At 35.4% G+C, this 51,747-nt stretch carries 67 protein-coding genes and 2 tRNA genes; 40 read left to right on the top strand and 29 right to left on the bottom strand.

The features are described 5' to 3' along the window. Window positions 1-769: 769 nt before the first annotated feature. Window positions 770-1,654 (bottom strand): LysR family transcriptional regulator, encoded by an 885-nt coding sequence (locus GQ589_RS08595; RefSeq protein WP_160425627.1) that lies wholly within the window; start codon window positions 1,652-1,654, stop codon window positions 770-772. 98 nt (window positions 1,655-1,752) lie between these two features. On the opposite strand from GQ589_RS08595, the gene GQ589_RS08590 reads away from it, so the two are divergent. After that, window positions 1,753-2,340 carry an NAD(P)H oxidoreductase gene (locus GQ589_RS08590; protein WP_160412008.1) on the top strand — a complete coding sequence of 196 codons (588 nt, stop codon included), beginning with the start codon at window positions 1,753-1,755 and terminating at the stop codon, window positions 2,338-2,340. 335 nt (window positions 2,341-2,675) lie between these two features. Here GQ589_RS08590 and GQ589_RS08585 read toward each other — a convergent pair whose 3' ends face one another. From GQ589_RS08585 to sbcB, 14 genes are all read right to left on the bottom strand, one after another. Beyond that, window positions 2,676-3,437, bottom strand: a complete 762-nt coding sequence (locus GQ589_RS08585; protein ID WP_160425623.1) for a toxin-antitoxin system YwqK family antitoxin — start codon at window positions 3,435-3,437, stop codon at window positions 2,676-2,678. Between the two features lie 4 nt (window positions 3,438-3,441). After that, window positions 3,442-3,801, bottom strand: a complete 360-nt coding sequence (locus GQ589_RS08580) for a toxin-antitoxin system YwqK family antitoxin (protein WP_160425621.1) — start codon at window positions 3,799-3,801, stop codon at window positions 3,442-3,444. A 289-nt stretch (window positions 3,802-4,090) separates the two neighbouring features. Further along, window positions 4,091-4,166, bottom strand: a tRNA-Gly gene (locus GQ589_RS08575). 18 nt (window positions 4,167-4,184) lie between these two features. Continuing rightward, window positions 4,185-4,272, bottom strand: a tRNA-Leu gene (locus GQ589_RS08570). Window positions 4,273-4,480: 208 nt separating this feature from the next. Beyond that, window positions 4,481-5,035, bottom strand: coding sequence for a CDP-diacylglycerol--glycerol-3-phosphate 3-phosphatidyltransferase (gene pgsA, locus GQ589_RS08565; RefSeq protein WP_160412006.1), 555 nt, complete (start codon window positions 5,033-5,035; stop codon window positions 4,481-4,483). 110 nt (window positions 5,036-5,145) lie between these two features. After that, a complete protein-coding gene (uvrC, locus tag GQ589_RS08560) occupies window positions 5,146-6,981 on the bottom strand; it encodes an excinuclease ABC subunit UvrC (RefSeq protein ID WP_160425619.1) in 1,836 nt (611 codons plus the stop codon). A gap of 1 nt (window position 6,982) precedes the next feature. Beyond that, window positions 6,983-7,660, bottom strand: a complete 678-nt coding sequence (artM, locus tag GQ589_RS08555) for an arginine ABC transporter permease ArtM (RefSeq protein ID WP_160412004.1) — start codon at window positions 7,658-7,660, stop codon at window positions 6,983-6,985. A 12-nt stretch (window positions 7,661-7,672) separates the two neighbouring features. Beyond that, a complete protein-coding gene (gene artQ, locus GQ589_RS08550) occupies window positions 7,673-8,401 on the bottom strand; it encodes an arginine ABC transporter permease ArtQ (RefSeq protein WP_160399955.1) in 729 nt (242 codons plus the stop codon). 144 nt (window positions 8,402-8,545) lie between these two features. Beyond that, on the bottom strand, window positions 8,546-9,280 hold the full coding sequence (locus GQ589_RS08545; protein ID WP_160425617.1) for a transporter substrate-binding domain-containing protein: 735 nt from the start codon (window positions 9,278-9,280) through the stop codon (window positions 8,546-8,548). A gap of 23 nt (window positions 9,281-9,303) precedes the next feature. Further along, entirely contained in the window at window positions 9,304-10,032 is a 729-nt protein-coding gene (gene artP / locus GQ589_RS08540; RefSeq protein ID WP_160399867.1) for an arginine ABC transporter ATP-binding protein ArtP, read from the bottom strand. A gap of 164 nt (window positions 10,033-10,196) precedes the next feature. Then, window positions 10,197-10,793 (bottom strand): ElyC/SanA/YdcF family protein, encoded by a 597-nt coding sequence (locus tag GQ589_RS08535; protein WP_202115061.1) that lies wholly within the window; start codon window positions 10,791-10,793, stop codon window positions 10,197-10,199. A gap of 52 nt (window positions 10,794-10,845) precedes the next feature. Further along, a complete protein-coding gene (locus GQ589_RS08530; protein WP_160425613.1) occupies window positions 10,846-11,535 on the bottom strand; it encodes a CidB/LrgB family autolysis modulator in 690 nt (229 codons plus the stop codon). After that, on the bottom strand, window positions 11,532-11,987 hold the full coding sequence (locus GQ589_RS08525; RefSeq protein WP_160425611.1) for a CidA/LrgA family protein: 456 nt from the start codon (window positions 11,985-11,987) through the stop codon (window positions 11,532-11,534). Before GQ589_RS08525 ends, GQ589_RS08530 begins: the two co-directional genes overlap by 4 nt. Before the next feature lie 97 nt (window positions 11,988-12,084). Then, window positions 12,085-13,518 (bottom strand): exodeoxyribonuclease I, encoded by a 1,434-nt coding sequence (sbcB, locus tag GQ589_RS08520; RefSeq protein ID WP_160425609.1) that lies wholly within the window; start codon window positions 13,516-13,518, stop codon window positions 12,085-12,087. A gap of 176 nt (window positions 13,519-13,694) precedes the next feature. Between sbcB and GQ589_RS08515 the strand changes: the two genes are divergently transcribed. Then, complete coding sequence (locus GQ589_RS08515) at window positions 13,695-14,864, top strand: site-specific integrase (RefSeq protein WP_160425598.1); 1,170 nt, start codon at window positions 13,695-13,697, stop codon at window positions 14,862-14,864. Here the strand turns inward: GQ589_RS08515 and GQ589_RS08510 are convergent. The 11 genes from GQ589_RS08510 to GQ589_RS08460 all read right to left on the bottom strand — a co-directional run bounded on the left by GQ589_RS08510 (window position 14,848) and on the right by GQ589_RS08460 (window position 20,143). After that, window positions 14,848-15,030: an AlpA family transcriptional regulator gene (locus GQ589_RS08510; RefSeq protein ID WP_160425596.1), complete on the bottom strand. Its 183-nt coding sequence runs from the start codon at window positions 15,028-15,030 to the stop codon at window positions 14,848-14,850. The genes GQ589_RS08515 and GQ589_RS08510 overlap by 17 nt on opposite strands. Window positions 15,031-15,127: 97 nt before the next feature. Next, window positions 15,128-15,523 (bottom strand): hypothetical protein, encoded by a 396-nt coding sequence (locus tag GQ589_RS08505; RefSeq protein WP_160425594.1) that lies wholly within the window; start codon window positions 15,521-15,523, stop codon window positions 15,128-15,130. Window positions 15,524-15,579: 56 nt separating this feature from the next. Then, a complete protein-coding gene (locus tag GQ589_RS08500; RefSeq protein ID WP_091123797.1) occupies window positions 15,580-15,783 on the bottom strand; it encodes a hypothetical protein in 204 nt (67 codons plus the stop codon). Next, the gene (locus GQ589_RS08495) at window positions 15,776-16,006 is read right to left on the bottom strand and encodes a hypothetical protein (protein ID WP_160425591.1); all 231 of its coding nucleotides are present in this window, start codon (window positions 16,004-16,006) and stop codon (window positions 15,776-15,778) included. Before GQ589_RS08495 ends, GQ589_RS08500 begins: the two co-directional genes overlap by 8 nt. Window positions 16,007-16,009: 3 nt before the next feature. Beyond that, the gene (locus GQ589_RS08490) at window positions 16,010-16,756 is read right to left on the bottom strand and encodes a KilA-N domain-containing protein (RefSeq protein WP_160425589.1); all 747 of its coding nucleotides are present in this window, start codon (window positions 16,754-16,756) and stop codon (window positions 16,010-16,012) included. Beyond that, window positions 16,753-17,076 carry a hypothetical protein gene (locus GQ589_RS08485; protein WP_160425587.1) on the bottom strand — a complete coding sequence of 108 codons (324 nt, stop codon included), beginning with the start codon at window positions 17,074-17,076 and terminating at the stop codon, window positions 16,753-16,755. The genes GQ589_RS08490 and GQ589_RS08485 overlap by 4 nt, the downstream gene beginning before the upstream one ends. 2 nt (window positions 17,077-17,078) lie before the next feature. Continuing rightward, on the bottom strand, window positions 17,079-17,306 hold the full coding sequence (locus GQ589_RS08480; RefSeq protein ID WP_160425585.1) for a hypothetical protein: 228 nt from the start codon (window positions 17,304-17,306) through the stop codon (window positions 17,079-17,081). An 8-nt stretch (window positions 17,307-17,314) separates the two neighbouring features. Then, the gene (locus GQ589_RS08475) at window positions 17,315-17,524 is read right to left on the bottom strand and encodes a hypothetical protein (protein WP_065590908.1); all 210 of its coding nucleotides are present in this window, start codon (window positions 17,522-17,524) and stop codon (window positions 17,315-17,317) included. 241 nt (window positions 17,525-17,765) lie between these two features. After that, window positions 17,766-18,650, bottom strand: a complete 885-nt coding sequence (locus tag GQ589_RS08470) for a hypothetical protein (protein ID WP_160425582.1) — start codon at window positions 18,648-18,650, stop codon at window positions 17,766-17,768. Beyond that, on the bottom strand, window positions 18,643-19,413 hold the full coding sequence (locus GQ589_RS08465; RefSeq protein ID WP_160425580.1) for a HipA family kinase: 771 nt from the start codon (window positions 19,411-19,413) through the stop codon (window positions 18,643-18,645). The genes GQ589_RS08470 and GQ589_RS08465 overlap by 8 nt, the downstream gene beginning before the upstream one ends. A gap of 85 nt (window positions 19,414-19,498) precedes the next feature. Beyond that, complete coding sequence (locus GQ589_RS08460) at window positions 19,499-20,143, bottom strand: LexA family transcriptional regulator (RefSeq protein WP_160425578.1); 645 nt, start codon at window positions 20,141-20,143, stop codon at window positions 19,499-19,501. 112 nt (window positions 20,144-20,255) lie between these two features. Between GQ589_RS08460 and GQ589_RS08455 the strand changes: the two genes are divergently transcribed. The 32 genes from GQ589_RS08455 (at window position 20,256) to GQ589_RS08305 (ending at window position 44,446) form a co-directional block, all read left to right on the top strand. Then, entirely contained in the window at window positions 20,256-20,462 is a 207-nt protein-coding gene (locus GQ589_RS08455; protein ID WP_065590912.1) for a helix-turn-helix domain-containing protein, read from the top strand. Then, window positions 20,459-20,743 carry a hypothetical protein gene (locus GQ589_RS08450; RefSeq protein ID WP_160425576.1) on the top strand — a complete coding sequence of 95 codons (285 nt, stop codon included), beginning with the start codon at window positions 20,459-20,461 and terminating at the stop codon, window positions 20,741-20,743. Before GQ589_RS08455 ends, GQ589_RS08450 begins: the two co-directional genes overlap by 4 nt. Before the next feature lie 173 nt (window positions 20,744-20,916). After that, window positions 20,917-21,264 carry a hypothetical protein gene (locus GQ589_RS08445; RefSeq protein ID WP_160425574.1) on the top strand — a complete coding sequence of 116 codons (348 nt, stop codon included), beginning with the start codon at window positions 20,917-20,919 and terminating at the stop codon, window positions 21,262-21,264. Between the two features lie 2 nt (window positions 21,265-21,266). Next, window positions 21,267-22,832, top strand: coding sequence for a DEAD/DEAH box helicase (locus GQ589_RS08440; RefSeq protein ID WP_160425573.1), 1,566 nt, complete (start codon window positions 21,267-21,269; stop codon window positions 22,830-22,832). Continuing rightward, window positions 22,829-23,803 (top strand): primase-helicase zinc-binding domain-containing protein, encoded by a 975-nt coding sequence (locus tag GQ589_RS08435; RefSeq protein ID WP_160425571.1) that lies wholly within the window; start codon window positions 22,829-22,831, stop codon window positions 23,801-23,803. The genes GQ589_RS08440 and GQ589_RS08435 overlap by 4 nt, the downstream gene beginning before the upstream one ends. Before the next feature lie 122 nt (window positions 23,804-23,925). After that, the gene (locus tag GQ589_RS08430; RefSeq protein WP_160425569.1) at window positions 23,926-24,153 is read left to right on the top strand and encodes a hypothetical protein; all 228 of its coding nucleotides are present in this window, start codon (window positions 23,926-23,928) and stop codon (window positions 24,151-24,153) included. A gap of 4 nt (window positions 24,154-24,157) precedes the next feature. Continuing rightward, window positions 24,158-25,270 carry a DUF1133 family protein gene (locus GQ589_RS08425; RefSeq protein ID WP_160425567.1) on the top strand — a complete coding sequence of 371 codons (1,113 nt, stop codon included), beginning with the start codon at window positions 24,158-24,160 and terminating at the stop codon, window positions 25,268-25,270. Window positions 25,271-25,495: 225 nt separating this feature from the next. Then, window positions 25,496-25,951, top strand: coding sequence for a type II toxin-antitoxin system Phd/YefM family antitoxin (locus tag GQ589_RS08420; RefSeq protein WP_160425565.1), 456 nt, complete (start codon window positions 25,496-25,498; stop codon window positions 25,949-25,951). Further along, window positions 25,951-26,361, top strand: a complete 411-nt coding sequence (locus tag GQ589_RS08415) for a type II toxin-antitoxin system death-on-curing family toxin (protein WP_160425563.1) — start codon at window positions 25,951-25,953, stop codon at window positions 26,359-26,361. The genes GQ589_RS08420 and GQ589_RS08415 overlap by 1 nt, the downstream gene beginning before the upstream one ends. 164 nt (window positions 26,362-26,525) lie before the next feature. Further along, window positions 26,526-27,758 carry a hypothetical protein gene (locus GQ589_RS08410; RefSeq protein ID WP_160425561.1) on the top strand — a complete coding sequence of 411 codons (1,233 nt, stop codon included), beginning with the start codon at window positions 26,526-26,528 and terminating at the stop codon, window positions 27,756-27,758. A 192-nt stretch (window positions 27,759-27,950) separates the two neighbouring features. Then, the gene (locus GQ589_RS08405; protein WP_160400886.1) at window positions 27,951-28,175 is read left to right on the top strand and encodes a phage holin family protein; all 225 of its coding nucleotides are present in this window, start codon (window positions 27,951-27,953) and stop codon (window positions 28,173-28,175) included. Beyond that, window positions 28,135-28,668, top strand: coding sequence for a lysozyme (locus GQ589_RS08400; RefSeq protein ID WP_160425558.1), 534 nt, complete (start codon window positions 28,135-28,137; stop codon window positions 28,666-28,668). The genes GQ589_RS08405 and GQ589_RS08400 overlap by 41 nt, the downstream gene beginning before the upstream one ends. Next, on the top strand, window positions 28,635-28,757 hold the full coding sequence (locus tag GQ589_RS12430; protein WP_255471164.1) for a hypothetical protein: 123 nt from the start codon (window positions 28,635-28,637) through the stop codon (window positions 28,755-28,757). Before GQ589_RS08400 ends, GQ589_RS12430 begins: the two co-directional genes overlap by 34 nt. Then, on the top strand, window positions 28,736-29,197 hold the full coding sequence (locus GQ589_RS08395; protein ID WP_160425556.1) for a lysis system i-spanin subunit Rz: 462 nt from the start codon (window positions 28,736-28,738) through the stop codon (window positions 29,195-29,197). The genes GQ589_RS12430 and GQ589_RS08395 overlap by 22 nt, the downstream gene beginning before the upstream one ends. A 9-nt stretch (window positions 29,198-29,206) precedes the next feature. Continuing rightward, window positions 29,207-29,545: an HNH endonuclease signature motif containing protein gene (locus tag GQ589_RS08390; protein WP_160425554.1), complete on the top strand. Its 339-nt coding sequence runs from the start codon at window positions 29,207-29,209 to the stop codon at window positions 29,543-29,545. 137 nt (window positions 29,546-29,682) lie between these two features. After that, on the top strand, window positions 29,683-30,147 hold the full coding sequence (locus GQ589_RS08385; RefSeq protein ID WP_085248042.1) for a phage terminase small subunit P27 family: 465 nt from the start codon (window positions 29,683-29,685) through the stop codon (window positions 30,145-30,147). Continuing rightward, window positions 30,104-31,843 carry a terminase large subunit gene (locus GQ589_RS08380; protein WP_160425552.1) on the top strand — a complete coding sequence of 580 codons (1,740 nt, stop codon included), beginning with the start codon at window positions 30,104-30,106 and terminating at the stop codon, window positions 31,841-31,843. The genes GQ589_RS08385 and GQ589_RS08380 overlap by 44 nt, the downstream gene beginning before the upstream one ends. After that, window positions 31,843-33,057, top strand: a complete 1,215-nt coding sequence (locus GQ589_RS08375; RefSeq protein WP_160425550.1) for a phage portal protein — start codon at window positions 31,843-31,845, stop codon at window positions 33,055-33,057. Before GQ589_RS08380 ends, GQ589_RS08375 begins: the two co-directional genes overlap by 1 nt. Continuing rightward, the gene (locus GQ589_RS08370; protein ID WP_160425548.1) at window positions 33,035-33,688 is read left to right on the top strand and encodes an HK97 family phage prohead protease; all 654 of its coding nucleotides are present in this window, start codon (window positions 33,035-33,037) and stop codon (window positions 33,686-33,688) included. The genes GQ589_RS08375 and GQ589_RS08370 overlap by 23 nt, the downstream gene beginning before the upstream one ends. Window positions 33,689-33,701: 13 nt before the next feature. Next, window positions 33,702-34,925, top strand: coding sequence for a phage major capsid protein (locus GQ589_RS08365; protein WP_160425547.1), 1,224 nt, complete (start codon window positions 33,702-33,704; stop codon window positions 34,923-34,925). A gap of 46 nt (window positions 34,926-34,971) precedes the next feature. Continuing rightward, window positions 34,972-35,304, top strand: a complete 333-nt coding sequence (locus GQ589_RS08360) for a head-tail connector protein (protein ID WP_065590930.1) — start codon at window positions 34,972-34,974, stop codon at window positions 35,302-35,304. Next, on the top strand, window positions 35,301-35,639 hold the full coding sequence (locus tag GQ589_RS08355) for a head-tail adaptor protein (protein WP_160425545.1): 339 nt from the start codon (window positions 35,301-35,303) through the stop codon (window positions 35,637-35,639). Before GQ589_RS08360 ends, GQ589_RS08355 begins: the two co-directional genes overlap by 4 nt. Beyond that, window positions 35,632-36,132: a hypothetical protein gene (locus GQ589_RS08350; RefSeq protein WP_160425543.1), complete on the top strand. Its 501-nt coding sequence runs from the start codon at window positions 35,632-35,634 to the stop codon at window positions 36,130-36,132. The genes GQ589_RS08355 and GQ589_RS08350 overlap by 8 nt, the downstream gene beginning before the upstream one ends. Further along, window positions 36,129-36,773, top strand: coding sequence for a hypothetical protein (locus GQ589_RS08345; protein ID WP_160425542.1), 645 nt, complete (start codon window positions 36,129-36,131; stop codon window positions 36,771-36,773). Before GQ589_RS08350 ends, GQ589_RS08345 begins: the two co-directional genes overlap by 4 nt. Beyond that, the gene (locus GQ589_RS08340) at window positions 36,763-36,948 is read left to right on the top strand and encodes a DUF2635 domain-containing protein (RefSeq protein WP_160425540.1); all 186 of its coding nucleotides are present in this window, start codon (window positions 36,763-36,765) and stop codon (window positions 36,946-36,948) included. The genes GQ589_RS08345 and GQ589_RS08340 overlap by 11 nt, the downstream gene beginning before the upstream one ends. Further along, window positions 36,938-38,437: a phage tail sheath subtilisin-like domain-containing protein gene (locus GQ589_RS08335; protein WP_160425538.1), complete on the top strand. Its 1,500-nt coding sequence runs from the start codon at window positions 36,938-36,940 to the stop codon at window positions 38,435-38,437. Before GQ589_RS08340 ends, GQ589_RS08335 begins: the two co-directional genes overlap by 11 nt. After that, window positions 38,437-38,799: a phage tail tube protein gene (locus GQ589_RS08330; RefSeq protein ID WP_091123698.1), complete on the top strand. Its 363-nt coding sequence runs from the start codon at window positions 38,437-38,439 to the stop codon at window positions 38,797-38,799. Before GQ589_RS08335 ends, GQ589_RS08330 begins: the two co-directional genes overlap by 1 nt. Further along, window positions 38,799-39,098: a phage tail assembly protein gene (locus GQ589_RS08325; RefSeq protein ID WP_065590937.1), complete on the top strand. Its 300-nt coding sequence runs from the start codon at window positions 38,799-38,801 to the stop codon at window positions 39,096-39,098. Before GQ589_RS08330 ends, GQ589_RS08325 begins: the two co-directional genes overlap by 1 nt. 149 nt (window positions 39,099-39,247) lie before the next feature. Next, window positions 39,248-41,428 carry a phage tail tape measure protein gene (locus GQ589_RS08320; RefSeq protein WP_160425536.1) on the top strand — a complete coding sequence of 727 codons (2,181 nt, stop codon included), beginning with the start codon at window positions 39,248-39,250 and terminating at the stop codon, window positions 41,426-41,428. Continuing rightward, window positions 41,428-42,813 (top strand): DNA circularization protein, encoded by a 1,386-nt coding sequence (locus GQ589_RS08315; RefSeq protein ID WP_160425534.1) that lies wholly within the window; start codon window positions 41,428-41,430, stop codon window positions 42,811-42,813. The genes GQ589_RS08320 and GQ589_RS08315 overlap by 1 nt, the downstream gene beginning before the upstream one ends. Further along, window positions 42,810-43,883 carry a phage baseplate assembly protein gene (locus GQ589_RS08310; RefSeq protein WP_065590939.1) on the top strand — a complete coding sequence of 358 codons (1,074 nt, stop codon included), beginning with the start codon at window positions 42,810-42,812 and terminating at the stop codon, window positions 43,881-43,883. Before GQ589_RS08315 ends, GQ589_RS08310 begins: the two co-directional genes overlap by 4 nt. Then, complete coding sequence (locus tag GQ589_RS08305) at window positions 43,883-44,446, top strand: phage baseplate assembly protein V (protein WP_202115058.1); 564 nt, start codon at window positions 43,883-43,885, stop codon at window positions 44,444-44,446. Before GQ589_RS08310 ends, GQ589_RS08305 begins: the two co-directional genes overlap by 1 nt. Here GQ589_RS08305 and GQ589_RS08300 read toward each other — a convergent pair. After that, window positions 44,443-44,937, bottom strand: coding sequence for a hypothetical protein (locus GQ589_RS08300; RefSeq protein WP_160425533.1), 495 nt, complete (start codon window positions 44,935-44,937; stop codon window positions 44,443-44,445). The genes GQ589_RS08305 and GQ589_RS08300 overlap by 4 nt on opposite strands. A 61-nt stretch (window positions 44,938-44,998) precedes the next feature. Between GQ589_RS08300 and GQ589_RS08295 the strand changes: the two genes are divergently transcribed. Genes GQ589_RS08295 through GQ589_RS08275 form a run of 5 tightly spaced genes read left to right on the top strand, consistent with a single transcriptional unit; the run spans window position 44,999 to window position 48,120 of the window. After that, a complete protein-coding gene (locus tag GQ589_RS08295) occupies window positions 44,999-45,379 on the top strand; it encodes a phage GP46 family protein (RefSeq protein WP_202115057.1) in 381 nt (126 codons plus the stop codon). Further along, complete coding sequence (locus tag GQ589_RS08290; protein WP_202115056.1) at window positions 45,372-46,439, top strand: baseplate J/gp47 family protein; 1,068 nt, start codon at window positions 45,372-45,374, stop codon at window positions 46,437-46,439. The genes GQ589_RS08295 and GQ589_RS08290 overlap by 8 nt, the downstream gene beginning before the upstream one ends. Next, window positions 46,430-47,020, top strand: coding sequence for a YmfQ family protein (locus tag GQ589_RS08285; RefSeq protein WP_160425526.1), 591 nt, complete (start codon window positions 46,430-46,432; stop codon window positions 47,018-47,020). The genes GQ589_RS08290 and GQ589_RS08285 overlap by 10 nt, the downstream gene beginning before the upstream one ends. Continuing rightward, window positions 47,013-47,939 (top strand): phage tail protein, encoded by a 927-nt coding sequence (locus GQ589_RS08280; RefSeq protein WP_160425525.1) that lies wholly within the window; start codon window positions 47,013-47,015, stop codon window positions 47,937-47,939. Before GQ589_RS08285 ends, GQ589_RS08280 begins: the two co-directional genes overlap by 8 nt. 1 nt (window position 47,940) lies before the next feature. Beyond that, window positions 47,941-48,120: a hypothetical protein gene (locus tag GQ589_RS08275; RefSeq protein WP_160412747.1), complete on the top strand. Its 180-nt coding sequence runs from the start codon at window positions 47,941-47,943 to the stop codon at window positions 48,118-48,120. Between the two features lie 412 nt (window positions 48,121-48,532). Here GQ589_RS08275 and GQ589_RS08270 read toward each other — a convergent pair whose 3' ends face one another. After that, the gene (locus tag GQ589_RS08270) at window positions 48,533-49,036 is read right to left on the bottom strand and encodes an SCP2 domain-containing protein (protein ID WP_160399872.1); all 504 of its coding nucleotides are present in this window, start codon (window positions 49,034-49,036) and stop codon (window positions 48,533-48,535) included. After that, window positions 49,037-50,665: a Na+/H+ antiporter gene (locus tag GQ589_RS08265; RefSeq protein WP_160399873.1), complete on the bottom strand. Its 1,629-nt coding sequence runs from the start codon at window positions 50,663-50,665 to the stop codon at window positions 49,037-49,039. Between the two features lie 154 nt (window positions 50,666-50,819). Here GQ589_RS08265 and recO point away from each other — a divergent pair, with 154 nt between their 5' ends. After that, window positions 50,820-51,512 (top strand): DNA repair protein RecO, encoded by a 693-nt coding sequence (recO, locus tag GQ589_RS08260; RefSeq protein WP_160425523.1) that lies wholly within the window; start codon window positions 50,820-50,822, stop codon window positions 51,510-51,512. Window positions 51,513-51,747 lie beyond the last annotated feature (235 nt).

Here is a 51,747-nt window from a genome sequence, read left to right as displayed (position 1 = left end):
ACGTTACCGAGTTGCTTAGCTAATTCTAAAAGTCCTAATTTAGGTTTAATGATTTTGGCTGTTTGATTCATTTCTGACTCTCCTTTTTGTGTTATAAAATAACTTGAATGTCAGATTAAGTAAAGACTATTGCATATAATCAAAAAAGAAGACATTATAAACTGGGATTTATTTCACCTGCAGAATTTGAATACAATTTACTAAAAACTACCTAAGATTGTCTCCAAGTATTGTTGACCGTTACAGGTATAATTGCCACGTTTGTTTTTTCTGTTTTGAACGGTAAATTAGAAAAGTCGAAAAAATCAAATTCTATTAATAAGGCTAAATAATTGGAATTACTTGGTGAGTTTCTCATATCGACAGATTGTATATCTGTAAAAAAATAAATTCCCCAATATTATAGGTTAATTTGGTTTTGTTACCTACGATCTTATGATCATTTAATATGATTATAAATAAAGGTTTTAATATAGGTTATTTAATAATATTTGTCTTTTTTTGATTGATATATGGAAATGCAAGGGTGGGTATTTATTACATCATTTAAGCTATTTTATCGTCTTAAATTGTTTTATTTGATTATTTAACTTATTTAATTTTATTCAAAAACGCTACCACTATTGATATTTAGATCGATAAATCAATAGGTAATAATATTGTTAGATTAAAATGAAATAATTAGCGTGTACTTTAAAGGTATATTGATACACAAAAAATCAATAACCTTATCTTTTTTTACTAAAAAGTGTTGATATATCATTTATTATTATAAATTTTTAATGTAATCAACAAATGTACGCAGACTATGGCTAATATATTGATTACGTGGATAGTAAAGTTGTAAGCTAGGTCTTATAGGTAACCATGATTCAAGAACTGAAATCAATTCTCCACTTTCCAGATAAGATTTTGCTTGTTCATAACTGGTATAGCAAATCCCCATATTACATAATGCTGCTTTTAATGCTGAGTCCATATCATCAAGTATAATATTACCTTTTGGCATAACTTCTATTTTTTCATTGGATTTTTCAAATTCCCAAAGATAAGTTCTGCCACTTTTGTATCGAAAAACAATACTTTTGTGAATATTTAAATCATATGGGTGAGTTGGAATCGGATAATGAGTGAAATAATTTGGAGTAGCCACTACGCACATTTTTATTTTTGGACCAATAGGTATGGTGACCATATCATTTTCAACTGTAGTATGTAAACGTATCCCTGCATCGAATTCATGTTGTACAATATCAATTAATTGATCCTCGGTTGAAATTTCGACTCTAATATCTGGAAATTGACGAGTAAATCCAGCAACAATCGGTATCAGTACTAAACGAGAAAATATAGGGGCCGTATTAATTTTTAATGTCCCCATTGGTGTTTTACGAAAATGGTTTACTTCATCTAATATTGTCTCTATTTCATCAAAGGCTGGTCTTAAACGTTCATAAAGAGTAAACCCAACTTCAGTTAGCGATACACTACGTGTTGTGCGCTTAAAAACTTGAACCTTAAGTCGCTGTTCTAATTGTTTAATGGCGTGGCTAATAGCAGAGGGCGATAAACCTAATGCATTTCCTGCTGCACGAAAATTTTTGTAGCGAGCTACTGCAATAAATACTGTAAAATCAGCAAATTTCAATTTCATTAGTGAAAATTCTTCATTAAATAATGCCAAATAAGTCACTTTACAGAATAAAAAACGTTCTGTAAATTCATAATTTGTATTTTGGTAGGGAGAATTTAATGAAAACAAATAATTTATATATCATATGGGCTAATCCTCGAGAGGATTCATTAACTGCAAATATTGTTAAAGAAATGAATAATCAGGCAATAAAGCAAGGAATTGAGGTCACAAACTTAGATCTTTATCGTTGTAATTTTGATCCTGTTTTACGAGAAGAAGATGAACCTGAATGGGAAAACCCTACAAAGCAATACTCTGCAGAAGTTCGTCGTTTGTTTGCAGAACTTGATAATAAAGATACTATAGTAATAGTCTTTCCTGTTTGGTGGTATAGTTTTCCTGCAATATTGAAAGGGTATTTTGAACGAGTATGGAACTATGGTTTAGCGTATGGAGAAGGATCTAAGTTAAAAGTTGAAAAAATCAGATTTGTTGCACTAGTTGGTGGTACAAAGGCTGGCTTTTTGGAATATGGTTGGGAACAACACATGACTGATTATGTTATGAAGGGCATGCATTATCTACAAGTTAATGATATAAAAATTGATTTTCTTTATAACACAATTGGTCTTGAGAATGTTGATGAAGATCATTATCAACGTTTTTTTGAGCAAGCTCGTAATATTATCTCTGAATTAGTTTAATAGTTTCTATAAATTATTTAGTTAGGTCTAGTTTTGTTGAATAGCTAGACCTAAATTTTAATAAAAATTTTAAAAAAATTAACGTAAGTTAAGAAAAAACAAATACCCCATTTTTAGTACAAATCTCACGTAGCTAGTGTAATTCGGTATTTTACCTATAAAAATATTTAGGAATGACATTGATTTTATTATTTTTTAAAATTTATCATCTAAGGAATTCTAAATTGTTAATGTAAAATTCTTTGCATTTTTCAAAAGAGGAAAGATTAAATTTTATATTTCCTTTCCTACCAACCTGAAATGTAACCTCTGTTTTATGCTCAAAGGCATCATCGTTACCCCCCAATTTGATTAAATTCATTAACAAAAGCATACAGCCCTAATGTGTCTAGATCGTTTTTGGGAAGAATGTTATTTTCTCGATATATTTCGTCAGGAAAATTTTGTAGGAGTTTAGTGAGTTCATAGTTATAAAATTTGCATCGTAATGGTTTAGGTTCATCATTATCAAATTTCACTGTTATGTTACTTTTTGTTTTCCACGCACTCAAATTTATATGTGGAGCAAACATGATATTGCTTAAAATATATTGAAAATAATCAGGAGCGGAAGTCAAGTATCCCTGTAGTCGTGATTGTTGACCCGATTGATCTGGTAAGGAAATAAAGCTAATGAGTGGGTCACCAATTAATTCATTGGTTAAAGCTGAAAGTTGATAAAGCATAATACAATGATCAAAAGTTTTATAAAATAGTTTTCTAGACTCGTTATAAGGCATTTCAAAATCAACATTTCCTTGTGGGGTATAACGTTTACCATTTCCATGCTTTACGCCATTCAAATAATGCTGAGTGGCAATTAAGGAGCCATTATCATCATACCAACGGGCTTCTCCATGGTATTTTTTGTCTACATATGGGATTTCTTTATAAATATTTCCATTAGGGTAAAAGTACTGAATAAGCCCACCCTTCTTTGGGTAGATTTCCCAAATATTACCATTTCTGTGATAAACACGATACTCGCCAATTGTTTCACCTTTGTTCCAATTTTGTTCACTAGCTATAATGCCTGACTCATAAAAATATGTATCCAACCCATCAGGTTCCCCCATCGTTAAGTATATATTGATGATAAATATTGCCATTTGGATAATATTGTACACATGGACCGTTTTCTACACCATTTTTATAATTTTTAACTATGCATAGTTTACCTTTTTCATAATAGCGACTCTCTCCATGTTCAACACCATTAGCGTAGTTAGTTTCGAAATAAAAGCTGTCATCTAAAGCTGTTATTTTTGTTAGTCCATGTCTTTTTCCGTTCACATAATTAATTTCAAAAAGACTTTCTTCTGAATCATCAAATAAAACGGTACCAGTGATAGGTACCCCTAAACTATCTGTACAGTATGAATCGTTATTTTTTAATTTGACTTCATTGGCTTTATAAAACATTACTTTTAATATCCTTTTTATGATACGGTTATAATTATTTTTAAATTGAAACTAGAGTAAATACTATAATAAATAATCTTTTGCTAATTATGAACTTATAAAAAATTAGGTTTATTTACAATAGATGACAATTAAATTTGCTTTATTAATGTAACTATTTTTTTAAATAGTATAGCTACAGTAGAATATTACTTTGTGATAAAAATAATTTTAGCCATGAAAAAGTAATTTTTAAAATTTTAATAGGACTTAATGATATTTAAAGTTTTTATATACTAAACTATGAAATTGGAGCGGGAAACGAGGTTCGAACTCGCGACCCCGACCTTGGCAAGGTCGTGCTCTACCAACTGAGCTATTCCCGCATGAGAGGCGTTTATTAGTGGTGCCCGGGGCGAGACTTGAACTCGCACGGCCAAAAAGGCCGAGGGATTTTAAATCCCTTGTGTCTACCGATTTCACCACCCGGGCTCAAAACAAATTACTAAAAGTAACTGCGCTTTGAATGGTGTGCATTTTACCTATCTTATCATTGCAGTCAATAAAAATTTTAAATTAATTGTTTAATTGCTCAATGTTTGACTTATTTTATATTTAAAACAGATTACTTTTAATTTTATACAATAAAAAGTGTTATTTTTTAATTAAATACTTTATGTAAAAAATACTTTAAAAAAAGTTATTCTTCATCAAGTAGATCACTGTGTGCTATCCATAAATATTGTAACATTGATAATAAGGTTAAGAATGTTGCAATAAATAAGGCAGCAAGTCCTGCGTAAATGACCATATCACAAGGTCGCCAAAGCAGCCAAGTTAACGCTGTCATTTGTACAATTGTTTTGATTTTGCCAATTGATGAAACAGCAACACTGTTACGTTTGCCAATTTCGGCCATCCATTCACGCAGAGCTGATATGATTATTTCACGAGAAACAATAATAATTGCAGGGATTGAGATCCACCACGCTTGGTAATATTGCGTAATTAAAACTAATGCAATCGTTACCATAATTTTGTCAGCGACGGGATCCAAAAAGGCACCAAATTTCGTAGTTTGATCTAAACGACGAGCAAGATAACCATCTAATACATCAGTCACTGCTGCAATTAAAAAAACTAATGCAGAAAAAAAACCAGACCATTCATAAGGAAATAAATAAAATGCCAACACAAAAAAAGGGATTAAAATAATTCGAAATAATGTTAAGGTTGTTGGAAAATTAATTTTCATGTGACATAAGCTCTTTTTTTTGCTTTATTAATCAATACATTAATGATTAGTAAAAAAATAGTATTTTATTGGCGTTTATGTTGCCTGAAATACATTATTTTTTCAATGTGCTATTGCTTTAAATTTAGGTAAATTTTTTCTGCTAATGACTTAGATATGCCTTGTACTTGTGCTATTTCGTCAACACTGGCATTTTTTAATCCTCTTAATCCGCCAAAATGTTTTAATAATGCTTGACGTCTTTTAGAACCAATGCCTTCAATATGTTCTAGGGCACTATCAGTAAGTTGTTTTGTCCCTTTTTTGCGTTGTCCAACAATAGCGTGATCGTGCGATGCATTACGAATTTGTTGAATGAGTAATAGCGCAGGGGAGTGATCATCAAGATAATATCCTATGCCATGAGCTTCAAAAAAGAGGGTTTCTAATCCTTCTTTACGATCAGCACCTTTAGCAACACCAATTAGTATAGGATGATTTTTGTTCCAATTTACCTCTAATTGTTCAAATACCTTTAGAGCTTGATTAAGTTGCCCTTTACCACCGTCGATAAAAATAATATCTGGAACTTTGCCATCAGGTAGATCTTTTTTACTATAACGGCGTGTTAAGACTTGTTTCATTGCGGCATAATCATCGCCAGGTGTGATGTCGGTAATATTATAACGACGAAATTCAGATTTAACTGGTCCTTTGTCGTCAAACACAACACAAGATGCAATGGTATTTTTGCCCATAAAGTGGCTGATATCAAAGCATTCCATTCGGTTAATTTTATCGATTCCCAAAAAAGATTTTAATGCGTCATATCTCTGTTTTATTGTTGAGTTTTCTAATAATTTATTTTTAACTTCAGTTTGAGCATTCACTGTTGCTATATTGAGTAATTTAAGATTATCTCCTTTAGGCTCATCAATTAGTTTAACTTGATGTTCTGCAATAAGTGACAGTGTATCTTCCATTGGTTGTTTATCTGATAACGAAAAATTGAGTAAAACTTTTCTAGGAATATTTCTATTCTGATTACCTTGTAGATAAAATTGGCCTAAAAAAGTTTCTATAACTTCTTCTAGTTCTGTATTTGATGGTACTTTAGGAAAGTATGAGCGATGACCAAAAGTTTGTCCGTTACGAATAAATAGTATATAGATACAAGCTAAGCCTAACTCATAATGAAAACCGATGACATCAAGATTATCATTATTGTTGTATATCGCTTGTTTTTCATTAATGTGTTTTATTGCTTGAAGTTGATCACGCAAGATCGTTGCTTTTTCAAAGTTAAGTTCGCTACTAGCTTTTTGCATATCTTTAGTTATTTTTTGTAGTATTTGATCTGATTGACCAGATAAAAATAATCTAACATAGTTAACTTGTTCAAGGTAATCTTCATCACTGACTAAACCCGGCACACAAGGGCCTAGGCAACGTTTAATTTGGTATTGTAGACAAGGGCGTGTTCGATTGCGATAGGTTGAATTTAAGCACTGCCTTATCGGAAATGTTTTTTGTAATAAAGTTAATATTTGTTTTACTGCGTATCCACTTGGATAAGGCCCAAAAAACTCATCTTTTTTTCGATTTATCGCTCCCCGATAAAGTGAAAGTTGTGGATGAAGTTCTTTGCTTAGTTTTATAAATGGATAACTTTTATCATCTTTTAAAAGTACATTGTATCTAGGTTGATATTTTTTTATATAAGTTTGTTCAAGCAGCAATGCTTCTGTTTCGGTATTGGTAATTGTGAATTCGATACGATGGATATGGCTCACTAGCATATCCGTTTTTAATGTTTTTTTGCTGTTATTAAAGTAGCTTTTTAGTCGATTATTAAGATCTTTGGCCTTTCCCACATAAATAATCGTTTCTTTATCATTAAACATTTGATAAATACCCGGTTTATGTGGGACTGTTTTTAAAAAAGAATTTGAATCAAATTGGCTCATATTAGTTTTCGAAGGTGAGGGCTCTTTTCTCTATGATCCTCATAATGGTGCTAAGTAAGCCATTTATCAAGAGGTAAACTAAGCCTGCAACAACAAAAATAGAAAAATCATAATAATCACCATTTAATTGGTTGCTATATCCCATAATGTCCATCACGGGAATCATTGATGCTAATGCCGTACCTTTTACAACAAAGACTACCTCATTAGAGTAAGTCGAAAGAGCTCGTTTTAATGCATAAGGTAAAATAACTTTTAATGTTTGTTTTTTATCCATACCAAGTGCTTCACAAGCTTGCCACTGTCCTTTAGGTAAGGCCTTTAATGAACCATAAAAAATTTGAGTTGTATAGGCGGCACTGTTGAGTGTTAATGCTAGATAAGCACAAAACCAAGGTGATGAGATAAGTTCATAAAGTACGGGGACTTTGCTTAATGTATCACTAAATTGTGATGGTCCATAATAAATTAAAAATAGTTGTACAAGTAGTGGGGAGCCCGTAAATAAAATAATATATGTACGAATAGCTTTAGTTAAAGCATACGAATTTAGTGACAATAAACATGAAAAGATGATTGCGAGCAATCCAGCCGATAAAATTCCTAAAATTCCTAAGCTTAATGTATTAGGCAGACCTTGAAGTATGATTTTAAGGTAATAAATAAAAGTATCAAACATAATAAGACCTTACTAATTTTTTGCTGATGTTGGTTGTTCAAAATAGGTTGAACGTTTTTCAATTCGTGATATAACTTTTTGACTTAAAATTGAGATGATTAAATAGATAATCATTGCAATAAAATACCATAAAAAAGGTTGATTTGTTCGAGCTATAATTGCTTTTGTTTGCATCATTAAATCATTAATGGCAATAGCCGATACAAGTGCTGTATCTTTTAATAAAATCAGCCATTGATTACTTAATCCCGGTAATGCATGACGCCACATTTGAGGCATTATTATACGAAAAAATATGCGTGATTTGCTAAGTCCAAGTACTTGGGCTGCTTGCCACTGTCCATTTGAAATTGCTTTAAATGCACCACGCAGTGTTTGTGAGGCATAAACTGCATATAAAAGGGAAAGTGCAGCAACGCCACATAAAAAAGGGTTAATATTAAAATTTTGAATGTCCAGCTGTATTGTTAATGAGGTAAAGTAAAGGTTAATTGTAAAACCATCATTTAATAATATGAGTAACAACGGTAATCCGTTATAAATAGCGACAACAATTAATAGTTCAGGTAAAGCTCGAATCGTTAAATTAAAAAGTGACATTAACCATGCAACTGGTTTAATTGGAGACAATTCTAATAGCGTAAAAATAAAGGCAAAAAATATGCCTACCACTAATGATACTAAAGCTAATGATAATGTAATTGATGTCGCTTGTGCTAGTGGCAATATATATCCATCCATCAAAGATAGAATCCAATTTATTTTATTTGTTAGAAAGTCTGACATAAGAAAACCGTTGTTAAATTAACATTGTTTAATAAAAAATAAACTCGCCGCAAAGTATGCGGCGAGATCATAATGACGTCGATTTTTGCTATTTAATAACTATTTGTTAAACCATTTTTTATAAATAGCGTCTAATTCACCATTTGCTTTTAGTTTATCAAGAGCTTGGTTAAATTGATTCAACAATTGATCATTACCTTTGCGTACTGATATACCTAAGCCTTCGCCAAAAAATTCGTGATCGGTGATTTTGTCAGCTAATGGTACAATATCAGTCTCTTTACCTAGCCATTCACCAGCAACAATTGAGCTTGAAACTATGGCATCAATTCGTTTTGCTTTTAAATCTAAAAAAGCAAATTGATAGCTATCGTAACTGACTTGTTTAACGTCAGGGTATTTTTCACTTAGGTATTTTGGGTAAGTTGTTCCTTTTTGAATACCAACACGTTTGCCTTTTAGTTGATCAAGGCTAGTTAAGGTATCTTTTAAAGTAACAAACTGGATTGAACTATCATCATAATAAATTTTTGTAAAATCAACTTGTTTTTGACGCTCAGGTGTCACATCAATTCCCGCTATTGCTGCATCAATTCGACGTGTTTTTAAGCTTGGAATTAAGCCATCAAAAGATTGATTAACAATTTTGCAAGAGGCTTTGATGTCTTCGCAAATTTTATTAATCACATCAATATCAAACCCAATAATTTCATTTTTTTCATTGGTAAATTCAAAAGGCGCATAAGTTGCTTCTGTGCCAATGGTTAATGTTTCTGTTGCTTGAGCAACAAAGGCTGTGCCTGCAAGAAAAATAGCGAGTAATGTTTTTTTCATATATCCACCCAATTTTATTTTAATTAATGTGACAAATAAGCTTTAAATTCTTCAGTTTTAGGATGAGTAAAACATTCAAGTTGCCCTTGCTCTATAATTTTACCTTGTTCCATATAAATTACTTGTGAAGCAACCTTGCGAGCAAAATCGACTTCATGAGTAACAATAATTTGCGTAATACCTGTCTGCGATAGTTCATTAATAATTTCAGCAACTTGTGAAGTAATAGCCGGATCTAATGCCGCTGTTGGCTCATCAAATAATAAGATTTTTGGCTCCATCATTAATGCTCTAGCTATTGCAACACGTTGTTGTTGTCCACCAGAAAGGTGGAGAGGGTAACGATGAGACATATCATTAATTTGTAGCCTTTCTAATATAGCCATTGCTTTATCACTTGCTTCTTTTTTTGATAGTTTTAATACTTGGCAAGGTGCTTCAATCAAATTTTCTAGTACGGTTAAGTGCGGCCACAAATTATAATTTTGAAAAACCATACCAACATGTTTTCTTAATAATCTAACTTTTGATTCATTGATTTTTTTTGAAAAATCAAAATATGAGTTAGCAATAGTCATGCTGCCTGATGTTGGAATTTCAAGTAAATTAAATACTTTTAATAAAGAGCTTTTACCTGCTCCACTTTGACCTAGTAATACAATAGTTTCACCTAGTGGATAGCAGAGTGAAACATCATTTAATGCCTGATGCTCACCATAAAAGCAGTTAATATGACTTAATTCAATGTTCATTGTTAATTAAATATTTTGTATAACGATAAATTTGACTAAATATTACTTTTTTTTGCATAAAAATGCAATCTAATTTATTAGACTATTGCGTTTTTATTTTGTTCTTATACAAAAGTCATAGCTTTCCTGAAACTTTTTGACAAAATTTTTATTATTAATAATAGCTATTGAGAATTGGATAGGATTGGAATAACAGGACCAAGATATTTAGGTTCTTTTTTTAGAATATAAAGATCAATAAAAGCACTAACTCGCGCAAACATTTCTCGGATTCGAACTAACTTCATGCTTTTAGGGGAAGGTACTGCAAAGCATTGTGCTTGTATACCTTGAGCAAGCGCAATGAAAATTGCTCTTTCGCAATGAAACTCTTGAGTGATGATGGTAAAATCATTCGCATCAAATACTTTATTGGCCCGAACAACTGAATCAAGGGTTCTAAAACCTGCATAATCTAAAACAATTGAGTCACTAGGGATACCTGCTTTTATTAAATCTTTTTTCATTGTAATGGGTTCGTTGTAGCTCAAAAGAGCGTTATCTCCACTAAGTAAAAGATAATTAACTTTACCTTGCCAATAAAGCTCAATTGCTCCATCAATTCGATTTTGGTAAAACCCATTTATAACACCGTTGCGAACATATTTTGATGTACCAAGTACAACACCAATCTCTCGATAGGGAAGTTTATTTTCATCATGGTAGATATAAGGTGCTGTTTTATAACTAATCCAATAATCTAAACTGACAATTACTGCCATCAAAAAAAAACAGAAGCTAGCAATATAAGCAATAATTTTTTTAAATTTCATGCTAAAACCAGTTAAAAATAAAAACCATTATTGGAAATAAAAACGGAGCTGTCAATGACGTTATAATACCACATAAAACTAATGATAATGAACTATATGCTCCTTCATTATAGTCCATCTCAATGCAACGAGCAGTACCGACTGCGTGTGAAACAGCGCCAATGGATAATCCTCTTGCTGGAGCCGATTTTATTTTTACTAGATTTAATATCTGGTGTCCAAATATACCGCCAAGTATTCCAACAAGTATTACACATAATGCTGCTATAGATGGAACTCCACCTTGGTTACTTGCAATTGTTACCGCAATAGCTGTAGTGACTGATTTTGGTAATACTGATGCGGCAATTTCGTTATTTCCACCTAGCCAAAATACAATGCAAACTCCGGTTATCATTGATGCAAGTGAAGCTGTTAGCGTAATAATCATTATTGATTTCCATCTAGCTTTGATCTGTGGAATAAGTTCATATAAAGGGTAGGCAAGGGCAACAACAGAATAAGGTAATAAGTCATTAATAATTTTCACATTATTAACATATTGAGTGTAATTTGTTTTGGTTATTAGTAAAATTGGAATTAAAACAATAACTGTAACCACTAAAGGATTAAATAATGGATTTTTTATTTTAAATGACATTTTTCGAACAATGAGAAAAACACAAAGTGTTAATGGTAACATCCATATCATGGCTGATTATCCTCATTTTTTGGTGGTACAGTTGGATCTTGATTTACTGTTTTATGGAAATGTTCTGTTAAAAAAGCAGTAAAAAGCAGCACAATTAGAGTACCGCCAACACTGCCAAATATAATTGGTACCCAATTTTGCAATAAAAGTGAATAATTATCCATAATCCCCATCGCTGCAGGAACAAAAAGTAATGTCATGTAGCGCATAAAAAGATTACAACTATTTTTTATCCAACAAGTGGGTATTAATTGAAAAGCCAGTAAAAAAAATAAAATTAACAATCCAATAATACTACCTGGAATTATTATTGGTAATAATTTAGAGATTATATTACCTACCCATAAACAAAGTGTTAAAACAAGAAGACCTCGACCATAACTAAAAGCAGTATAGTATAAAGAATATAGTCGATGTTTAATTGTGGCGTGCTTGGCTAAAAAATGTTTCATAATATAAATGCTAATTATCTTAATCTTTAATTATGATGATTATCCCTATGGTTAGGATGAAATATATTTGTTTATATCATACGCTCGCTAAAATTAATTATCCAACTAAATAATGACAATAGTTATAAAGCTGTTTAATTATTGCTAGTTTTTTGGGGTGCTGAATATACTTTTCAGTAAGTTGTTCTAATGTTAATAAATAATCTTGTACTTTTAATGTATTAAGTTTGTCACGGCAGTGATCTAGCCATATTAGTTGTTCTTGTTCAGTTAATGTTTGTGGATAATTTCGTGCTTTGTATCTGAAAAATAGAGGGGCTAAGCGAGAATCATCAAATGTTAATGATAAAGTATCTAATAAATTAGCAGGTGTTGTTCGAATTGTTTCGCAACGTAAACTATCTTGTTTATTTAAAAATCCATTATATATTTGGGCATCAACATCAGGATGAGTAGAATAATTTTCATTTATTGCAAATAATTCTGCCATTTTATTTTGTAGTGTTTCTTGATGCTGGAATAATTTTTGTTGCTTGATTAAACAAAGATCTACATCAATATTAAACCTTTTGCTATTTTGTGATAATAATGTTTTTATTGGAGCAACAATAGGACATTTATTAATATGAATTAACTTTAAAGGAATTCGTGATTCATTAAACTCAAGATTTTCTGTTTTGGTATAGAGCTTTTCTTTAATCTTTTCTACAGGTAAATCAATAATTGAATCAATATCACCCATTAAGTCACAAACAATCACTGCGTTATTTTGTAATGGATGCCAAGCAATTGGGCAAACTAATGACATATTGCCACGATAATTACCAAGCATGCCTGATACGTGAACAATAGGTGTCATGTTGACGGTATTAATAAGTTCTGCAACTCTATTTTTATTGCGTAATGTAAAAAAATAATTGAAAAGCTTAGGTTGTTTTTCTTTTATTAATTTGGCTATTGCTATAGTTGCATAAACATCAGACATAGCATCATGCGCATGTTCATGTTCAATGTTGTTCGCCTTTGATAAATGTTCTAAGCGAAAGCTTGGCTGGTCTTCATTATTTATTGGCCAATTAATACCTTCTGGCCTAAGTGCATAACAAGCACGAACGACATCAAGAAGGTCCCATCTGGAATTTCCGTTTTTCCAACTATAGGCATAAGGATCATAAAAATTACGATACAAAATATTTCGCGTTACTTCATCATCAAAGCGAATATTGTTGTAACCTAAAATACATGTATTGGGCACACTAAATGCTTGATGGATTAAACGAGTAAATTCCGCTTCACAAAAACCTTTTTGGTTTGCTTCTTGGGGGGTAATTCCTGTAATTAATGCTGCTTCAGGATTTGGCAAGTAATCTTGAGATTGTGAACAATATATAACCAATGGTTCTTCAATAATATTAAAATCTTCATCAGTTCGAACTCCGGCAAATTGAACAGGTCTGTCTAGAGCTGGGTTGACACCAAAGGTTTCATAATCATGAAAGTAAAAACTTGGCTGTTCTTGGGTATTTTTCATTGTGCTTCTTTGTCCGTGATTGTTCTTTTATTTATTTAAATTCAATGGTATATAATAAATTTTTGTTCATTTTTGTTTTTAGCTATTTAAGCATTTTTTTAGTTGTTCACTTGCAAATGTGTACAGATTGAGTACATAATTATATTTTCATATGTGTACAGAATGTAGAAAATAAAATGGCATTAAGTGATACAAAATTAAAATCAATATTAAATAAACCTTACACAGGGTTGCCTGAGTTAACCGATGGTGATGGTTTGGGAGTAAGAATATCACAAAAAGGAACAATTGCGTTTCAATTTCGTTATAGATGGAACGGAAAAGCTCAAAGAATGACAATAGGACGTTACCCATCATTATCGCTTAAAGATGCTAGGATTTTGGTCGGTGAGCTGAGAGACTTATATAATAAAGGAATCGACCCAAAAAAGCACAATCAAGCAAACAATACAGGTATGACTTTGAATGCTTGCCTTGATTATTGGATGGAAAAATATGTATCAACGCTTAGAGATAAAACTGCCACACTATATCAAGCCGTTGTATGCAAAAATCTTTATAATCAATTTCCTGATATACCAGTTAATGAGATACCTGTGCGTGACTGGGTCACTTTTTTTGAAAAGCAAGAACAAATTAATCTTAAAAGAGCCAGAACAATACTAGTACAGGCTAAATCTGCAATAAATTGGTGTATTAGTCGTCAAGTTATAGACTCATGTGAGTTAATGAAATTAAGCCCTAAAAATATAGGCGTTAAAACTGAGATTGGTGATAGGGTATTAACGTATAAAGAGTTGGCAAAAATATGGCTAGCAATTGAAAATAGCAGGGCATCAACAATAAATAAGCTTCTACATCAAATGCTAATGTTATGGGGGGCTAGAAATTCAGAATTACGACTTGCTTCTGTTGATGAATTTGATATGGGTGAATTGATTTGGACAGTTCCAAAGGAACATAGCAAAATGGGTAACGTAATAAGAAGACCTATTTTTGAACAGATTAGACCAATGGTGGAAAAATTACAAAATATGTTTAATGATAAAATGTTTCCCGGGACATCGTTAAATACTCCTATTACAATTTCAGCAGCTAATAGGTATGTAAGACGATTACGTGAAAAATTAGATATGCCAGAATGGAGCTCTCATGATTTTAGACGTACTTTATCAACTAGATTATCAGAGGAGGGAGTTATGCCCCATATCACAGAAAGGATGTTAGGGCATGAACTTGGTGGTGTTATGGCTGTTTACAATAAACATGATTGGTTAGAAGATCAAAGAAAGGCATATGAATTATATGCTGATAAGATCCTTTGGCACATCAAGCACGTTGATTAATTCCGCCATTATTAAACCAGTCAATTACCGCTTTTTTATTGTATCGCTTTGGATAATTCAATACAGCAGCAGGAAAACCTTTATTTTTTGTCAAATTATAAATTGTTGTCCTGCTTTTGATGCCAAACTTTTGCATGATTTCCTTTTCTTCGATTAAGTCATACATTTTATTTTTCTCCAGACTTTTACTTGTACTGTATTTTCGCCAAATTTGGCGTTAATTCATTAGGGAGGGGTATTCCCCCATTGGGGGGGATTGTTTATTATTTGTTTAGCTCTGATGGTTTCTTCTCAACAATCTTCATAAATCCAACACCGAAATACTTAATATAAAGATCATTAATAAAAAATAGCATTTCGTTAGCCATACCAAGTCTTTCCTCATCCCAGCTATCAAGTGCAGTATGCACCTCGTCTGCAATAATGCCGAATGCGTTAGCGGCTAAAGCTGACTGATTTAAAAGCGCACCAGCTATAAATGAGCTGAATTGATTGCGTATATCTTCATTAGAAAAGTTATTAAGTAAATTAGAATCATTTGTAACTGAAAAATCAGCACTTGGGTTATGCTTTTTTGCTAATCCTATAAATTGCTGTCTTACCGTATTTGCCGCAACTTCATTTAATTCGCTGTTAATAATCATTTTAGTTAAGTTCATCTTTATGTCTCCTATTTAACATGTACGCATCAAGTTTGTTATTTTGTATTTTTCCATTAGTCGCTTTTACCTTGTGTTAATTGATACTCAATAGCAGAACGGAACCCTTGCGCAAACACATCAAAGATTTGTGCTGTATCGTTTTCAACATAGTTGTTTAATGCTTTGATGCTTGGGTCTCGAACCAATGAAAAATCTAGCTTATTTTTAACAACAAATTTTTCAAAACAAGTGTGAACAGTAAACATAAGATTATTCATTGGATGATTCCTCCATTTTTATAAAAGCATTTTCTATAACACCTTTTAATATCAGTAACGCAGAACCGAATTGATTCATGGTTTCATCATCCACAGTAGTTAAATCGGCACAACGAAGCGTGTCAGCAATAGCACCGATACCGTCATTTGCGATACTAAGCACTTCTCTTAATTCTTCTTTAGAGGCGGATTTTAATGATAAATAATTAACTGGGTTATACATGGGTTATACCTCCATATGTGATTTAATGGCTTTTATTCCATTTTCGTTGTAACGAAAGTTGGTGACTTGTTTATCTGAATGTTCGGCTTTATCTAGCACAAAGATGCCGTTTTCAGCCGTCTTCAAATTGTACTTATTAGCAATTAGTCCTACTTTATGACACGATATTCCCAGTTGTGCACCGACTTCTTTTGCTGAATAAGTTTGTCCATCTAGAATAGGATAGGGGACAACAGAACCTGCGATTGGATTAATTAAGTTAGCATAGATAGCTTGTTTTGATGGCGAGCTCAAATTAGATAAGTTGCCACATAATTTTTCAGCAACGTTATAAACTTCTTTTATCGCTCTCGCTTTTCTTAATTCTGGTAATCCTGAGTTGTCGATTTTTGGTGTAGGTGTAAGCTCGCCTTTTTTGTAATCCAAAAATACTTGGTTAACCGTCAACTGAAATTTTGGACTGATCCAACCGGCATAAGAAATGGCCAAAAGTTCGTGGGCGAAAGTACCTTGATTAATACCGCCTTTTGTGACAGTGATTATTTCTTGACCGAAGGCAGAATTCTGCCTTAGCTCTTCAATAAGTTCTTGAGTAGACTTTGTGGCTAACCACGCTTTAGGTCTTTTAGCATCTTTGCCCCCACTAGCTTTATGTAGCGCATTAAGATTATATCGACCTTCGTTATCAGTTGTGATAGAGATTCCAGCTATTACTGGACAAGATAAATTGTTTTTGATACTATTTTTCATGGTTTCATTCCCAAGTTGTTGGTTTGATTTTCCCCTTTGATGGCGGTCTTAGGGGATCCGCTGTTTGCCTTTTCCCTGATTTCCATAAGTATTTGTGGAAATACTTCATATATGCAATTGAGATCACCCGTTTCTAAAAATCGATTATGAATCTTGGTTAAAGGTTCGATAGCATTTATGCATCGATTATTTAACTGCCTTATCACATTAGGGATTTCTTTTGCTGAGAAAAGAGCACTAAATAATGGCTTTTTCCCTTCACTAACCAAAAGAGATATAAATGGCTCATCTAAAAAACATCCTAAGCTGAAATTACTCATTTTTACTCCCACCCAACAGGTTTTGATAATTTTTCTAATTTACTTCTTATGTTTTCAATAACATCAGCAACCAACCACGCCGAGCTATTAATTTGATTATTGGCATAATCTCCGTCTGGTTTTGTTACTGTTAGAATTAACCCGACAACGCCTTTTAACTGCAATAATTGGCAATCAATTTCTTCATGCTCATCAGCGGTTAATTGAGTACATACATTCTTGTCGTTCATTTTTTACCTCATTTTTGTCTTGGTAAGTTATCTAAAGCTTCTAATGTCTCTTCTAACCGATCTGCTATCATCCAAGCGCAAGTGTTAACGTGGTCGTTTCTATTATCGGAATCTGGGGATGTTGTTTCATTGATTAACATGGCCACCGCTTTCATTTGAATTAGTGTTTCTTGGATTCTTTCTCGTGATTCGTGGTTTAATAAATAGGCAGTCTTCATAGTAGCTCCTTATTGAGGTTGATTTTTTATTAACCATTTGAATTAATTCAGATATGATGGTTATTAAACTAAAATAAAGTTGATAAAAGTAATGTTACAGTCAAAACTGTATTAAGTAAACAGATAAAACTGTATTTCTAGCTGTAATTAATCTAACTGATTATTTTTTAATCAGAAAGGTGCTTTAAAGTTGTGGTGGGGGGATTTTAGGCGTGAAAAAACCCGCACTGGGCGGGTCTGTTTAAGCTACAAAATTGAATTCAGCTCTCTCAATCCTTTTTAATGCTTGCTGCGGAGTGTTCACAGGGGTAACTATGATTGAGTGCTTATCTCCAACTTCTTCTAGCGTTAATAAAGCATCATTTAATCGCTTCATCTGTCGCTTGCTAAATGTGATATCATCTTCAGTCGGTCTATAGACAATAAGCTCATGTGTACTTCGTGTAAAGAAATTATCGTGATCCTTGATAGCAAATAAATCTAATAATCTTGCTTTGTTTTTATCTAAATCTGTCCCTATGTTATTTGGTCTTAATCTTTCGGTATTAATTGCAGAGCGATCACTTAGGAAAAATATCTTAGCAGCTCTAGCTTCTGATACAACCTTAAATTCTCTATCAAAATAACGATCGAAGCTTGGATGATTATTTATAGTTATATCTTTTAATAATTTTGACCAAGTGTTATCTGATGAATATTGATCATTATCTTCATCGTTAGAATAAAAGTCAAGGGATGACAGGCTTGATGTTAGCATCACAGCTTGCCTAAGAACCCCGATAATATCACTGGATGAGGTGCTTTTTATTTTACCCAAAACAACACCTTGCATAGGAACATTCCAGTTTTCTAGAATTTCTGTTTTGCTTAGATGTGAAGTAAGACTAGAAATAATTAATTCAATCAGAGAGTTAAACTGATCTGATTTGTTACCATACATAGCTTTAACCACGCACTGTCTAATAGATTGTCTAATTTTAAATTCACCACCTTCGCTAACAGCTACCACAGCGATAGTTAGTTTTTCTCCAGAGCCCATGATTGGCTCAAAGTAAATTGGAGCCCAAATGGCTTTATAAGTTGGCGCTTGTGGTATTGTGGATAATAATTTATTACTATCAAACATTTACAAAATCCATCTGGTTTGGGTTAATTCTATTGTTTATGATTTTTTGAATGAATTCACTACGACTAGTTAGAAAATATAGTAACTCATTTTTCGATTTATGAGCAATAGGTATTTTATTAATAGCTTTAGCTATTAGATTATTATTATTTATTTCTTCTATTTCTTCGCACCAAATAGTTAATCTGTTGCATAGCGCAATTTTATCTAATTTATGTTCACAAGATAACTCGGTAAATTTACATAGCAAATGATTAAATAATATATTATTCCAATCTTCATCATAGTCTGGTGTAAATTTATCTAATTGCATTGATAAACCATGATCAATCATAGCTATATCTTTTCCATTGTATAATAAATTACCAGAATGTCGGTCTGGATTGATAATAAATTCATCAAAAAAAGATGCGCTTTCAAGGGCGCTCCAGTTTTTAATTATTGAATGAAATTCAATATAATATGGGTCTTGAATATTTAATCTATGATAGAGATTTGGATACCCAACATCAAGAGAACCGAAACAGAAAACATCATTTTGGTCTAATAGTAATATAGGTTCAGGAATTGGTAAATTTATTAGTCTACCTAATATAGCACAAATTAATTCTTTTAATATCTCAATTCCTTTTATATACTTCGCTACAACAGGATATTCTTCATTATCACAACAAGCGATACATCTGAAAGAATTATTTATGCCATCTTCGATAGGTTCCGAATCACTAATAATTCTTCCTACTTTTACCATATTGTCTGTCATCAAGTATTATTCCTTACATTATTGATTTAACAACTTATTTATTCAAAAACCGCCGAAGCGGTTAGCCGTGTTTTATTTTGAACTATTATCTTTTACGTCTAAATATTCTGTGCTCAACCATTGTGCCAACTATTCTTATTTGCTGGGTTAGTGTACTCATTGTTGTATAGTCAGGGTTTAACGGAATTAGTTCAAATTGCATCCTTTCATGCTCATCATGTCCTAACTCTCTATATTTTTTGAACGTAGCTTCTGATTCGCCGTTCATTGCAACAACAAATTCACCAGGAATGGGTCTAATAGCTGGATCTATGATAACAACATCACCTTCTTTAAATTCTGGCTCCATTGAGTCGCCTTTTATTTGTAATGCAAATGCTTTATCTGATAATTCCAATGAAGTCATAATGTATTCAAATCCTGTTGAATCTCTTAATTCGCATGATTCAGTCCAAACTCCTGCTTGAACATAACTAATTAAAGGTACTTGGCTAGCCTTTAGCGCTATAGGCTCTACATTTTTTACTTCTTTCTCTTTTCCGCTTAATAACCATGCCATATCACATTTAAGAGCAACAGATATTTCATATAAATAGCGAGGTTTTTTTACTTCCCCACTTTCAATTGCTTGATAAGATTGTTGTTTTATTCCAACTTGTGAAGCTACTTGTTCCTGCGTTAAGTTCAATTCTTCTCGTCTAGCTCTAATTCGTTGACCAAGATTATTCATTTTTTAAAGTCCTCATTGTTATGGAAAAAATAATACAGATAAATCTGTAATTGACAAACAGTATAAACTGTTATCTAATACAGTAACAACTGTTAAATAAGCAGGGTTATATATGAGTATTGGAGAACGAATTAAACAAAAGAGAATTGAACTAAATCTAAGTCAATCTTTTTTAGCTAATTTAGTTGGTATGAAACAACAGTCAATTAGTGATTTGGAATCAGGAAATATAAAAAAACCAAGGAATATTGTAGAAATAGCCAAGGCTCTGAGTTGTTCTGTTGAATGGCTGTATTACGGAAATGAAAATAAGCAATGAATAATGAAACAAATATTAATTATTGCTTACCCGAAACTTATTGCAAAGATGATGAAAAGTGGATCATCGAAATGCTATCAAAGCTACCTAAGCAAGTTAGGAAAAGGGTATCTGCGTTATATACAGATGTATTTATAGCCGAATATAAAAAAGAGCCAATAGCACACAAAAAGGAGAATAAGGCTCGTAGAGAAGCCAATACAAGGCTTCGTAAATATGTAAAACGTTATTCAAGTGTAATGAGTTGTCAGGTCTGTGAGCCGCCAATAGTTACACTGTAACAAAAATCCTCAACGTGTTTTTGAGGTACTCATCAAGAGAGAGAAGCGGCTTTTGATGGGTAAGGGCGGGGGTGCTTGGTAGTTTAATAATACTACTGAGTATATATATTTTATAACTATTCCAAAGAAAGAATTATTTATATAGATCTTAATTATTATATATAGGGGCATGAATGAAAGCTGAGATTATAGCAATACTATCCAAGCAGTTTGACAAGACGACGGTATCGGATAAGCGGTTTTTTATGTCGGCATTGATTGCTAAGTTGAACCTAAATGGTTATGTGGTTGAGAAGGAGGCGAAGCATCCTTTCTTGGAAAATGCAAAGATCAACCTCAAGGTAAGTAAGAGCGGTAAGTCTTGCTGGATTGAGCTTGATAACAAAAGCCCTCGTATTCGTTCACTGGAGCGTATTCAGTCACTAGGTGAACATGGTGAGCAAGGTTTTATTTTGTTGCGGAATAGTTTTTTATCTCAGCACAAAACGTTAGGCATTGATGTGGTTTCAGCGAGAAGGTAATCATGCTTAATATCACTCCAAATCACGCTCAAAAAAATGGACTTGCTGAACTTCGTCAAAACTGGAAGGAACACCGCACATTCATGGTTAGTAGCCCAACAGGGAGCGGTAAAACAGGTCTTGCCGCATTCATTACTGATGGTTTTATTAATAACAATATGCGCGTGTTATTTATTGCTCCGTACACGGTTTTGATTGAACAAACAATGGCTCGTTTTGTTCAATACGGGATTGATGAAAATCTTATTTCTGTGATTTGGCAAAAGCATGAATTATATGACCCAAGAAAACCGATTCAGATAGCCAGTGCCGATACTTTGATTCGCCGTGAACTTCCTGCTGATGTCGATCTGATTATCATTGATGAAGCCCATTTAAAACGCAAAAAATTACTGGCATACATCAAAGAAACATCAGCAAAGGTTATCGGGTTATCAGGAACACCTTTTGCAACATTCCTAGGGCAATATTACGAAAAACTTATAAAGCCAACCAGTATGAAAGAATTAATACAACTTGGTGAGTTAAGCCCTTATGAATTCTATGCACCAACTAAACCCAATTTAAAAGGTGTTAAATCTCATAACACAGCGATGGGGAACGATTACAACGAAGATGAGCTAGGCGAAATTATGTGCGGTGCTGATTTGGTGGGTGATTTAGTACAAAACTGGTTAGAACACGGTAATGACTTACCGACAGTTTGCTTTTGCGTCAATGTTAAGCACGCAAATTATGTCACTATCCAGTTTAAAAAATCGGGGATTAACGCTGAGGTTATGACGGCTAGCACTCCACAAGATGAGCGCAAATTAATTATTGAACGGTTTGAGTTGGGCATTACTAAAATCCTTGTCAATGTTGGTGTACTTGTTGCTGGTTTTGATAGTGATGTTCGATGTGTTATTTATGCCCGTCCAACGAAGTCAGAAATCAGATGGGTTCAGTGTATTGGTAGGGGACTTAGGACAGCTGAGGGAAAAGATAAGTGCGTTATTTTTGACCATAGTGGAACGGTTCACCGTTTAGGTTTTCCCGATGATATTGAGTATGACAAATTACCGTCAAAGGATGATGGTATGAAGGATAATAAAATCCAAGAACGCCAAATTACCGAGAAAAAGCCAAAGGAATGCCCGTCTTGTAAATTTATGAAGCCGATTGGTGTTTATACATGCCCTAAATGCGGTTATGAGCCATTAGCTAATGAAGATGTCGAAACAGACGAAACCCGTAACATTCAAAAAATCAACAAAGGTAAGCGTACTGAGTATAGCCAATCAGAAAAGCAATCTTGGTGGTCTCAAATTTTGTTTTATCAGCATCAAGTAGCACAAACTAAAAATAAATCATTAAGCGATGGATGGTGCGCTCATGTTTACCGAAGCAAGTTTGGCGTGTGGCCAAGAAAGTTGAATTATTGCTTAAAAGAAATTGGTCCTGAGGTGAGAAATTTTATTTTAAGTAAACAAATTGCATACGCTAAAAGCCGTGGGGTATCAACACAAAAAATACAGCAAGACTTATCGTTAGCAACTGATGAAGTATTATTGGGCGGTCAAGCATGAGAACCGTGGACGCAATCAAGTATCACATTCCTGCTGTTTTAGCGCATTATAATTTGCCTCCAATCACTGGAGGTAAACATTATCATGGTGAATGTCCTATGTGCGGTAAGAAAAATCATTACCGCATGGATAACAAAGACAATAAAGGGACTTGGATTTGTAGTTGTGGTAATGGTGATATTTGGAAGCTATTGCAAACAACCCAGCAAAAAGATTTTAAAACGTTAGCGAAAGAAATCGATCTGCTGATCGGCAATTCATACACTAATAATAATCAGCCTAAACCGCTAAGAAGCAATATAAATGAGCTTAGGAACAAGGTTATTAAAAAATTTAATAATCTTGAATCACTAAAAGGAACTCAGGCAGAAAAATACCTCAATAATCGTCATATTACGCTACCAGCTAATGTATGCAACATAAAGTATTCACCAAGCGAGGGAAAGGGACATACTGCATTAAGTGCTATTTATGCATTAGCAACGGATCTTAACGGAAACCTGTGTTATCTGCATCGCACGTTATTAAATGGAGACAGTAAAGCCAATATTACTACACCTAAGAAGCTAAATAGCTTACAGGATGAAAATTATTTGACTTATGCCAAATCGGTAGCGATTCGATTATTTCCCGTTTCGTCAACGCTTGGCATTGCTGAGGGGGTAGAAACGGCTTTGTCATGCTATCAAATTTATAAATGTAATACATGGTCTACTATCAATGCGGCATTTTTAGAAAAATTTATAGCACCGCTTGGCGTTAAGCACCTGATGATTTTTGCTGATACTGATTGGAATTTAACAGGACAATCAGCCGCATTTAAGTGCGCTAAGAATAACCTTTTATCAATACATAACGATGTTGAAAAGGTAACGATTAGATGGCCAGAAAAAGGTGATTTTAATGATGTCTTGATCCAGGGGCTAAAAGTTTATGAATGGGTGAGCTTAAAAGAGAAAAAAGGGGAGTAGGCGTGACTTATAAAATAACAAATGCAAAGCATAAAAAATATATCGAAGAATTCTATTCAGTCACTAAGTTTTTAGTTGCTGTCATTGTGATTGCGTTATTTTGGGGTGCGAGGTAGTGAAACGTGGTGACTAAAGCAGAATTAAAAATATTAGAAAAAGCATTTATGGCAGGATTAACAGGAACCTATTTTCAAAGCCAATCAAAGCTAGCCAAAAAATTAATTGAGGACGGTATGTTACAAGAGGTTACATCAGAGGAAATAACTTGCTTTGGGATGATGACAGTTAGGCATTTAACCTTAACTTTATTAGGTCATTTTATATATTGTGATAGTTGCGCAGAGGGGTAATTTAATGACAGCTGAAAAAATCCTACAAGGATTAACTCGCAAATCAGCACAATCAGCTCATTCAATTCGTCGGTTAGGTCGAACAGCTAGACGTATTGGAGAAAATAAGCGTCATCAGTTTTTAAAAGATGCTGTGCATTATGACCAGAACACAGGTATTTTTACGTCTGCTTATAAAGAGGGTATCCATGTTAAAGGTGTGCATGACAAGCAAGGTCGGTTATTTATTGTTGTAAATAGCCGTAAATACGCTGCAGAACGACTGGCGTGGTTTTTAGTTACTGGCGAATGGCCAAAACGTAAAATCCAGCACAAAAATGGCAATATTGCAGATAATCGCTTTGATAATCTAGAAGAAGCTCGAGCAATTGAAAGAAAGATACCTAAGGTAAATTTATTAGAGGGCGTGCATTATTCAGCATCAGATAATAAATGGGTTGCTATTGTTTATCGTAATCGGCAACACTACAATTTGGGACGTTATACCAGTGAAAAAGCGGCAATAAAAGCGGTTGCAAGGTTTACCAAAAATCTGAATGAAGATGCGTTAAAAAACGAGAGTGCATACAATGTATTGGCACAATTGAAGAATAAAAAGCAACTTGGTACCAGTATGTCACTGACAGCTTACCAACGCTTATTTATTGAAAATATTCTTACAGGTTGGGGAGCGTGGGCATATCAAGAGATAAAAGAAAGTAATGAGAATGTGATTGCTAAAATGATGCTATCATCCTCCGATATTAGTAATACTGCGCTAGTTGATATTATTGATAGTTTATATAACCAAGGATATCAGGGGAAAGAGTTATTCGAAAAAGCTAGTGATATTATTGCTTCATTAAGACACCGCTGCGCCGAACAATTAGCTGATGATGAAGCTTTAAAGGTGGACAAGCTTTTAATTGAAACATTCGGCAGAAACAGCCCTATTATCAAAATTGCGGTTAGCTATTATGTTTATGGTCACGCTATGTCAGATATAGCTAATTATCTCGAGAAAATAACAGATTATAAACTAACTAACTATCAAGCAAGAAATAGAGTTAATTGGTGTTTAGATTACCTTAAAACGAGATTTTATCGAGCTTATCAACTTTGGGGCGAAAAATCGTAAAAAATGCTTGAAATTATATGTGGCGCATGATATAAATGTGTTATATTCGACGCGAATAGTTGGACGTAAGCCTTGTTAGAGATAACAGGGCTTTTTTGTTATCTGCTACAACGCGGGAATGCGGACGTAACAAACTGATAGAAAATGCAGTGTGACAGTCAACCCGTATTATTATATTGTGTTCAGTATTAAATCGTGCTAGCCTGTACATGTGCAGGAGAGCGTATGAATAAATATACTTACACTAATATGAGATCTGAACTTTCAGATATTCTTGATAAACTAAGGTCTGGAGAATCAGTAATAATAACTCAAAAGGGTAAACCTGATGTTATTTTACAAGGTTCCTCCATTTCGCAAATTAACGATAATATTCATAAAGAAAAGAACTTATTTGTAGATCTCCACAAGACATGTGAGTGTGAGAAAACTTCAGCTACTTCTTCAGCTCAATCATTGGCTGTCTCATTACCGTTGAATGCAGAGGTCATAAAGTTAATGCAATCACATGCTTTTAAACAACTGAGAAATGTAGTTGAATTGCCAGGTTTTAAACAAGCTACAAAAACCATAAAGGAAATACAAAAGTCTAAATCTAGTTTGTCTCCAGAATTTTTAGAAGCACTAATTTTGACGCAAAAAAAACATGCTGAAGTTATCAAAAAATTGGAAGATAAGTAATGAAAGAAATTAAGTTTCTTACGGTTGAACAGGTGATTGCAATTCAAAAGTCAACACTTCCAAATAGCGGAACACCAGATATTGGTAGGTTAGAAGGGGCATTATTTAGAATACAAACTTTAAAGGACTATGAAGGTTGTCAAGATGTTTTCAAATTTGCGGCAATGTATTTAATTGCAATAGCAAAAGCTCATGCTTTCATGGATGCAAATAAGAGAACAGCTTTTCAGGCTACTAGTATTTTTTTGCTTTTAAACGGATATGATTTAAATCCATCTGATGAATTAGTTAAACTGACATTATTTGCAGCAACGGATGAGGCTAACATTGAAGGAGCGGCTTTGGCATTAAAGTTGCTATCTAATTATAAAGCTGATCTTTTACTTGAGACAACGGAACATTATTCTTAATTTATAAGCAGACGAAAGTCGGTTTTTTTTATAAAGTCAAAATTCTTCCTTTAAAGCAACTGAATACTACGGGTTGGCTAAGATTAATGAGAACACAAATATAGTTTTATAAATATATTTTTTTGTATTATACTGAAAGAAAAATTAATAATTAAGGTTAATATGTGTTTATTAAGGTAAAAAGAGAATTTCATCCTGTTGGTCAAGGTGCTTTTTATTCAGAAACATTCACGAATGTTTCTGATAAAGAAGAAACTTTTAGAATGGTTTTTGATTGTGGTAACGATTTAAAACATAATGATAATGGTAATGATAATTATATTAAAGTTTCCGTTGATGATTATGTAAAAAAAGAGCTAAAAGGTGAAATAGATTTATTATTTATATCTCATTTTCATAAAGATCATATTAGATATCTAGTAAAATACAAAGGACACTATAAAGTCAAAAATGTTGTTATTCCTACTATTAATGATCATGAAATATCTTTATTATTATTAGGTTTTAAACTTGAAAAGAGTGATATCAATTATAATTCATACATCCAACTTGTGACGAAACCAGGTGATTTTTTTAAACGTGCCAAAATTATTCGTATAGGAAGTAATGAGGATGACATTCCAGAAAATGTTTTAAAGACATCTAACAAATCTTATAAGTTGACATATGAAAAAGAATGTTTTTCTTTATCGTATCATGGTAAACCAATATGGCAGTATATTCCTTATAATTTTATAAATAGTAATAATGACGCATATAAAAAATTTTCAGATCACTTTAAAAAAATTGGCTTAACAGAAAAAGAGCCAATTGAATATGTAAAAGATATTTGCAATAACGAGATAGGAAGAATCTCCTTCGAAGATTTAACTTCAATTTATAAAGATATATATTCTGATTTAAATAAACTTTGTATTGGTGTTTTATCTCTTCCTACTAAATCTGTCTATAATTTCCTTTGCCTCCACCATGACTACTACCATTACTGCCACCATTACCGCCACCATTACCGCCACCATTGCTGCCACCATGGCTGCTACCATTATCAATATTTTTTCAGTTGTTTATATACTGGAGATATGCCTTTTGAGTCAGAACATATATCAAAAATTAAAAAGATTATAAGTGGAAATAAATTTTCTAAAGACGTAAGTATAGATACTGTGCAAATTCCTCATCATGGGAGTGGGGGAAAATATTTTGATGAATCTTTTTTTGAATTGAATTTTAAAAATGCTGTTATGTGTTTTGGTTCAAAAAACAAATATGATCATCCTAGCAAAGATTTATTGATAACTTTAGCATTAAAAGAAAAAAACATAAAAATTATTACTGAGGATAATAAAACAAAATTGTTATATGAATTTATATTTGATGTTCAGTGTAGCAATTCTTGATTGTCGCAACATATAAAATGCTTATATTGCCGTTTTTACATCTAAATTAAACCCTGACCTAATAAGTCGGGTTTTTTATACCCAAATTTTGAGTATTCACTCAACATCGAATCGACAGCAAAGCTAGACACACACATAACTAACATTTAGCTAGTACGCTGTCACATCATTAACTAACAAGAAGAATTAATTATGGAAAGATACTCATCACCGATATCTTATTTCTGGGGTGTTTTATGCACGCTTTTAGGTGCGCTTAGCTTAAATGATATTGCCATTATTGTCGGTATTATTTTATCAATAGCGACATTTATCATTAACTGGTTGTATAAACGCCGAGATTTCCATCACAAAAAGAACCTGAGAGAGCAATACTATGAAAAACACAACAAGAATAGCGACGAGTGCGATTTGTAGTGTTTCAGTAATCATCGGGATTGTTATTGCTAATTACTCAGACGAAATCAGAACGAGCAAAGCAGGGCTTGAAATAATCGGTAATGCAGAATCATGCGTACGAGAGCCGTATTATTGTCCCGCTAATGTATTAACGGTTGGTATTGGCTCTACGGGTAACATTCAACAAAAAGTCTATTCAGACGAGGAAATAGCAAAACGTTGGGTAGATGATATCAAAACAGCAGAAATGTGCGTTAATCGCTATGCTAATGGTTTTCATTTGCCTCAACATGTTTTTGATGCTGTTACTTCGATTACGTTCAATGTTGGTTGCACAAAGGTGCGTACTTCAACAATGTATAAATATCTGAATAATGGTGATTATAAAGCGGCTTGCAATGAGTTTCCGCGGTGGAATAAAGCGGGTGGTAAAGTGTTAAAAGGGCTGGTTATTCGTCGAGACAAGGAGAAAGCATTATGTCTATCGTATGCTTCGTCATCGCTGCAATAATGGCAATTAATGGTGTTGATGGTTGGGGTTGGTTTTTATTTGTGTCGTTATTGCTGAGTGATTCATCATGTTCAAATTGTCCAAAGTAAATATAGCGTTGATTAGTGCATTGGTTTTTGTTAGTTATTTTGCATACAACTGCTGGCAAGATGAAAGGCTTGCGGTAATGAGAGCAAATAAAGCCGAAGCAAAGTACGAAAAATACATACAAGATAATAATGAAGTTAAAAAAATTGAATCAAACATTATTGAGGCTATTAAAAATGGGTATGCTAAAACAGATGCTTTGCGTAATGATGTCGATAATGGTCTTGTCGAGTTGCGCGTCAAAGTCGAATCGGTCGAACGGGATAGTACCGCCTCCAGCAATATTGCTAACAAAGCCTTACGACTTGCAAAGTCTGCTCAACAAGATTATTACAATCTCACCAACGCAATCGAGTACAACAAAGTAATGATTGATGGGTGGCAGAAATACTATTGTAAAGAGATTGCGCCTAAGAACGGCACAGAGTTTATGTGTGATTAAGATAATACCATGATAAACGTATACAACAACGCCAGATGGCGTAAAGCCCGATTAACATATCTACAACGTAACCCGTTTTGTGTAATGTGTAAGAAGCAAGGTAGATATGAATTCGCTACAGCGGTAGACCACATTATCCCCCATAAGTTAGAACAAGCATTAATATCTAAAGACCCAATAAAGATAAAGAAAGCCCAAAAGCTATTTTGGGATTCATCAAACTATCAAGGATTATGTAGCACTCACCACTCAAGCACTAAACAACGTATTGAGAATAGAGGAGTAGAGATAGGATGCGATGTGAACGGTATGCCTTATGGTGGGCATTGGGTTGACTGTAAAAAATAAATCGTTATTTTACAAAAAGTTATAAAAATCATAAATAAGAGGGGGGGTGGTAAATTTCTACAACTTTTGGTCGTCCAAACCGCCCACCCTCCTTTTTATGCAAAACCGCGAATTGAAACCTTTTTTTTGGAGTAATTATGGCAGGTCGCAGACCAACACCAACGCCTTTTAAATTGGTGACAGGCAATCCCGGTAAACGACCGTTAAATAGTAAAGAGCCTAAACCCAAAGAAGGCTATCCCGATATTCCTCAGCACTTCAACGAACAAGCTAAAGATATCTACCTTTGGTTATGTGACATGCTCAATGACATGGGTTTATTGACTGTTGTTGACGGGATCGCAATTGAACGTTTAACAAAATGTTATATAGAAATTTTAGAATGTGACAAGGTAATCGAAGAGCACGGTCAAGTACAGCAAGTAGTTAACACTCAAGGGGAGTTAGTTTTAAAGTCTAACCCTGCGGTAGCTCAACGCGCAGATGCTGATAGGCGATTACGTGCTTGGATGATTGAATACGGTTTGACACAAGCATCTAGATCAAAGGTGAAAGTAAATGGCAAAGAGGAAGCAAACGAACTCGACCAATTCTTTGGTTGATAAAGCGACTCAATACGCCATTGATGTGACATCAGGAAAAATCTTAGCCGGTCCTGATATCCGAAACTCATGTAAAAGACATTTAGATGATTTAAAAAATGCAAAAGAAAAAGGGTTAATATGGGATATCGAATCTGCTGATCGTGCTACTGCATTCTTTGAGAAAGTACTTAAGCTAAATGGCGGTGAGCACGAAGGGAAGCCTTTCGTATTACTACCGTGGCAATGTTTTATTGTCGGCTCAATATTTGGTTGGAAAACATTAGACGGTTATCGCCGCTTTCGCATGGTCTATATTGAATCAGGTAAAGGTTCCGGTAAATCGCCGTTAGCCGCAGGGATAGGGCTTTATTGTTTAATGGCAGATAACGAGCCGAGAGCAGAAGTCTACGCAGCGGCAACAAAGAAAGACCAAGCAATGATATTATTTCGTGATGCTGTTGCTATGGTTGATCAGTCCCCAGCGTTATCCGAGCGAATAAGAAAATCAGGCATGGGGCAAAATGTTTGGAATTTAGCTTACTTACAAAAAGGTGCTTTTTTCCGCCCAATATCATCAGATAACGGACAATCGGGTCCACGACCTCATTGCGTATTAATTGACGAAATACATGAACACAAATCGAATGAAGTTGTTGAGATGATGAGAGCGGGTACAAAAGGGCGTACCCAAGCCATTATATTAATGATAACTAACTCGGGACATAACAAAACAAGCGTTTGCTATGAGTATCATGAGTACGGTCGAAAAGTAGCGGAACAAACATTAACTGATGACGCCTTTTTTTCTTTTATTTGCTCATTGGATGAAGGGGACGATCCGCTTACTGATGAATCTTGCTGGCCAAAAGCCAATCCGTCACTAGGTCACACATTTACACATAAGTATTTACGCGAACAAGTCACACAAGCAAAAGGGATGCCAGCCAAAGAATCTATTGTCAGACGCCTTAATTTTTGTCAATGGGTAGAGGCGGATAACCCGTGGCTTGCTGCTGACATTTGGATGGCTAACGAGCAAGATTTTAATATAGAAGAATTTGTTGGAGAGGAGTGTTACGGTGGGTTGGATTTATCTGGTACTCGCGATTTAACGGCTCTCTCCCTCTACTTCCCTAAGTATAAAACAGCATTTACCGAGTTTTGGACACCGCAAGAAACGTTATTAGACAGGTCAAAGTCCGACCACGTTCCTTATGATGTATGGGTAAAGCAAGGTCATTTATTTGCGACTCCCGGACGTGTTGTTGACTACGATTATGTTGCAAAGCGCCTCGGTGAGCTAAAAGCAAAGTTTAACATTATTAGATTGGCGTTCGATCCATACAGAATCAAATACTTTCAAAAGTCGCTTGATAATGAATCGATTGATATTGAAATGACCCCGCACGGACAAGGTTTTTTTAAGTCTCAAGAAAGCGGTTTGTGGATGCCTCACTCCATTGAACTATTAGAAAAAGATATCACGGAAAACAATATCACGATTAAATTTAATCCATGCTTGCGATGGAATGCGGCTAGCGCTGTGCTTGAATCTGATAACAAGGAAAATAAAGTCTTTGCGAAGAAGAAAAGCTCAGGGCGAATTGATGGCGTTGTATCCCTAGCTATGGCTAGAGGGTGTGCTGATGCAACGTATGAACAAACAAATAACCTATCCGACCACATATTAAACGTAGGAATACGGTCCTTATAATGAATATTTTTAATTTATTTAAACGTAAATCGCAGGGCGTTACCACCTCTCAAGAGGTATCCGATTACATCGGCTTTTCACTAGATACTTACGCGGGTCGCAGAGTTAGCCCAGCCCTAGCTATGCAGTTAACGGCGGTGTTCGGTTGTGTTCGGGTATTAACTGAATCCGTTGGTATGTTACCCTGTTTTTTATATCAAGCGACCGATAACGGGCGAAAGAAAGCGCCTAAAGAAAAACTGTACTCGCTTTTGTACGTTGCACCAAATAACTATATGACACCGCAGGAGTTTTGGGAGTATCTAATCGGTTGCCTTTGTTTGCGGGGTAACTTTTACGCTTACAAAGTTAAAGTATTCGGTGAGGTCGTTGAGCTACTCCCGCTTTTACCTGGTAGCGTACAGCCCAAGCTTAATGAGAAATGGGAGCCTGTTTATCAAGTCACATTCCCTGACGGCTCTTGTGATGTTTTATCCCAAGAGGAAATTTGGCATGTTCGTACTTTCTCCATGGATTCCTTAGTCGGATTAAGCCCGATTAGTTATGCTCGGCACGCTATAGGGCTAGGTTTAGCAACGGAAGAACACGGCTCCAGACTGTTCAGTAATGGTGCGGTATCAAGTGGTGTATTACAAACTGACCAAGTGTTAACTGATGAAGCGTACAAGCGATTAAAGGATAATTTTCAAGAACGTCATCAGGGCTTATCAAATGCACATAAGCCGATGATCCTAGAAATGGGGCTTAAGTGGAATAACATCAGTATGTCCGCCGAAGACGCCCAATTCCTAGAAACACGTAAATTTCAATTAGAGGAAATATGCCGAATATTCCGAGTGCCGATGCACATGGTGCAAAACACCGATAGGGCGACATTCAATAATATTGAAAACCTCGGCATGGGGTTTGTTAACTACTCATTAGTACCATACTTAACACGCATTGAACAGCGCATAAATGTTGGTCTGGTTAATAAAGAAAAGCGAGGGCAATTTTATGCCAAGTTTAATGTTGGAGCGTTATTGCGTGGCGATATGAAATCACGTTATGAATCGTACGCCACGGGTATTAACTGGGGGATTTTGTCACCGAATGAGTGCCGAGATTTGGAAGAGCGTAACCCAAGAGAGGGTGGTGACATCTATCTAACCCCAATGAATATGACTACTAAACCACAGGATAATAACAAAAATGCTAAACAAAAAGAGACTTGATATACCCTTTGAAATTAAGTCAATCAGTGATACGGGTGCGTTTACGGGCTACGGCTCGGTGTTCGGCGTAAAAGACAGCTATTCAGATATTGTGATTAAAGGTGCTTTTACGAATTCGCTTAATAAGTGGAAAGAAAAAGGACGCTTACCAGCACTCCTTTGGCAACACAAGATGGACGAACCTATCGGCTATTACACAAAAATGGTCGAGGATGATAACGGGCTATACCTTGAAGGGCAATTATTAATTGATGATGACCCACTCGCAAAACGAGCACATGCTCATATGAAGGCAAAATCATTATCTGGGTTATCAATAGGCTACATATTAAACGATTATGATTATGACAAGGAAAAATCCGCATTCATTTTAAAGGATATTGACCTTTGGGAGGTTTCCGTTGTCACGTTCCCAGCCAACGATGAAGCAAGGATTGATAACGTAAAAAGTATTTTCGAAAGTGGTGATATACCGCCACCGAAAGAAATAGAAAGAGTACTGCGTGACGTTGGACTCTCCAGAACTCAGGCAAAGGCGTTCATGTCTGAGGGATACTCTTCACTAAAACAGCGAGACGTTAGTAATAGCGAAGAAAACGCATTAAATATTTTAAAATCTATTTTTAACTAGGAGCTTATATATTATGGCAGTAGATCAAAAAGATGTTGAACTTGTCGCGCAAGAAATTAAAAATCAATTTGAACAATTCAAAGCAACTAATAACAAACGACTAGATGCAATTGAACAAGAAAAAGCAGCATTGGCAGGGAAAGTAGAATCTCAGAACGCAAAATTATCAGAATTAGATAATATAAAAACTGCGCTAGAAAACGAATTAAAAGAAGTTAAACGCCCTGCAGGCGGTAACAAACAAGCCTCAGCACATAAAGAAGCGTTTGCCATGTTCATCCGCAAAGGTGACGAACAAGGATTAGCCGAACTGGAACGAAAAGCAATGCAAACTGGTACGGATGCTGACGGTGGCTTTGCAGTACCAGAAGAACTAAATACTGATATTTTAGCCGCATTGCGTGATGAAGTTGTGATGCGTCAAGAATGTACGGTAATGACGGTTGGCACACCTGATTGGAAAAAGCTAACCAACAAAGGTGGAATCGCTAGCGGTTGGGTCGGTGAAACCGATGAACGAACAGAAACAGGAACACCAAAACTCGGTGTTATTTCTCCTGTTTGGGGGGAAATTTACGGTAATCCTTACGCCACGCAAACCATGCTTGATGATGCCTTTTTTAATGTTGAATCTTTTATTGTGAATGAGCTTTCTCAAGAGTTTGCAGAAAAAGAAGAAGAGGCATTTACACTCGGTGACGGCAATAAAAAACCTAAAGGGTTTTTAGCTTACGAAACTACAGCGCAAGCAGATAAAGATCGCGATTGGGGTAAATTACAAAACGTTGTAGCAGGTGCGGCGAATTTAACAACTGATGATATTGTAAAGTTAACTTACACACTGCGTAAGGTCTATCGTTCAGGTGCTAAATTTATGATGAACAATCAATCATTGTTAGCGGTTCGTTTACTAAAAGATTCTAACGGTAATTACATCTGGCAACCGGGCTTACAAGTTGGCCAACCATCATTATTATCGGGTTTTGCTGTCGCTGAAAATGAGCAAATGCCTGATATCGGCGACAGCTCAGGCAAAGCACCAATCGCATTTGGTAACTTCAAACGTGGCTTTTATATCTTTGATCGCATTGGTATTCGTATGTTACGAGACCCATACACTAAGAAGCCATTTGTTGGATTCTATACAACCAAACGTGTTGGCTCTATGTTGAATGATAGCAATGCTATTAAAGTGTTAACTATGCCAGCAGTTCAATCACGTTCAGCAAAATCTTAATTAAAATGACAAGGCCCTTTATTAAATAAAGGGCTTAGAGGTTTTTATGTCTACCATAACTTATAAATTTCCAACGCTAGATGAAATCAAAAACCAATGTCGAATTGATAATGATGATGAAGACAATTTATTAAATATATATTTAAAGGCCGCAATTAGTAGAGCACAGAACTACACCAACCGTATATTTTATGAGGATGAAATACCGGCTGACGCATGTCCATCAGCCATGTTAGTTGAACCAGATGTAAAAATTGCAATTTTGTTGGCTGTGGGGTATTGGTATCAACAACGTGAAGATGTTGCTAACGAACAGTTATATTCTATTCCTCTTGGCTTCAATGCCTTATTAAACTCTTACAGGTATATACCAATATGATTAGAGCGGCAGGCAAACGAAATCAAAAAATACTGATTCGCCGAAGGTTTGATATTCCTGTTGGTTTTAGTGATGTAGATCCTGAATACTCAAAAGGTTTTTACAAATGGGCTAAAGTCACACAACCGAACTCTGCAACCTATTTTAATTCAATTCAGACCGAGAATGTAATCACTCATTATTTCGAAATAATTGCCAACGACGGGATGCCAATATCTGTTGATTATGAAATGGTTTGGAACGGTTCAGTTTATCGAATTAAACGATGTCGTTGGTTAGATCAGTTAAAAAAATATCTTTTACTTGAATGTGAGGAGTTTGCACTAAATGAATGATTACAACGTTCATGTTGATTTTAAATTAACCGAAGTGGCTGAGCTTGACCGAAAAAAAGTGCGTAAAACCTTCGTCAAAATCGGTAGAAAAATTCAAGCAACATCACGCGCATTAGTTAGTAAAAAACAGGTTTCCAAAAGTGGCGAATATCCGGGATATCGAAGTGGTAAGTTGAGCCGCTCTATCGGTTATAAAGTCCCAAGACCAACATCACGGCGACCAGGACTCATGGTTATTGTGATGCCAAATGTTAAAGGCGGAAACAATATGGAAAAGCTAATGGGTCCGTATTATCCAGCATTTTTATTTTATGGCGTTAGGCGTAATGCAAAACGAGGGAAAAGCCATAAAAAAGGAGCCTCAGGCGGAACGCCTTGGCGCATGGCACCGCGTAAAAACTTTATGATTGATGCGTTAAATAAAGAATCATCATGGAGTAAATACACGCTAGCTAAAGAGCTAGTCAACTCAATGAAGCAGGTTAAACAATGAAATTATCACATATCGTCCACACATTGCGCCATTTTAGCCCTAGCTTTGAAGGTCGTGTTGGGGGAGCTGCTGAATTTTCAGCTATCAAAGATACGGCATTCTTGAAATTGCCAGCCGCTTATGTGGTTCCGCTTGATGATAGAGCGGAAGATAACAAGTCACAAACTGACTATTGGCAAAATGTGACTGAGGGGTTTGGGGTTATTGTTGTATTAAAGCCGCTTGATGAGCGAGGGCAACACGAAGCATACGACATTGTTGAAAATATAAAAACCGAACTTTGGCGAGCATTGCTGGGTTATGAACCTTCACCAGCGCATTATCCTATTCAATATGATGGTGGTGATTTACTTGATTTAGATCGAGGGAGAATTTTTTATCAATTTAATTTTAGCGCAGTGCGGGAAGTTGGGTTTGAGGATACTCGACAATATTTTGATTTAAATGCTATTGATAACCCAATTCCTGATCCTGATTGGCAACCCGATCCAAACAAACCTGATATTACTGAACCTCCGCAGTATAACCCGCTAAACATCGGCGACTTTGATACTTTAGCAGGGACTGTTAATGAACAGGATTCAAAGGTAACCGTTAATTTTGAACACAATAATATCTATGAGGGCAATAATGATAATTAGACCAGTGAGTGGCAAGCAGGTATATGACCCCAATAGCGGGGATTATTTACCAGCAGACGGTCGTAATGTTGAGTTTAACCAATACTGGGCTAGACGACTAACAAATAATGATGTTGAAGAAGTCACAAACATCAAAGTAAAACAAGAAAAAAAGGTAGCTAAAAATGACAATTAGTTTTAACAACATTCCTAGCAATATAAAAGTGCCGCTATTCTATGCGGAAGTGGATTCATCAGCGGCCAATACAATTCAAGATAGTGGTGCTTCATTAATCATTGCGTATCCATTGGCTGAAAGTCCAATTGAGCGTAATAAGCTCATTATTATACCAACAGCAGATCACGCTAAAAAACTCGCAGGACGAGGGAGTCAATTATCTAGAATGGTTGAAGCCTATCGCAATATTGATAATTTTGGTGAGCTTTTTGTCATCGCTGTAGATGAACCCACAGCAGGCTCGAATGCGTCTGGTACTATCCAAATATCAGGTATAGCAGAAGAAACAGGCACATTAAGTCTCTATATCGGCAACAGTAAAATTCAATCACGAGTAACCGTCTCTGATACTGCAGAAAGCATAGCTAACGGATTACATAATGCGATTAATACTCATCTTGATTTACCTGTTACCGCAACCGTGACGAATAGCACAATAACGCTAACAGCTAAAAACAAAGGGTTGAGTGGCAATGACATTCCTTTGTGCTTTAACTACTATGGCACAATCGGTGGAGAAGAAACCCCAGACGGTTTAAATATTGTTATCACGCAAATGAACGGTGGAACCGGCACTCCAGATTTAACGCCAGTTATTGCCGCCATGGGTGATAAACTACTTGATTTTATCGCATTCCCATTTAATGACTTATCATCTTTGGCAACATTTAATCATGAAATGGATGATACTACGGGTAGATGGAGCTATGCGCGCCAATTATATGGACACGCTTATACCGCTAAAAAAGGTGATTTATCTGAGCTTGTCGAATTTGGTGATAAATTAAATTATCAACATATTACCGTAGCAGGCTATGAAAAAACTATCCAAACGGGTATTGATGAATTAGTTGCGATGCGAACTGCTCGTAATGCTGTATTTATTCGTAATGATCCGGCTCGCCCAACACAAACTGGATTATTAAATGGTGCATTGCCAGCATCCGATAGTCACCAATTCACGCTTACAGAACAACAATCATTATTAAGCCACGGCATTGCGACAGCATATGTTTCTAGTGGTAAATTATTAATTCAGCGAGATATCACCACATATCAACGTAACAGTTACGGCATTGCGGATAATAGCTATCTTGATAGTGAAACACTTCATACACTTGCATATGTATTACGTAAATTACGTAGCGTGATCACATCGAAATACCCACGTCATAAACTGGCTAACGACGGTACACGATTTGGTGCTGGACAAGCAATTATCACACCCGCAGTAGCTAAGGCGGAAATTAATGCCACTTATCGTCAATTAGAATTACTAGGCTTAGTTGAAAATTTTGATGTGTTCAAGAAGAACTTAATTGTTGAACGAAATGTGAACGACCCAAATCGATTGGATGTGCTATTCCCACCCGATCTCGTTAATCAACTACGCGTTTTTGCTGTGTTAGCACAGTTTAGATTGCAATATCCAGAGGAGAAAAACTAATGACACAACGACGTATTGCAGGAACAACTTACATTAAAGTTGATTCTATCCAGTTATCATTGACGGGTGGTATTGAAGTCCCAATGAATACTAACGTTAAGGAAAGTATTTTGGGGTTAGATAATAGCGTTCATTACAAAGAAACGTTCCGAGCTCCGTACATTAAAGGGACTTTTAAAGTACCGAGTGATTTTCCAATCGACAAGTTAATGTCTAGCGATTCAATGACAGTTACAGCAGAACTTGCCAACGGTAAGGTTTACGTTTTATCTAATGCTTGGGTTGAAGGTGAAGTTAATCACAATGCCGAAGAAGGTACAGCAGAAATCGAATTTCACGGTGAAGAAGGATTTTATCAATAATGAAAGAAATTAAATTATCACAGCCGATTATGGCACACGGCAATGAGTTACATGTACTTGAATTAAAAGAGCCTACCGTTAAAGATATCAAAAAATTAGGTTTTCCATTTGATAGCCAAATGATTGGTGACCCTAAAAAAGTGGCCGATTACATTGTTGCGCTAGGTAACGTTACGCCAAGCTCCGTTGAGCAACTTACACCTTATGATTTTTTAATGATTACGGGTGAAATTATGATGTTCTTCGGCCCAAAGGAGAAGGTGGAGAATACAGCGGAGGAGCAACCGACAGCGGAATAATTACAATCGAATATCTTGTAAACCTTTGTTTTGACCTCGCCAAGTACTGGCAACTTTCCCCTTTTTATATCATAGAAGAACGTTCACTATCCGAAGTTTTTGAATTATGTGAACAAGCAAATCGCATAGAAAATAGCAAGGAATCATAAATGGCAGGCTTTAACTTAAAAGCAGTGGTGACATGTGTTGATAAACTGTCACCTCAATTAAATACCATGAAAGGCAAACTTGAAAAGTTCCAAAAAAGCATGAACAAATCAGGCTTTGGCAAACTTGGTTTAAAAGATGCTGTAACAGGTTTGGCTATTTCTGCGCCGTTTGTTAAAGGGGTGAAAGATGCGATGGCGTATGAAGAAAAAATGGCTGACATTAGGAAAGTCGTTGACTTTGATACGCCTGAACAATTTAAACAAATGGGTCAAGATATTCGTGAAATGTCATTACGCTTACCAATGGCGGCTAAAGATATCGCCTCTATCGTTGCTGAGGGTGGTCAGGCAAATATCCCAAAGGATGATTTGCTACAATTTGCCGAAGATGCCGTAAAAATGGGTATTGCGTTTGACACATCGGCCGAAGAAGCAGGCAGTACAATGTCAACATGGCGAACTGCTTTAAAACTGACTCAAAGTGAAGTAGTTGAATTATCTGATAAGATTAACTTATTAGGGAATAGCCAGAATGCGAAAGCAAAGGAAATTTCAGATGTAGTTACACGAATGGGTACGCTTGCCGCACAATCAGGGGTTAGTGCTGATAAATTAGCGGCATTAAGTTCAACAATTATTGCAACGGGTACCAATACCGATCAAGCGGCTACAGGTATTAAAAACTTTATGCTGACGCTAACATCAGGAAAAGCAGCGACAGCGAAACAACAAAAGGCCTTGCAACAGTTAGGCTTCACATCAACTCAAATAGCGAAAGGGATGCAGAAAGACGCCGAAGGGACGATCATGTCGGTACTTGAATCGCTAGGTAACGTATCGGAGGACAGGCGTACTGCTGCATTAACTGTATTATTTGGAAAAGAAAGTGTTGCCGCAATATCGCCATTACTCAACAATATGGAGTTATTAAAAAAGAACTTTGATCAGGTTGGTGACGCATCTCAGTATGCTGGGTCAATGCAGAATGAATATGAATCCCGTTCAAACACAACTGCAGGCAAATTACAATCATTTAACAATGCGCTAACCAATATTAGTTTATCAATTGGTGATGCGCTGTTACCTGCATTTACTGAGTTATTAAATCAAATGCAGCCGCTAGTTGTTTCATTCGGACATTTTATCCAAGAAAACCCTGAACTAGTGAAGATGGTTGCAATGGCGGTTGCAGGGTTAATTGGTCTTCGTGTTGCGTGTGCGGGGGTGAATATTATTGTTGGTGCGTTATCAACGGGGATCACCCTTTTCAACGGGGTATTGAAAGGCGTTACTGTTGCAACAAAACTATTTACATTTGCACAAATAGCTTTATCAAATGCGTTTAAAGTTGTGCGTATAGCGTCAATAGCTTTAAGCGCTGTGATGGCTATGAACCCAATCGGTCTTATCATGACCGGTATTGCTATAGCAGCTACATTAATCATCACATATTGGGATGATATAGTTAAGTTCTTTCAGTGGTTGTGGGGTGTTATTAAGCCTTACGTTATGCCAATAATCAATTTCTTTATTGAAGGGTTCAAAGTTGGAGCTTCTTTTATTGTTAATGCTTGGGGTGCTGTTAGTAAGTTCTTTAGTGGATTATGGGAATTTATCAAACCCTTTGTCATGCCTATCATTAACTTCTTTATAGCAGGTTTTAAAGCAGGCGGTGAAGGGATTGTAAAATCATGGGAAGTTGTAGGTAAATTCTTTAATGGTATCTGGGAGTTTATCAAGCCTTATGTAATGCCGATAATTAATGTATTTATCGAACCATTTAAAAATGCTGGGGAAGCTATTCCAAAAACGTGGGAAAGTGTCCAGAATTTCTTTAAAAACTTGTGGGATAACGTTAAGTCAGGCATCCAACCGCTACTAGATGCGTGGGACTATATTTTCGGTGATGATGAAAAGGAAGTAAAAGTTAAGATTGATACGGCAAATTTACCGAAAGAAATGGCGAAACCAATGGTTACCTATCCTTATTATCAAGCACCACAAATGCCACTAAACAACTTTTCAAATAATAATGTAAATCGCAACAGTAAAGGCGAGCTTGTTGTTAAGTTTGAGAATGCACCGAATGGCACAGTAGTAAAAGAGACAAAACAGGCATCGGGTTTTAACACTAAAGCCGATGTGGGATGGAATCCGTATGCTAACTTTGGGAGAAATTAATGGGCTTTATGGACTTTATCAACTTAAGCTGGTTAAACAATTTGCTTCCAGCTAGTTTTCGCGGTGTACCGTTTCAAGTTAGCGGTACATCATCCGAATTCGGGCGGCGGAATCAGACACATGAATACCCGTTTAGAGATGTACCCTATACCGAAGATCTGGGGCGTTCAGCACGTAAAAATAAAATTGACGCCTTTGTGGTTGGTGATGATCACAAAGAACAAGCTGAAAAACTGGTAGAGGCAATTGAAGAAGAGGGAGCAGGAACATTAATACATCCTATTCTTGGCGAACTTAATGTCAATATTGTGGGTACAGCAACTGTCAGCAACTCCGTTGAAAACGGTCGAATGAGTGTTATTTCATTTTCATTTGTCGAAGCAGGTGAGTTAATATTCCCTGATTCGTCGGTAGCGACTGATGATGTAGTTGATGAAAATGCAGATAATGTAGATCAAGCGCTATTAGATGCGTTTGAAGATTTTGACTTAATTGATGCGCCTGATTTTGTACAGCACAGCATTCTTGATGACACCATGTCAATTTTAAATGATATCGCAGATGCTTATAATGCGATAACTCCATATGTTAATGATGCGGTTAAAATCCTAAATGGTGACCTGTCGCCAATTCTCGGTGCGGGTGGTTCAGCCATTATTAATTCAATCAAAAATGTTTGGAAGAGTGCAACAAAATTTTCCAATTCTATAAATGGGTTGATAGCAAGAGTAAAGGTGTTTAACGGTATATCATTCATAAAAAGCATTTTACCCGGTGCTATTTGGTCAACCGATAGCAAATCAACTAAAAAAAGAAAGAAAAATCAAAACTTAATTAATACTGCTATTCGAGTAACCGCTCTAACAGAAGCATCACGAATAATTGCGTCACTACCGAAACAGGTTGAAGATAAAAGAAAACAAGCTTTTGCTCCTGTGGCATTAGAATCAACAAAAGGTAAAAAAGAGCATTCTTTTGACCAAGATCATACGTTACCAACTCATCATTCAACAGCTAACATAACAAACACTCCCGTATCAACATCATCAACAGTTGAAAAAAGTAACACAATTTCATTTGATGATTTACTGGATATCAAAGAATCCATTAATGAATCCTTTGATAAAGAATTGTCACGAACCGAGCATGATGGTTTATACATTGCGCTAGTAAAATTAAAGGCTGCGGTTAACCAAGATATCAATGCACGCTTAATCAAAATAGAAAAAACAATTGTCTATATTCCTAATGAGGTATTGCCCGATTTGGTTTTAGCTCACTATCTTTATAACAATGCTACACGTTGTGAGGATATATCGATTCGCAACAATATTCTTCATCCTGGTTTTATTCCCGTTAAAGAGCTGCGAGTACCAAAACCATGAATCAAAATAAAGTTTTTTTGAAAGTTAACCGTAAGTACTTCGGGGGGTGGACTGATGTGAGTATTTCGGCTGGTATTGAACGGCTAGCCCGTGATTTTAATGTCACCATTACTCGACAATGGCCATCCTCAGGCGAGGATTCAGAAACAAAAATTGATGTTAAAAATGGTGATTTAGTTGAAGTGTATATCGATGATGATGTAGTTTTAACGGGTTACATTGAAGCGTTGCCGATTCGGTACGATGCAGGGTCGCTATCAATGGGCATTGTCGGTAGAAGTAAAACGGCTGATTGTGTTGATTGTAGTGCGGTACCCAAACAATATAGCGGTAGTTCAACTATTCAAGTTATTCAAGATTTGGTTAAACCATTCAAACTGAATGTTATTAATCAAGGCAGTGATGCAGGTTCCGTTAGTATTCAAGCGGATCAGGGGGATACCGTTTTTGATGTCATTAGTAAAATAATGGGCATGCAACAAATTGTTGTGTTTGATGATGAGCAAGGGCAAGTAATAATTGGTGATATTGGTTCAGATGAGGCAAACACAGCTTTGGTTTTAGGGGCTAATATTTTGTCTGCGGATACTGAAAAGAGTATCAAAGAACGGTATTCCGATTATTTTGTCTCAGGGCAAGGCGTCGGTGATGATGAAAACTTTGGTGAAGCAACACTAGCATCAGTTAGATCCACATCTAAAGATGAAGGGATCTTAAGATACCGCCCTCTAATCATTAAACAGTCTGGCGATTCGAATAACGGTACTTGCCAAGAACGCTGTGAAATGGAAAAAGTGCTGAGAGCAAGCAAAACCAGAGAAGTTACATACACGGTTCAAGGTTGGCGACAAGGCGACGGAACATTATGGAAACCGAATCAAATGGTTGTCGTTGATGATCCGCTACTGGGTTACGATAATGAAAAGCTGGTTATTGCCGAAGTTAAATACAGCTTAAGCAGTCGCGGAACGTTATGTGAATTAAAAGTAGGTCCCGTTGAAGCCTATTTGCCTGATAAGAAGAAAACCAAGAAGAAAAAAGGTAAGAAAGCCGATGGCGAGGTATTTTAATGCGTAAAGTTTTAAATAAAATAATGAACCTTGTATCTCGTGGCTATATCACATTCAGTAATAGCGCAAGCAAATGCCAGACGTTGCAAATCAAAATGTCGGGCGGTGAACAAAAAAGTGATGTCGAGCATATCGAGCCATACGGGTTCACATCAAGACCATTGGATGGCGCAGAAGCAGTGGCGCTATTCTTAGACGGCGATAAGTCGCATGGAGTTGTTCTGGTAGCGGGCGATCGTCGCTATCGTATTAAGTCGCTTAAAAAAGGTGAAGTTGCTGTTTATACAGATGAAGGTGATTACATTATTTTTAATCGCAATAATGAAATCAATGTAAAAACTAAGCGATTTATTGTGAGTGCTGATGATGCAATAGAGTTAAATACAAAAAGCTTAACAGTTAACGCATCATCGGTAACACAATTTAATACACCATCATTAAAATCTTCTGGGGAAATAGAGGATAAAACTAGCACTATTTCAGATATCAGAACCGTTTATAATGGTCATACACATAACGAAACAAACACGGTAACACGCAATCCAAATCAAAAAATGGGTTAGTTTGTATAGACGTTTAATTCAAAGGGGACAAATTGCGCCTTTATTCTGTCAAGATAGTACGTCATTTCAAAAGGCGCATCTTTTGCTAATACCCACAGATGTCCCGCTTGTTTTAAAGCATCGTCTTTGGATGCCAGTTTAGGCTGTAACATCCTCATTACAGAATATGTTGAACACAACATACCTTGTCGTGCTTGTTCATTTTTTGCATTGCCAGTAGATGTTATTTGTATGTTGGTTAATTTATCTTTTTCGTTAATTTTTAATATGACAGTAAACGTAACGTTACCTAGATTAAATTCTTGATAACCGTTTGCACCATCATTTATTAAACGCAACTCATCTACTTTCATTTCTGCACATTGTGGAATTGTGTTGAAGTATTTTTTTATCCCTTTATCAAACTGTTTAGCGGTCAATGGTAATTCTTTTTGCTCTGCGTTTGCAGCACCTGCTAATAGAATCAAAGCTAACAAAGATAATTTTTTCATTTTTATTCCTTATTATGTGAGTTTAATAATGCTTATAAAAGTTAATGACAGATTGATTTCAATGTCATCACATACAAAGCCACTTTATCGAGCTTTAATAATTTCGCTATTCACATGGCGACGAAAAAACGCCAGTGATGATTCAGAGCACCCTTACGGTTGGTGGGGTGATTCTTACCCTAGTATAGCAAATGACAAAATTGGGTCACGCCTTTATTTATTGGCTCGCTCAAAATTAACCAATCAAACAGCGAACTTTGCAAAAATTTATATAAAAGAGGCTGTGCAATGGATGATTGATGACGGGATAGCTTCTCGAATAGATGTTTCAGTAAAGCGAACAGATTTAACCGTTTTAGTTGCTACTATCAATATTTACAAAAAAGATGGTAGCAATGAAGAATTTAGGTTTGACAACTTATGGAGTGATATTAATGTCTAGTGGATTTTCAAGACCAACATTACCGGATTTAATCACAACTATACGCAATGATTTGTATGCGCGCCTAGCTGTTGATGATGAATTAATTTCATTACGCCGTAATGAACCAGAAGTATACGGACGAGTTATAGCGGGGGCCACGCATGTGTTATTGGGCTACATTGAAAATATGGCCAAAAATATTTTACCTGATCAGGCCGATGAAGAGTGGTTAACTCGACATGGAAATATGAAACGTTGCTATAGAAAACAACCTACGCCTGCGGTTGGTTATATTCGATTTGATGAAGTTGCTGATGGCATTGTTATCAATAAAGACCAAAAAGTCAGGCGTCAAGTTGATCAGCGCATGTATACAGTTACCCAAACGACAACATCCGCAAATAATGTTCTAAGAGTACCTGTAGTATGTGACGAGATAGGTAAAAAAGGGAATTGTGATGACGGTACCAGTATGTCACTGATTACTCCTGTTACTGGTCTATCATCAACTTGTTTTGCTGATTCTATTGAGTCAGGTTCTGATATTGAGGATTTAGAATCTTTTAGAAAACGAGTTATTGATAGATGGTATTACACACCACAAAGCGGGGCCGATCAAGATTATGTACAGTGGGCTAAAGAGGTTCACGGCGTTACACGGGCTTGGTGTTATCGTCATTGGGCTGGAGCGGGGAGTGTTGGCGTGATGGTTGCAAATAGTGATCCCGTTAATCCCGTTTTAGATAATACCACAATTCAAAATGTCAAAAAACATATTGAGCCATTAGCCCCCGTTGCTGGCTCTATGCTAATTGTTTTTTCACCGATACCCAAACCCGTTAATTTTAAAATTATGGTCACACCTGATAACCCAGAAATTCGTTATCAAATAGAAGCCGAATTAAAAGAATTTTTGTTACGGGAGGGGAAACCACAATCAACACTATTTAGATCACGCATTAGTGAAGTGATTAGCTCTTCATTCGGCGAGTATGCCCATGAATTAGTTTACCCCGATAAAGATATTTTTGTAGAAAAAAATCAGGTAGCGGTCTTCGGGAGTATTGAATGGATTTAGAAAAACAATACCAAAGCATGGTAGGGCACTTATTGCCCTACGGTCCTGCGTGGGATAAATCAGAACCAATCCTTTTATCACTAGCATTAACACTATCAAAAACGCATATTCGATTAGATGATTTAATGCAAGAAATCAATCCCAAAACGACGACAGAACTCATAGATAGATATGAGCAAATTTGCGGATTACCCGATAGTTGTTACCCATCTGAGGTTCAAACACTAACTACTCGGCGTAACCGTTTAGACTCTAAGATAAATTTGAGCGGTGGCATAAGTAAAGAATTCTTTCTACAAGTTTTAAAAGCCAACGGCTATTTAGATGCCACGATTACAAACTATAACAATGATGTTTTTACCTGTGAATCAACATGCCAAGACTATTTATATGATGAAGAGTGGCGTTTTTATTGGATTGTAAACATACCTCACAATTATCAAATAACAGAAATGACCTGTAACGACGGGTGCGATTCGCATTTGAGAAAGTGGGGGGATAAGCAAATCGAATGCATAATTGAAAAATTATGCCCATCACATACCTATGTAATTTTTAAATACGGAGCAATCAATGCATAGAATTGACACATCTACTGCCCAAAGAGATAAGTTTGGTCAAGGTAAAAATGGTTTTACAAGAGGCAACCCTCAAACAGGCACACCAGCAACGCAATTAGATTATCTTTATTGTGATGCCATTCAGGAAGAAATTGCTAATGCGATTGAGTCAGCAGGCATTAAACTTGATAAATCAAAGCACGATCAACTTGCTACGGCTATTAAAGAATTTGTCAGCAAAGGTAGCGTAAAGCTTAACTCAGCAACAAACAGCACATCAGAAACCGAAGCAGCGACATCATTAGCTGTTAAATATGCGTACGACTTAGCAGGACAAGCAAAATGGGATGCGAATATTGATGCAACTACGTCAAAAAAGGGCAGAGTAAAACTTAGTTCATCAACTAACAGCACATCAGAGACCGAAGCGGCGACATCATTAGCTGTTAAATATGCGTACGACTTAGCAGGACAAGCAAAATGGCACGCTACGAATAATGCAGCTCAGAAAACTCAGAAAATAAATGGAAAACAATTACATGGAGATATATCGTTAAGTGCATCAGATGTTGGCGCGCTATCTAAAAGTGATTTTAACACGAAGCTCGGCAACCCTGGTTTTGAAATAATGCCTAGTGGATTGATACGGCAGTGGGGTACAGTTCAATTACCTGCGGTCGGCGATTACAATTCAATCGTAGTCAGCGGCACGAAATATTATACAAACTATCATCAAATACTATTACCCATTGCCTTTCCACACAACTCGGACTCTGTGAATGTTACAATGGCGTGCGGAACGATGAACCTTCAATCAGTCATGTTCGGCACGTTTGCATCTGCAAATTTAAGCGGAAGCCCATCAAGATTTACAGTTGCTATTACTACGCCAGTACTCGGTGCGTCACTCACTGTTCATTACGAAATAATAGGACATTAATATGAAAATATATTTTAGTAAATCAACCATGGGATTTTATTTTGACGTTATACATACTAATATCCCAGATGATGCTATTGAAATAACACAATCTGAATATAAAAATTTGTTGGAGAAACAAGCAGCTGGCTACGAGATAGTCGCAAACAAAAAAGGTAAACCAGTTATAAGCTCAAGATAACACAATCAATCTTCAACTTACAATACTCAACAGCGTCTGCTAGCATCACAAAATCGGCGATATCATATTGTGATTTCAGCGTTTGATAGAGCACAAAATTGTGCTCGTCGTCGCTGTTGATAATGTAGCACTCGCCCGATAGTTCTATTTCGTAATCGGCGGGCGTTTGGCGTATGTAAAATGTGAGTACATATTTGAGTACAGATTTAATTACACTTGAAATTAAAACCAATAATAAACAAAGTCATACATTAGATGTTTCATAATCATGAAAGTAAAAACTTGGCTGTTCTTGGGTATTTTTCATTGTGCTTCTTTGCTCGTAATTATTTTACTATATTAGATTTTTTATTACAGATATAGTACCGATAAGATCTTATCTAAATGTTAAATCAGAGAAGATCTTTTTAAATTAATTGGTAGGTGCGCTTTCAATGATGTTTGCAAGCTTTTCAAGCGTTAGTCTTAAAAATTTAGGCATGTTATCTAATTCAATTGAATCCATTAGATTTTTAACGTAAAGACCTAATTCAGTATCTCCTTCAACAATTAAGCGACGTTGAAAAAATAGGGTATCAGGATCTTGTCGTCTGGTTGCTATCATAATTAAATCATTAGCATTACCAATAAAACTCACATCGGGAATTTCTTCTCGACTCACAACTAATTTATTGTTGATTAGGCTAACAAACCAGATAAGTCCTAGATCGGTAACTGCTATTTTAAGCCAACGGTTTTCTAAAAAATCAAGATCGCCATCTTCTAGAGAATGTTTAAATTGTAATTGTAATAATTGCTCAATAACCTGTTTTTTTAAGTTAAATGGAATACAACGTAAAGTAAGCCCCAATGCTTGTGGGGCTTTATTCACAAATGCTGAATGTATCTTTCCTAGAAACTGATGATTTTCTATCATTTATACATCTCCAGAAATCATTTTTTCATAAATATCTAAGTCAGTATTTAAATGCTCAAAAACCTCTTCACTAACTTCATTACGAACTTTCATTTGTAAAAGGGCTGTTCGTTCTGCTCCTATAGCGACTAAACGCATACGTCTTTCTAAATTTTCTGCCTCAAGTGCTTTCTGTTCTAAATCTTTAAGTCCCGTTCTACGTCGTAATGAGCCAATAACACGTGATCCAACTTCATGAATAATTTCTTGATCCATTCTGTCTTCAGCTGTTTCTTGGAGTAAATTATTTTGCATTTTTTCTAGGCTAATAATTGCCTCTTCGGCCATATGACCTTTCACTGTCAAAATTTCATTATCTTGTTCTGAGTTATCTAAAATAACACTACCTCGTAATAAAATAGGTAAGACGATTACCGCTACAATTAACGAAATTAAAATGATTCCTGTTGCAATAAAAACAAGTTGATATCGACCGGCAATTGTCATTGGAATAGATAATACACCAGCTAAAGTAATAGCACCTCGAACCCCAGCAAATGTTGAAATAAGTAGATCTCGATTGGAATATGATCTAAATGCAAGAGGTCGTTTTGTTCCAAATGGCATTGTCGGCATATGTTTCATCGCCCATAACCAAGCAAAGCGTGTTCCCATTAATACTGCAAAAACAAATATAACAATTAAACATAATTGCCATACTTCAATTGATGTATCGGTTTGGTTTTCGGTAAAGGTATTACTCAAAATTTTTGGTAACTGAATACCTAATAAGACAAAGACAAATCCATTAAACACAAAAGTTAACATTGACCAAGTGCTATCTGATTGTAAACGTGTAGTTAATGGTGCATTTCGCATCATACCAGAATGATTTACGGTCATACCTGCACTTACTGCAGCTAAAATACCTGAGCAATGACATTCTTCTGCAATAATATAAGCTGCGAAAGGAAGTAGGAATAATAGTACAATTTGAATTGCAGGATCATTGTGGGTCAATTGATTTATTTTACGTAAGATACGAGCATATAACCAAGTAAATATAACACCAATCGCTAAACCACCAATCGCAACAACAAAAAATGTAACACTAATTTGTAATAGATCAAACTGCAATAATCCAGCTGCGATTGCAATGGCAAAATTTAATGAAACAAGGCCAGAAGCATCGTTCATTAAAGCCTCTCCTTCAATGATTTCCATCTTTTCTTTTTCAATACGACCTTTACCGACAATACCACTTAATGCTACGGCATCAGTTGGAGATAGTACAGCCGCTAGAGCTAATCCTGCTGCTAATTCAACTTTTGGCAATATCCAATGAAGAATATAACCTAATGCAATAATGGAGATAACAACTAATACTAGAGCTAGTCCAACAATTTCTCTACCATTATAGATGAAGTCCTTTACCGATGTTTTGCGTCCATCAGCAAAAAGTAAAGGAGGAATAAATAAAACAAGAAATAATTTAGGATCAAATTCCACATAAACGTTAAATGCAGCCAATATGCAACCTAATAATATCTGCATCAGAGGCAGTGGAATTTGAATTGGTAGCATTTTAACAACGACACCAGAAAGTGATACAATTAATACTAGAAGTAAAATTATTGAAAAAAGTTCCATAGCTTGTCTTTTATTTATCCTATAATCCTATTGTTTGCATTGATTATATCGGATCTTTTGGTAAATTTCAGGTGAAAATTTCATAGAATGATTTAAATTTTGGTCAAATACAATTATTAATAAAAAAACGTGATGTAATTAAAAGGCATTATGAATGGAAAATTGGCAAAGAGCATTTATACTACATACTCGTTCTTATACAGAAAGTAGTTTATTAGCCGATCTGTTTGTTGAAAATATAGGTAAAGTCACTGTTTTGGCAAAAGGTGCTAGACGTAAAAGTTCTTCATTGAAAGGGATACTGCAACCTTTTACGCCATTAATTGTTCAATATTCAGGGCAAGGAAACATCAAAACGTTGAGGAAAGTTGAAGCTATATCTCTTGCGTTGCCGTTGGTTTCTATTTTCTTATATAGTGCATTTTATTTAAATGAGTTATTACATCGAGTTTTAGTTGCGGAAACTGAAATTCCTACTCTTTTTGATGACTATTTAAAAAGTTTACAGCAATTAGCTCAACAAATACCTGCAGAAAATGTATTGCGTGCATTTGAATTATCATTGTTAGAAAACTTAGGCTATCATGTTGATTTTTTTCATTGTTATGTTACTGGTGATGATGTTTTTGAATCTATGCATTATCAATATCAATTTGAAAAAGGTTTTATGAGTAGTTTATTACAAAATAGTACTAGTTTTACTGGTGAACAAGTTCTGGCTTTAGGAAAACGTCAATTTAATAATGAAGATACACTAAAAGCCGCTAAGCGTTTTACCCGAATGGCGTTGAAACCTTATGTTGGCACAAAACCTTTTAAAAGCAGAGAACTATTTTTAAAACTTTAGTTTTGTCAATTTTTAAAAAATTGTGTAATAAAATAGTTAAATTTGGGGGGGTATTTGATTAAGTGTAGGAATTCCTTGCGTTGTTTACAGTGTTTAAGAAACGACTGTAACGAATATACATAAAAAAACAAAATTAACACCTTATCACAAACAAGAGATAGGGTGCTTATATCATAAAGAAAAAATAACAGTTACAGATTTGGCTGAACGCTTTATGGTCAGTCGTCCTACCATT

The organism is Gilliamella sp. Pas-s27 (genome assembly GCF_009795865.1).
Lineage (GTDB): Bacteria > Pseudomonadota > Gammaproteobacteria > Enterobacterales > Orbaceae > Gilliamella.
Note: the sequence above shows the minus strand (reverse complement) of the source record. Positions and strands in the feature narration are given on the sequence as shown.

Excerpts from the sequence above, each read along its gene's own strand:
- GQ589_RS08595 (WP_160425627.1), bottom strand. The coding sequence starts at position 1,654 with ATGAAATTGAAATTTGCTGATTTTACAGTATTTATTGCAGTAGCTCGC.
- GQ589_RS08590 (WP_160412008.1), top strand. The coding sequence starts at position 1,753 with ATGAAAACAAATAATTTATATATCATATGGGCTAATCCTCGAGAGGAT.
- GQ589_RS08580 (WP_160425621.1), bottom strand. The coding sequence starts at position 3,801 with ATGTTTTATAAAGCCAATGAAGTCAAATTAAAAAATAACGATTCATAC.
- pgsA (WP_160412006.1), bottom strand. The coding sequence starts at position 5,035 with ATGAAAATTAATTTTCCAACAACCTTAACATTATTTCGAATTATTTTA.
- uvrC (WP_160425619.1), bottom strand. The coding sequence starts at position 6,981 with ATGAGCCAATTTGATTCAAATTCTTTTTTAAAAACAGTCCCACATAAA.
- artM (WP_160412004.1), bottom strand. The coding sequence starts at position 7,660 with ATGTTTGATACTTTTATTTATTACCTTAAAATCATACTTCAAGGTCTG.
- artQ (WP_160399955.1), bottom strand. The coding sequence starts at position 8,401 with ATGGATGGATATATATTGCCACTAGCACAAGCGACATCAATTACATTA.
- GQ589_RS08545 (WP_160425617.1), bottom strand. The coding sequence starts at position 9,280 with ATGAAAAAAACATTACTCGCTATTTTTCTTGCAGGCACAGCCTTTGTT.
- artP (WP_160399867.1), bottom strand. The coding sequence starts at position 10,032 with ATGAACATTGAATTAAGTCATATTAACTGCTTTTATGGTGAGCATCAG.
- GQ589_RS08535 (WP_202115061.1), bottom strand. The coding sequence starts at position 10,793 with ATGGCAGTAATTGTCAGTTTAGATTATTGGATTAGTTATAAAACAGCA.
- GQ589_RS08530 (WP_160425613.1), bottom strand. The coding sequence starts at position 11,535 with ATGATATGGATGTTACCATTAACACTTTGTGTTTTTCTCATTGTTCGA.
- GQ589_RS08525 (WP_160425611.1), bottom strand. The coding sequence starts at position 11,987 with ATGAAACATTTTTTAGCCAAGCACGCCACAATTAAACATCGACTATAT.
- sbcB (WP_160425609.1), bottom strand. The coding sequence starts at position 13,518 with ATGAAAAATACCCAAGAACAGCCAAGTTTTTACTTTCATGATTATGAA.
- GQ589_RS08515 (WP_160425598.1), top strand. The coding sequence starts at position 13,695 with ATGGCATTAAGTGATACAAAATTAAAATCAATATTAAATAAACCTTAC.
- GQ589_RS08510 (WP_160425596.1), bottom strand. The coding sequence starts at position 15,030 with ATGTATGACTTAATCGAAGAAAAGGAAATCATGCAAAAGTTTGGCATC.
- GQ589_RS08505 (WP_160425594.1), bottom strand. The coding sequence starts at position 15,523 with ATGAACTTAACTAAAATGATTATTAACAGCGAATTAAATGAAGTTGCG.
- GQ589_RS08500 (WP_091123797.1), bottom strand. The coding sequence starts at position 15,783 with ATGAATAATCTTATGTTTACTGTTCACACTTGTTTTGAAAAATTTGTT.
- GQ589_RS08495 (WP_160425591.1), bottom strand. The coding sequence starts at position 16,006 with ATGTATAACCCAGTTAATTATTTATCATTAAAATCCGCCTCTAAAGAA.
- GQ589_RS08490 (WP_160425589.1), bottom strand. The coding sequence starts at position 16,756 with ATGAAAAATAGTATCAAAAACAATTTATCTTGTCCAGTAATAGCTGGA.
- GQ589_RS08485 (WP_160425587.1), bottom strand. The coding sequence starts at position 17,076 with ATGAGTAATTTCAGCTTAGGATGTTTTTTAGATGAGCCATTTATATCT.
- GQ589_RS08480 (WP_160425585.1), bottom strand. The coding sequence starts at position 17,306 with ATGAACGACAAGAATGTATGTACTCAATTAACCGCTGATGAGCATGAA.
- GQ589_RS08475 (WP_065590908.1), bottom strand. The coding sequence starts at position 17,524 with ATGAAGACTGCCTATTTATTAAACCACGAATCACGAGAAAGAATCCAA.
- GQ589_RS08470 (WP_160425582.1), bottom strand. The coding sequence starts at position 18,650 with ATGTTTGATAGTAATAAATTATTATCCACAATACCACAAGCGCCAACT.
- GQ589_RS08465 (WP_160425580.1), bottom strand. The coding sequence starts at position 19,413 with ATGACAGACAATATGGTAAAAGTAGGAAGAATTATTAGTGATTCGGAA.
- GQ589_RS08460 (WP_160425578.1), bottom strand. The coding sequence starts at position 20,143 with ATGAATAATCTTGGTCAACGAATTAGAGCTAGACGAGAAGAATTGAAC.
- GQ589_RS08455 (WP_065590912.1), top strand. The coding sequence starts at position 20,256 with ATGAGTATTGGAGAACGAATTAAACAAAAGAGAATTGAACTAAATCTA.
- GQ589_RS08450 (WP_160425576.1), top strand. The coding sequence starts at position 20,459 with ATGAATAATGAAACAAATATTAATTATTGCTTACCCGAAACTTATTGC.
- GQ589_RS08445 (WP_160425574.1), top strand. The coding sequence starts at position 20,917 with ATGAAAGCTGAGATTATAGCAATACTATCCAAGCAGTTTGACAAGACG.
- GQ589_RS08440 (WP_160425573.1), top strand. The coding sequence starts at position 21,267 with ATGCTTAATATCACTCCAAATCACGCTCAAAAAAATGGACTTGCTGAA.
- GQ589_RS08435 (WP_160425571.1), top strand. The coding sequence starts at position 22,829 with ATGAGAACCGTGGACGCAATCAAGTATCACATTCCTGCTGTTTTAGCG.
- GQ589_RS08425 (WP_160425567.1), top strand. The coding sequence starts at position 24,158 with ATGACAGCTGAAAAAATCCTACAAGGATTAACTCGCAAATCAGCACAA.
- GQ589_RS08420 (WP_160425565.1), top strand. The coding sequence starts at position 25,496 with ATGAATAAATATACTTACACTAATATGAGATCTGAACTTTCAGATATT.
- GQ589_RS08415 (WP_160425563.1), top strand. The coding sequence starts at position 25,951 with ATGAAAGAAATTAAGTTTCTTACGGTTGAACAGGTGATTGCAATTCAA.
- GQ589_RS08405 (WP_160400886.1), top strand. The coding sequence starts at position 27,951 with ATGGAAAGATACTCATCACCGATATCTTATTTCTGGGGTGTTTTATGC.
- GQ589_RS08400 (WP_160425558.1), top strand. The coding sequence starts at position 28,135 with ATGAAAAACACAACAAGAATAGCGACGAGTGCGATTTGTAGTGTTTCA.
- GQ589_RS12430 (WP_255471164.1), top strand. The coding sequence starts at position 28,635 with ATGTCTATCGTATGCTTCGTCATCGCTGCAATAATGGCAATTAATGGT.
- GQ589_RS08395 (WP_160425556.1), top strand. The coding sequence starts at position 28,736 with ATGTTCAAATTGTCCAAAGTAAATATAGCGTTGATTAGTGCATTGGTT.
- GQ589_RS08390 (WP_160425554.1), top strand. The coding sequence starts at position 29,207 with ATGATAAACGTATACAACAACGCCAGATGGCGTAAAGCCCGATTAACA.
- GQ589_RS08385 (WP_085248042.1), top strand. The coding sequence starts at position 29,683 with ATGGCAGGTCGCAGACCAACACCAACGCCTTTTAAATTGGTGACAGGC.
- GQ589_RS08380 (WP_160425552.1), top strand. The coding sequence starts at position 30,104 with ATGGCAAAGAGGAAGCAAACGAACTCGACCAATTCTTTGGTTGATAAA.
- GQ589_RS08375 (WP_160425550.1), top strand. The coding sequence starts at position 31,843 with ATGAATATTTTTAATTTATTTAAACGTAAATCGCAGGGCGTTACCACC.
- GQ589_RS08370 (WP_160425548.1), top strand. The coding sequence starts at position 33,035 with ATGCTAAACAAAAAGAGACTTGATATACCCTTTGAAATTAAGTCAATC.
- GQ589_RS08365 (WP_160425547.1), top strand. The coding sequence starts at position 33,702 with ATGGCAGTAGATCAAAAAGATGTTGAACTTGTCGCGCAAGAAATTAAA.
- GQ589_RS08360 (WP_065590930.1), top strand. The coding sequence starts at position 34,972 with ATGTCTACCATAACTTATAAATTTCCAACGCTAGATGAAATCAAAAAC.
- GQ589_RS08355 (WP_160425545.1), top strand. The coding sequence starts at position 35,301 with ATGATTAGAGCGGCAGGCAAACGAAATCAAAAAATACTGATTCGCCGA.
- GQ589_RS08350 (WP_160425543.1), top strand. The coding sequence starts at position 35,632 with ATGAATGATTACAACGTTCATGTTGATTTTAAATTAACCGAAGTGGCT.
- GQ589_RS08345 (WP_160425542.1), top strand. The coding sequence starts at position 36,129 with ATGAAATTATCACATATCGTCCACACATTGCGCCATTTTAGCCCTAGC.
- GQ589_RS08340 (WP_160425540.1), top strand. The coding sequence starts at position 36,763 with ATGATAATTAGACCAGTGAGTGGCAAGCAGGTATATGACCCCAATAGC.
- GQ589_RS08335 (WP_160425538.1), top strand. The coding sequence starts at position 36,938 with ATGACAATTAGTTTTAACAACATTCCTAGCAATATAAAAGTGCCGCTA.
- GQ589_RS08330 (WP_091123698.1), top strand. The coding sequence starts at position 38,437 with ATGACACAACGACGTATTGCAGGAACAACTTACATTAAAGTTGATTCT.
- GQ589_RS08325 (WP_065590937.1), top strand. The coding sequence starts at position 38,799 with ATGAAAGAAATTAAATTATCACAGCCGATTATGGCACACGGCAATGAG.
- GQ589_RS08320 (WP_160425536.1), top strand. The coding sequence starts at position 39,248 with ATGGCAGGCTTTAACTTAAAAGCAGTGGTGACATGTGTTGATAAACTG.
- GQ589_RS08315 (WP_160425534.1), top strand. The coding sequence starts at position 41,428 with ATGGGCTTTATGGACTTTATCAACTTAAGCTGGTTAAACAATTTGCTT.
- GQ589_RS08310 (WP_065590939.1), top strand. The coding sequence starts at position 42,810 with ATGAATCAAAATAAAGTTTTTTTGAAAGTTAACCGTAAGTACTTCGGG.
- GQ589_RS08305 (WP_202115058.1), top strand. The coding sequence starts at position 43,883 with ATGCGTAAAGTTTTAAATAAAATAATGAACCTTGTATCTCGTGGCTAT.
- GQ589_RS08300 (WP_160425533.1), bottom strand. The coding sequence starts at position 44,937 with ATGAAAAAATTATCTTTGTTAGCTTTGATTCTATTAGCAGGTGCTGCA.
- GQ589_RS08295 (WP_202115057.1), top strand. The coding sequence starts at position 44,999 with ATGTCATCACATACAAAGCCACTTTATCGAGCTTTAATAATTTCGCTA.
- GQ589_RS08290 (WP_202115056.1), top strand. The coding sequence starts at position 45,372 with ATGTCTAGTGGATTTTCAAGACCAACATTACCGGATTTAATCACAACT.
- GQ589_RS08285 (WP_160425526.1), top strand. The coding sequence starts at position 46,430 with ATGGATTTAGAAAAACAATACCAAAGCATGGTAGGGCACTTATTGCCC.
- GQ589_RS08280 (WP_160425525.1), top strand. The coding sequence starts at position 47,013 with ATGCATAGAATTGACACATCTACTGCCCAAAGAGATAAGTTTGGTCAA.
- GQ589_RS08275 (WP_160412747.1), top strand. The coding sequence starts at position 47,941 with ATGAAAATATATTTTAGTAAATCAACCATGGGATTTTATTTTGACGTT.
- GQ589_RS08270 (WP_160399872.1), bottom strand. The coding sequence starts at position 49,036 with ATGATAGAAAATCATCAGTTTCTAGGAAAGATACATTCAGCATTTGTG.
- GQ589_RS08265 (WP_160399873.1), bottom strand. The coding sequence starts at position 50,665 with ATGGAACTTTTTTCAATAATTTTACTTCTAGTATTAATTGTATCACTT.
- recO (WP_160425523.1), top strand. The coding sequence starts at position 50,820 with ATGGAAAATTGGCAAAGAGCATTTATACTACATACTCGTTCTTATACA.